The organism is Streptomyces sp. NPDC002825 (genome assembly GCF_040295385.1).
GTDB lineage: Bacteria > Actinomycetota > Actinomycetes > Streptomycetales > Streptomycetaceae > Streptomyces.
In genome coordinates this window covers 241,017-297,208 of the sequence record NZ_JBEOVH010000004.1, presented here as the reverse complement: position 1 = coordinate 297,208, position 56,192 = coordinate 241,017, and the positions used below count along the sequence as shown (strand labels likewise).

General features: G+C 72.1%; 56 protein-coding genes (1 of these 56 only partly in view). 17 read left to right on the top strand and 39 right to left on the bottom strand.

Annotation, left to right across the window (positions count from 1 at the left end; translation table 11 throughout):
* The 4 genes in view from ABT041_RS08105 to ABT041_RS08090 are tightly spaced (each overlapping or abutting the next) and all read left to right on the top strand, a layout consistent with a single transcriptional unit that may run on beyond the window.
* Positions 1–1,231, top strand: the 3' portion of a protein-coding gene (locus tag ABT041_RS08105; protein WP_351180809.1) for an ADP-ribosylglycohydrolase family protein. Its footprint begins 362 nt before the window's first position; only the last 1,231 of its 1,593 coding nucleotides appear in the window; its start codon lies off the left edge, out of view; the stop codon is at positions 1,229–1,231.
* Entirely contained in the window at positions 1,228–2,148 is a 921-nt protein-coding gene (gene rbsK, locus ABT041_RS08100) for a ribokinase (protein ID WP_351180806.1), read from the top strand. Before ABT041_RS08105 ends, rbsK begins: the two co-directional genes overlap by 4 nt.
* Positions 2,145–3,386 carry a CaiB/BaiF CoA transferase family protein gene (locus tag ABT041_RS08095; RefSeq protein WP_351180803.1) on the top strand — a complete coding sequence of 414 codons (1,242 nt, stop codon included), beginning with the start codon at positions 2,145–2,147 and terminating at the stop codon, positions 3,384–3,386. The genes rbsK and ABT041_RS08095 overlap by 4 nt, the downstream gene beginning before the upstream one ends.
* Positions 3,383–4,246, top strand: coding sequence for an HpcH/HpaI aldolase/citrate lyase family protein (locus ABT041_RS08090; RefSeq protein WP_351180800.1), 864 nt, complete (start codon positions 3,383–3,385; stop codon positions 4,244–4,246). The genes ABT041_RS08095 and ABT041_RS08090 overlap by 4 nt, the downstream gene beginning before the upstream one ends.
* Positions 4,247–4,332: 86 nt before the next feature.
* On the opposite strand, the gene lgt is transcribed toward ABT041_RS08090, so the two are convergent.
* The 11 genes from lgt to hisI form a co-directional block, all read right to left on the bottom strand.
* A complete protein-coding gene (gene lgt / locus ABT041_RS08085) occupies positions 4,333–5,325 on the bottom strand; it encodes a prolipoprotein diacylglyceryl transferase (RefSeq protein ID WP_351180797.1) in 993 nt (330 codons plus the stop codon).
* A gap of 76 nt (positions 5,326–5,401) precedes the next feature.
* Complete coding sequence (locus ABT041_RS08080; protein ID WP_351180794.1) at positions 5,402–6,226, bottom strand: DsbA family protein; 825 nt, start codon at positions 6,224–6,226, stop codon at positions 5,402–5,404.
* Between the two features lie 64 nt (positions 6,227–6,290).
* A complete protein-coding gene (gene trpA, locus ABT041_RS08075; protein WP_351180791.1) occupies positions 6,291–7,124 on the bottom strand; it encodes a tryptophan synthase subunit alpha in 834 nt (277 codons plus the stop codon).
* On the bottom strand, positions 7,121–8,404 hold the full coding sequence (gene trpB / locus ABT041_RS08070) for a tryptophan synthase subunit beta (RefSeq protein ID WP_351180788.1): 1,284 nt from the start codon (positions 8,402–8,404) through the stop codon (positions 7,121–7,123). Before trpB ends, trpA begins: the two co-directional genes overlap by 4 nt.
* Positions 8,405–8,745: 341 nt before the next feature.
* Positions 8,746–9,018: a tryptophan biosynthesis modulator TrpM gene (gene trpM / locus ABT041_RS08065; RefSeq protein ID WP_351180785.1), complete on the bottom strand. Its 273-nt coding sequence runs from the start codon at positions 9,016–9,018 to the stop codon at positions 8,746–8,748.
* Positions 9,019–9,025: 7 nt separating this feature from the next.
* Positions 9,026–9,835: an indole-3-glycerol phosphate synthase TrpC gene (gene trpC / locus ABT041_RS08060; RefSeq protein ID WP_123451331.1), complete on the bottom strand. Its 810-nt coding sequence runs from the start codon at positions 9,833–9,835 to the stop codon at positions 9,026–9,028.
* A 133-nt stretch (positions 9,836–9,968) separates the two neighbouring features.
* Positions 9,969–10,394, bottom strand: coding sequence for a DUF2752 domain-containing protein (locus tag ABT041_RS08055; RefSeq protein WP_351181061.1), 426 nt, complete (start codon positions 10,392–10,394; stop codon positions 9,969–9,971).
* Between the two features lie 338 nt (positions 10,395–10,732).
* Positions 10,733–10,987 (bottom strand): HGxxPAAW family protein, encoded by a 255-nt coding sequence (locus ABT041_RS08050; protein ID WP_351180782.1) that lies wholly within the window; start codon positions 10,985–10,987, stop codon positions 10,733–10,735.
* 134 nt (positions 10,988–11,121) lie between these two features.
* Entirely contained in the window at positions 11,122–11,772 is a 651-nt protein-coding gene (locus ABT041_RS08045) for a TIGR02234 family membrane protein (protein ID WP_351180779.1), read from the bottom strand.
* Between the two features lie 14 nt (positions 11,773–11,786).
* The gene (locus tag ABT041_RS08040) at positions 11,787–13,277 is read right to left on the bottom strand and encodes an anthranilate synthase component I (protein WP_351180776.1); all 1,491 of its coding nucleotides are present in this window, start codon (positions 13,275–13,277) and stop codon (positions 11,787–11,789) included.
* Positions 13,278–13,288: 11 nt separating this feature from the next.
* On the bottom strand, positions 13,289–13,657 hold the full coding sequence (gene hisI, locus ABT041_RS08035) for a phosphoribosyl-AMP cyclohydrolase (RefSeq protein WP_351180773.1): 369 nt from the start codon (positions 13,655–13,657) through the stop codon (positions 13,289–13,291).
* 84 nt (positions 13,658–13,741) lie between these two features.
* On the opposite strand from hisI, the gene ABT041_RS08030 reads away from it, so the two are divergent.
* Positions 13,742–14,377, top strand: a complete 636-nt coding sequence (locus ABT041_RS08030; protein WP_351180770.1) for a TIGR03085 family metal-binding protein — start codon at positions 13,742–13,744, stop codon at positions 14,375–14,377.
* Between the two features lie 37 nt (positions 14,378–14,414).
* Here ABT041_RS08030 and ABT041_RS08025 read toward each other — a convergent pair whose 3' ends face one another.
* The 10 genes from ABT041_RS08025 to hisD all read right to left on the bottom strand — a co-directional run bounded on the left by ABT041_RS08025 (position 14,415) and on the right by hisD (position 22,073).
* Positions 14,415–15,650 carry an MFS transporter gene (locus ABT041_RS08025; RefSeq protein ID WP_351180767.1) on the bottom strand — a complete coding sequence of 412 codons (1,236 nt, stop codon included), beginning with the start codon at positions 15,648–15,650 and terminating at the stop codon, positions 14,415–14,417.
* The gene (locus tag ABT041_RS08020; RefSeq protein WP_351180764.1) at positions 15,647–16,231 is read right to left on the bottom strand and encodes an ArsR/SmtB family transcription factor; all 585 of its coding nucleotides are present in this window, start codon (positions 16,229–16,231) and stop codon (positions 15,647–15,649) included. Before ABT041_RS08020 ends, ABT041_RS08025 begins: the two co-directional genes overlap by 4 nt.
* A gap of 128 nt (positions 16,232–16,359) precedes the next feature.
* Positions 16,360–17,115 carry an imidazole glycerol phosphate synthase subunit HisF gene (gene hisF, locus ABT041_RS08015; protein ID WP_351180761.1) on the bottom strand — a complete coding sequence of 252 codons (756 nt, stop codon included), beginning with the start codon at positions 17,113–17,115 and terminating at the stop codon, positions 16,360–16,362.
* A complete protein-coding gene (locus tag ABT041_RS08010; RefSeq protein ID WP_351180758.1) occupies positions 17,112–17,510 on the bottom strand; it encodes a RidA family protein in 399 nt (132 codons plus the stop codon). The genes hisF and ABT041_RS08010 overlap by 4 nt, the downstream gene beginning before the upstream one ends.
* Entirely contained in the window at positions 17,507–18,232 is a 726-nt protein-coding gene (priA, locus tag ABT041_RS08005) for a bifunctional 1-(5-phosphoribosyl)-5-((5-phosphoribosylamino)methylideneamino)imidazole-4-carboxamide isomerase/phosphoribosylanthranilate isomerase PriA (protein WP_351180755.1), read from the bottom strand. Before priA ends, ABT041_RS08010 begins: the two co-directional genes overlap by 4 nt.
* Positions 18,229–18,876 carry an imidazole glycerol phosphate synthase subunit HisH gene (gene hisH, locus ABT041_RS08000; RefSeq protein ID WP_351180751.1) on the bottom strand — a complete coding sequence of 216 codons (648 nt, stop codon included), beginning with the start codon at positions 18,874–18,876 and terminating at the stop codon, positions 18,229–18,231. Before hisH ends, priA begins: the two co-directional genes overlap by 4 nt.
* Positions 18,873–19,037: a CG2302 family histidine operon protein gene (locus ABT041_RS07995; protein WP_184930073.1), complete on the bottom strand. Its 165-nt coding sequence runs from the start codon at positions 19,035–19,037 to the stop codon at positions 18,873–18,875. The genes hisH and ABT041_RS07995 overlap by 4 nt, the downstream gene beginning before the upstream one ends.
* A 2-nt stretch (positions 19,038–19,039) precedes the next feature.
* Positions 19,040–19,633 (bottom strand): imidazoleglycerol-phosphate dehydratase HisB, encoded by a 594-nt coding sequence (gene hisB, locus ABT041_RS07990; protein WP_030492957.1) that lies wholly within the window; start codon positions 19,631–19,633, stop codon positions 19,040–19,042.
* Entirely contained in the window at positions 19,630–20,736 is a 1,107-nt protein-coding gene (locus tag ABT041_RS07985) for a histidinol-phosphate transaminase (protein ID WP_351180747.1), read from the bottom strand. The genes hisB and ABT041_RS07985 overlap by 4 nt, the downstream gene beginning before the upstream one ends.
* Positions 20,733–22,073 (bottom strand): histidinol dehydrogenase, encoded by a 1,341-nt coding sequence (hisD, locus tag ABT041_RS07980; RefSeq protein ID WP_351180744.1) that lies wholly within the window; start codon positions 22,071–22,073, stop codon positions 20,733–20,735. Before hisD ends, ABT041_RS07985 begins: the two co-directional genes overlap by 4 nt.
* Positions 22,074–22,267: 194 nt before the next feature.
* On the opposite strand from hisD, the gene ABT041_RS07975 reads away from it, so the two are divergent.
* The 4 genes from ABT041_RS07975 (at position 22,268) to ybaK (ending at position 26,381) form a co-directional block, all read left to right on the top strand.
* Positions 22,268–23,881, top strand: coding sequence for an oxidoreductase (locus ABT041_RS07975; protein WP_351180741.1), 1,614 nt, complete (start codon positions 22,268–22,270; stop codon positions 23,879–23,881).
* 190 nt (positions 23,882–24,071) lie between these two features.
* Positions 24,072–25,124, top strand: a complete 1,053-nt coding sequence (locus ABT041_RS07970; protein ID WP_351180738.1) for a hypothetical protein — start codon at positions 24,072–24,074, stop codon at positions 25,122–25,124.
* A gap of 11 nt (positions 25,125–25,135) precedes the next feature.
* Positions 25,136–25,873, top strand: a complete 738-nt coding sequence (locus tag ABT041_RS07965) for an LON peptidase substrate-binding domain-containing protein (protein WP_351180735.1) — start codon at positions 25,136–25,138, stop codon at positions 25,871–25,873.
* A gap of 10 nt (positions 25,874–25,883) precedes the next feature.
* Positions 25,884–26,381 (top strand): Cys-tRNA(Pro) deacylase, encoded by a 498-nt coding sequence (gene ybaK, locus ABT041_RS07960; protein ID WP_351180732.1) that lies wholly within the window; start codon positions 25,884–25,886, stop codon positions 26,379–26,381.
* A 24-nt stretch (positions 26,382–26,405) separates the two neighbouring features.
* On the opposite strand, the gene ABT041_RS07955 is transcribed toward ybaK, so the two are convergent.
* The 4 genes from ABT041_RS07955 to ABT041_RS07940 are packed head-to-tail and all read right to left on the bottom strand — an operon-like array spanning position 26,406 to position 30,276.
* Positions 26,406–27,047 (bottom strand): DUF2567 domain-containing protein, encoded by a 642-nt coding sequence (locus tag ABT041_RS07955; RefSeq protein WP_351180729.1) that lies wholly within the window; start codon positions 27,045–27,047, stop codon positions 26,406–26,408.
* A 34-nt stretch (positions 27,048–27,081) separates the two neighbouring features.
* Complete coding sequence (locus ABT041_RS07950) at positions 27,082–27,909, bottom strand: ABC transporter permease (protein ID WP_502976406.1); 828 nt, start codon at positions 27,907–27,909, stop codon at positions 27,082–27,084.
* Between the two features lie 40 nt (positions 27,910–27,949).
* Positions 27,950–28,921, bottom strand: a complete 972-nt coding sequence (locus ABT041_RS07945; RefSeq protein ID WP_351181055.1) for an ABC transporter ATP-binding protein — start codon at positions 28,919–28,921, stop codon at positions 27,950–27,952.
* Positions 28,922–28,941: 20 nt separating this feature from the next.
* Positions 28,942–30,276: an NYN domain-containing protein gene (locus tag ABT041_RS07940; RefSeq protein ID WP_351180726.1), complete on the bottom strand. Its 1,335-nt coding sequence runs from the start codon at positions 30,274–30,276 to the stop codon at positions 28,942–28,944.
* A gap of 216 nt (positions 30,277–30,492) precedes the next feature.
* Here ABT041_RS07940 and ABT041_RS07935 point away from each other — a divergent pair, with 216 nt between their 5' ends.
* On the top strand, positions 30,493–30,666 hold the full coding sequence (locus ABT041_RS07935; RefSeq protein ID WP_351180723.1) for a hypothetical protein: 174 nt from the start codon (positions 30,493–30,495) through the stop codon (positions 30,664–30,666).
* A gap of 109 nt (positions 30,667–30,775) precedes the next feature.
* On the opposite strand, the gene dnaE is transcribed toward ABT041_RS07935, so the two are convergent.
* Positions 30,776–34,315 (bottom strand): DNA polymerase III subunit alpha, encoded by a 3,540-nt coding sequence (gene dnaE / locus ABT041_RS07930; RefSeq protein WP_351180721.1) that lies wholly within the window; start codon positions 34,313–34,315, stop codon positions 30,776–30,778.
* A gap of 189 nt (positions 34,316–34,504) precedes the next feature.
* On the opposite strand from dnaE, the gene ABT041_RS07925 reads away from it, so the two are divergent.
* The 5 genes from ABT041_RS07925 (at position 34,505) to ABT041_RS07905 (ending at position 40,535) form a co-directional block, all read left to right on the top strand.
* A complete protein-coding gene (locus tag ABT041_RS07925; RefSeq protein ID WP_351180718.1) occupies positions 34,505–35,830 on the top strand; it encodes a DUF2252 domain-containing protein in 1,326 nt (441 codons plus the stop codon).
* 60 nt (positions 35,831–35,890) lie between these two features.
* On the top strand, positions 35,891–36,577 hold the full coding sequence (locus ABT041_RS07920) for a hypothetical protein (RefSeq protein ID WP_351180715.1): 687 nt from the start codon (positions 35,891–35,893) through the stop codon (positions 36,575–36,577).
* Between the two features lie 52 nt (positions 36,578–36,629).
* Entirely contained in the window at positions 36,630–37,445 is an 816-nt protein-coding gene (locus tag ABT041_RS07915) for a thioredoxin domain-containing protein (protein ID WP_351180712.1), read from the top strand.
* Positions 37,446–37,590: 145 nt separating this feature from the next.
* Positions 37,591–39,240 carry an alkaline phosphatase D family protein gene (locus ABT041_RS07910; RefSeq protein WP_351180709.1) on the top strand — a complete coding sequence of 550 codons (1,650 nt, stop codon included), beginning with the start codon at positions 37,591–37,593 and terminating at the stop codon, positions 39,238–39,240.
* Between the two features lie 341 nt (positions 39,241–39,581).
* Positions 39,582–40,535: a zinc metalloprotease gene (locus ABT041_RS07905; RefSeq protein WP_351180706.1), complete on the top strand. Its 954-nt coding sequence runs from the start codon at positions 39,582–39,584 to the stop codon at positions 40,533–40,535.
* A 93-nt stretch (positions 40,536–40,628) separates the two neighbouring features.
* On the opposite strand, the gene ABT041_RS07900 is transcribed toward ABT041_RS07905, so the two are convergent.
* Positions 40,629–41,198, bottom strand: coding sequence for a dienelactone hydrolase family protein (locus tag ABT041_RS07900; protein ID WP_351180703.1), 570 nt, complete (start codon positions 41,196–41,198; stop codon positions 40,629–40,631).
* An 88-nt stretch (positions 41,199–41,286) separates the two neighbouring features.
* Positions 41,287–42,873 (bottom strand): Na+/H+ antiporter, encoded by a 1,587-nt coding sequence (locus tag ABT041_RS07895; RefSeq protein ID WP_351180700.1) that lies wholly within the window; start codon positions 42,871–42,873, stop codon positions 41,287–41,289.
* A 77-nt stretch (positions 42,874–42,950) separates the two neighbouring features.
* Here ABT041_RS07895 and ABT041_RS07890 point away from each other — a divergent pair, with 77 nt between their 5' ends.
* Positions 42,951–43,139 carry a hypothetical protein gene (locus ABT041_RS07890; protein WP_351180697.1) on the top strand — a complete coding sequence of 63 codons (189 nt, stop codon included), beginning with the start codon at positions 42,951–42,953 and terminating at the stop codon, positions 43,137–43,139.
* A gap of 91 nt (positions 43,140–43,230) precedes the next feature.
* Here the strand turns inward: ABT041_RS07890 and ABT041_RS07885 are convergent, their stop codons facing one another.
* The 4 genes from ABT041_RS07885 to ABT041_RS07870 form a co-directional block, all read right to left on the bottom strand.
* Complete coding sequence (locus ABT041_RS07885; RefSeq protein ID WP_351180694.1) at positions 43,231–43,698, bottom strand: GNAT family N-acetyltransferase; 468 nt, start codon at positions 43,696–43,698, stop codon at positions 43,231–43,233.
* Positions 43,695–44,636: an RluA family pseudouridine synthase gene (locus tag ABT041_RS07880; protein WP_351180691.1), complete on the bottom strand. Its 942-nt coding sequence runs from the start codon at positions 44,634–44,636 to the stop codon at positions 43,695–43,697. The genes ABT041_RS07885 and ABT041_RS07880 overlap by 4 nt, the downstream gene beginning before the upstream one ends.
* Positions 44,637–44,679: 43 nt before the next feature.
* A complete protein-coding gene (gene lspA, locus ABT041_RS07875; protein ID WP_351180688.1) occupies positions 44,680–45,264 on the bottom strand; it encodes a signal peptidase II in 585 nt (194 codons plus the stop codon).
* Positions 45,265–45,344: 80 nt separating this feature from the next.
* Positions 45,345–46,253, bottom strand: coding sequence for a TraR/DksA family transcriptional regulator (locus tag ABT041_RS07870; RefSeq protein WP_351180685.1), 909 nt, complete (start codon positions 46,251–46,253; stop codon positions 45,345–45,347).
* 541 nt (positions 46,254–46,794) lie between these two features.
* Between ABT041_RS07870 and ileS the strand changes: the two genes are divergently transcribed.
* Entirely contained in the window at positions 46,795–49,926 is a 3,132-nt protein-coding gene (gene ileS, locus ABT041_RS07865) for an isoleucine--tRNA ligase (protein ID WP_351180682.1), read from the top strand.
* Between the two features lie 476 nt (positions 49,927–50,402).
* Here ileS and ABT041_RS07860 read toward each other — a convergent pair whose 3' ends face one another.
* From ABT041_RS07860 to ABT041_RS07830, 7 genes are all read right to left on the bottom strand, one after another.
* A complete protein-coding gene (locus tag ABT041_RS07860) occupies positions 50,403–51,506 on the bottom strand; it encodes a DivIVA domain-containing protein (protein WP_351180679.1) in 1,104 nt (367 codons plus the stop codon).
* A gap of 67 nt (positions 51,507–51,573) precedes the next feature.
* A complete protein-coding gene (locus tag ABT041_RS07855) occupies positions 51,574–51,864 on the bottom strand; it encodes a YggT family protein (RefSeq protein WP_017238790.1) in 291 nt (96 codons plus the stop codon).
* A gap of 79 nt (positions 51,865–51,943) precedes the next feature.
* Positions 51,944–52,564 carry a cell division protein SepF gene (locus ABT041_RS07850; RefSeq protein WP_030693462.1) on the bottom strand — a complete coding sequence of 207 codons (621 nt, stop codon included), beginning with the start codon at positions 52,562–52,564 and terminating at the stop codon, positions 51,944–51,946.
* Between the two features lie 122 nt (positions 52,565–52,686).
* Complete coding sequence (locus ABT041_RS07845; protein WP_351180675.1) at positions 52,687–53,406, bottom strand: YggS family pyridoxal phosphate-dependent enzyme; 720 nt, start codon at positions 53,404–53,406, stop codon at positions 52,687–52,689.
* 8 nt (positions 53,407–53,414) lie between these two features.
* Positions 53,415–54,140, bottom strand: coding sequence for a peptidoglycan editing factor PgeF (gene pgeF / locus ABT041_RS07840; protein ID WP_351180673.1), 726 nt, complete (start codon positions 54,138–54,140; stop codon positions 53,415–53,417).
* On the bottom strand, positions 54,137–55,351 hold the full coding sequence (gene ftsZ / locus ABT041_RS07835; RefSeq protein WP_351180670.1) for a cell division protein FtsZ: 1,215 nt from the start codon (positions 55,349–55,351) through the stop codon (positions 54,137–54,139). Before ftsZ ends, pgeF begins: the two co-directional genes overlap by 4 nt.
* A gap of 278 nt (positions 55,352–55,629) precedes the next feature.
* Positions 55,630–56,192: cell division protein FtsQ/DivIB (locus ABT041_RS07830; protein WP_351180667.1), on the bottom strand; the 563-nt coding region annotated here is incomplete at its 5' end.

Below are 56,192 nucleotides of genomic sequence, written 5' to 3'. Positions count from 1 at the left end.
ACCCGCACCACCGGTGACGGTGCACACGAGTGCGGGTCCAGGTTCAGTAGCCTCTGGCGCCGGCAAGGGCGCCGTCCCGTTGTGCCCACCCTCCCCCAAGCTCTCGGCTTCGCTCGAGCAGGGGGGACCCCCATCGCCCCTTGCGGAACGCCTGCCCACAACGGGGAGGGACACCGGCCTCCAGGACCGCCTCCACGCCGCCTGGCTCGGCCGCGCCGCAGGATGTCTGCTCGGGAAGCCCGTCGAGAAGCTGCCCCTACACGCCATCCGCGCCCTCGCCCGGGCCGCCGGCAACTGGCCCCTCACCTCCTGGTTCACCGCCCGCGGCGTCCCGCCCGAGCTGCTCGCCGCGCACCCGTGGAACCGTCGCTCCGCAGGCACCTCCCTCGCCGAGAACATCGACGGCATGCCCGAGGACGACGACCTCAACTACCCCCTCCTCAACCTGCTGCTCCTCCAGCGGTACGGCCGCGACTTCACCACCGCCGACGTCGCCCGCCTCTGGCTCGACGAACTCCCCGCAGGCCGCACCTTCACGGCCGAGCGCGTCGCCTACCGCAACCTCCTCGACGGCGTCGAACCGCCGCTGACCGCCCTCCGCCGCAACCCCTTCCGCGAGTGGATCGGCGCCCAGATCAGGGCCGACGTGCACGGCTGGACCCACCCCGGCGACCCGGTGGCCGCGGCCGCCCAGGCCCACCGGGACGCGGTGCTCACGCACACCGCCAACGGCGTGTACGGCGCGATGTTCGTCGCCGCCACCCTCGCCACCGCCGCGACCGGCACGGCGGACGTCCATCAGTCGCTCGCCGCCGGCCTCGGCGTCGTCCCGCCGCGCTCGCGGCTGGCCCGGGCCGTCCGTCTCGGAATCGAGACGGCCGGCGCCACCGCCGACTTCGACACCGTCGTCGACCGCCTGCACGCCGAACTCGGCGGGTACCACTGGGTGCATGCCGTCCCCAACGCCGCCGTGCTCGCCGCCGCCCTCACCCACGGTGACGGCGACTTCTCCCGCTCCGTCTGCGCGGCGGTCTCCGGCGGCTGGGACACCGACTCCAACGGCGCCACCGCCGGTTCGGTCGCCGGGCTGCTCGCCGGGCACCCGGACCGGCTTCCCGAGCGCTGGACCGCCCCGCTCAAGAACCGTCTGGCGACCTCGGTGCCGTCCTTCGACGGCATCGGCTTCGACACCCTCGCCGAACTGACCCACACGGAGGCTGTACGCCCATGACCAGCATCGTCGTGCTCGGCAGCACGAACATGGACCTCGTCACCTATGTGCCACGGGCCCCCGCCCTCGGTGAGACGGTCACCGGCCGCTCCTTCCGTACGATCCCCGGCGGCAAGGGCGCCAACCAGGCCGTCGCCGCCGCCCGGGCGGGCGCCGAGGTGGCGATGATCGGCGCGGTCGGCGCGGACGACTTCGGGGCGCGGCTGCGCGACACCCTGGAGCACTGCGCGGTGGACACCGATCTGCTGCGCACCGCCGAGGGCTCCTCGGGCACCGCCCACATCGTCGTGGACGACGAGGGCGGGAACGCGATCGTCGTCGTCCCCGGCGCCAACGGCACCGTCACCTCCCTCACCCATGGCGACGAGGCCCTCATCGGCACCGCCGACGCCCTGCTCCTCCAGCTCGAACTCCCCCTATCCGTCGTCGTCGAGGGCGCCGTCACCGCCCGTCGGCTCGGCGTCCGCACCGTGCTCACGCCCGCCCCCGCGCAGCCCCTCCCGCCGGAACTCCTCGCCGCCGTCGACCTGTTGGTGCCCAACGAGCACGAGGCCACCGCGCTGACCGGGCTCACCGACCCGCGCGAGGCCGCGCAGGCCCTGCTGCGGGACGTGCCCGAGGTGGTCGTCACCCTGGGCGCGGCCGGCAGCCTGTACGCGGTGCGCGGCGCCGAGCCGGTCGCCGTGCCCGCGCCCCGGGTCCGGGCCGTGGACACCACGGGGGCCGGTGACACCTTCGTCGGCGCCCTCGCGGTCGCCCTCGGCGAGGGCCGTCCCGCCCCGGAGGCGCTCGCCTGGGCGCAGACGGCCGCCGCGCTCTCCGTCCAGCGCGAGGGCGCGTCGACCTCGATGCCGTACCGCGTCGAGATCGAGGCCGCCTTCCGCTCCCCGCACACCCTGGAGGCCGACGCCGTATGACCGTTCACGCCCCGACCGCCACGTCCGAGAGCCCCGAGAGCCCCGAAAGTCCCGCGGCGCCCCTGCACGGGCTGCGCGTCCTGGATCTCGCGACCCTCTTCGCCGGCCCGCTGGCCGCCATGATGCTGGGCGACTTCGGCGCCGACGTCGTCAAGGTCGAGCATCCCCGCAAGCCGGACCCGTCCCGTGGCCACGGCCCCGCCAAGGACGGCGTCGGCCTGTGGTGGAAGGTCCTCGGCCGGAACAAGCGGGCGATCACCCTCGATCTCTCCTCGCCGGGCGGCCGTGACACCCTGCTCGCGCTCGCCGCCGAGGCGGACGTCATCGTGGAGAACTTCCGCCCCGGCACCCTGGAACGCTGGGGTCTGGGCTGGGAGGAGCTGTCCACCGTCAACCCGCGTCTGGTGCTGGCCCGCGTCACCGGCTTCGGCCAGTTCGGCCCGTACGCCCACCGGCCCGGCTTCGGCACGCTCGCCGAGGCGATGAGCGGCTTCGCCGCCATCACGGGCGAGCCGGACGGCCCGCCGACCCTGCCGCCCTTCGGCCTCGCCGACTCGATCGCCGCCCTCGCCACGGCGTACGCGGTGATGACCGCGCTGACCGCGAGGACGGCGACCGGCCGCGGCCAGGTCGTCGACATGGCGATCATCGAACCGATGCTCTCCGTCATCGGACCCCACCCCCTCTGGTACGACCAGCTCGGTTACGTCCAGCCCAGGACCGGCAACCGCTCCCGCAACAACGCGCCGCGCAACACCTACCGGACCTCCGACGGCTCCTGGGTCGCCGTCTCCACCTCCGCCCAGTCGATCGCCGAGCGGGTGCTGCGGCTCGTCGGCCGCCCGGAGCTGATCGACGAGCCGTGGTTCGCCGACGGTACGGGCCGGGCCGAGCACGCGGACGTCCTGGACGAGGCGGTCGGCTCGTGGATCGCCCGGCACACCCGCGACGAGGCGATGGCGGCGTTCGAGAAGGCGGAGGCGGCCATCGCCCCCGTCTACGACATCCGGGACGTCGTCGCCGACCCCCAGTACCAGGCGCTGCGCACCGTGACCGAGGTCCAGGACCCGGAGCTCGGTCCGATCAAGATGCAGAACGTCCTCTTCCGCCTCTCCGAGACCCCCGGTGCCATCCGCTGGTCCGGCCGGCCGCACGGCGCCGACACCACCGCCGTCCTCGCCGAACTCGGCCTCAGCCCCGCCGAGATCGACGCCCTCCGCGAGCAAGGAGCGGTATGAGCCCTCTCAGCGGTCCCGCCGGAAAGGAACGGACGGGCGCGCCCCGCGTCCCCCCGCTCACCCCGCACACCCCCCTCACCTGGCTGTACGCACCCGGCGACCGCCCCGATGTGGTCCGCAAGGCGCTGTCGTCCGGCGCCGACGTCGTGATCGTCGATCTGGAGGACGCGGTCGCCCCGCACCGCAAGGCGTACGCCCTGGACGCCACGGTCGATCTCCTCGCGGACGTCCACCCCGTCCCGGTCCACGTCCGCGTCCACACGCCGCTCGACATCCCCACCCTGGCCTCCCTCCCCGGCCTGCGCGGTCTTCGTGTACCCAAGGTGACACACGCCACTGACATCCACCGGATCGCGAGCCTCGCCCCGGGCCTCCCGCTCTATCCGCTCCTGGAGAACGCCCTCGCGGTGGAGCACGCCTACGCCATCGCCACCGCCCATCCCGCCGTCCGCGGCATCGCGCTCGGCGAGGCCGACCTCCGTGCCGACCTGGGGGTACGGGAGGACAGTGCGCTCGACTGGCCGCGCGGCCGGGTGGTGGTCGCGGCCCGCGCGGCCGCCCTCCCGCCGCCGGCCCAGTCGGTCCATCCGGACGTCGCCGACCTGGAGGCGCTGGCCGCCGGCTGCGTCCGGGGCCGGGCGATGGGCTTCCTGGGCCGGGCGGCGATCCACCCCCGCCAGCTCCCGGTCATCGAGCGCGCCTACCTCCCGACCCCGGAGGAGGTCGACGCGGCCCGTGAGGTCGTCGAGGCGGCCGCGGCGGAGCGGGGCGCCCTCGCGCTCCCGGACGGCCGTTTCGTGGACGCTGCGGTGGTGGAGGGCGCCCACCGGGTCCTCGCCCTCGCGTCCCGCGCGGGCTGAGGCACAGAAGAGGACCCCCAGGAGAGGACACAGAAGAAAGGGCCGCCGGAACCTCTCGGTTCCGACGGCCCTCAGGCTGTGGTGGATCAGCTCTTGGCGGCCGAGCCGGCGCCGTGATCGGCGCCGTCGCCGTCGGTCTCCCTGTCCTCGTCCCCGGGACCGTCGGTCTTGTCCTCCACGGCGTCGGTGACCTCGGCGGCCTCGGCACCCTCGACGGCGTCCGTCTTCTCGGCCTTCTCGGCCTTCTCGGCGGCGAGCTTCTCCGCGGCCCTCGGCTCCACGATCTCCTCGCGGCCGGGCCGCAGGCGGGCCGAGACGATCATGTAGACCACGGCCAGCAGGCCGACGACGATCGCGGTCCACACGTTGAGCCGCAGTCCCAGGATGTGATGCGCCTCGTCGACGCGCAGGGCCTCGGTCCACACGCGGCCCGAGCAGTACGCCGCGACGTACAGCGCGAAGGCGCGGCCGTGGCCCAGCTTGAAGCGGCGGTCGGCCCAGATGACCAGGAAGCCGACGGCGACGTTCCACAGCGACTCGTACAGGAAGGTGGGGTGGTACAGGCCCGCCTCGCGGTTGGGGCCCTCGGTGATCTTCAGCGCCCACGGCACGTCGGTCGGCTTGCCGTACAGCTCCTGGTTGAACCAGTTGCCCCAGCGGCCGATGGCCTGGGCGAAGGCGATGCCGGGGGCGATGGCGTCCGCGTACACGGGCAGGGAGATGCCGCGGCGGCGACAGCCGATCCAGGCGCCCACCGCGCCGAGCGCGATGGCACCCCAGATCCCGAGGCCGCCCTCCCAGATCTTGAAGGCGTCGACCCAGTTCTCACCCTCGCTGAAGTACAGCTGGTAGTCGGTGATCACGTGATAGAGGCGTCCGCCGACGAGGCCGAAGGGCACCGCCCAGACGGCGATGTCGGCCACGGTGCCGGCGGTGCCGCCCCGGGCGATCCAGCGCTTGTTGCCGAGCCAGACGGCGACGAAGACACCGATGATGATGCAGAAGGCATAGCCGCGCAGCGGGATCGGTCCGAGGTGGATCACGCCGGTCGACGGGCTGGGAATGTAGGCAAGGTCCATGGCAGGACCGACGCTACCTTGCCGGGCGGGCAGGACGGCAGCCCACCCGGCAACTTCTGGATAACCAATCCCGTGACTAGCCCGCCGACGGGGAGGCCGTGCCCGGCTTCTTGCCCTTGTTGGCCTCGGCGACCCACTTCTTCAGGTTCTCCGGGGAGATCTGCTCGTTCCCCTTGGTCGGGAAGATCGATTCTCCGTTGAGGAGGACGGACGGGGTGCCGCGGAAGCCGCCGTTCTGGAAGGCCTCGTTCGACTTCTTCACCCAGCTGTCGTGCGTGCCGTCGTTCACACAGCTGCGGAAGGCCGGCGTGTCGAGCCCCGGCACCTTCGCCGCCAGCTCGATCAGCTTGGCGTTCTTGCCGTAGGCGTCGTCCGTCTCCGGCGGCTGGTTGATGTAGAGCGTGTCGTGGTACGCGGTGAACTTCCCCGCGTCCTGGGCGCACGCGGCCGCGTTCGCCGCGCGCAGCGAGCCGCTGCCGCCCATGTTCCCGTCGATGAGGGTGGCGAGGTGGTAGTCGGCCTTGAGCGCGCCGGAGGCCTCCAGCTCGTGGATCGAGTCCCGCATGACGTTCTCGAACTGGGCGCACGCCGGGCAGCGGAAGTCCTCCCAGATCGCGAGCGTCGACGGGGCGTCCGTCTTGCCCGTGGGGATGGCGGGCTTCGCGTCCTCGTCGGTCGCCCCGGTCGGCGCGACCACCGGGCCGGCCTTGTCGGATCCACCGTCCTTGTCGCCGCCGGCGGCGATCACGCCGACGACCGCGGCCAGGCCGAGGACACCGACCACCGCCGCCGACACGATCAGGACGCGCCGCTGCTTCTCGCGGGCCTTGTCGCGCTCGCGCTGCTCCTTGAGCCGCTCCCGCGCGCTCCGGCTACCGTCACCACTGTTCTTCTCGCTCACGCCCCTGGCAACGAACCGGGGAGGCACATCCGCGCCTCCCCGGTCCCAGATCCACCCATATGGGCTACGAAACGCGGCGGACGCCCTCGGCGAGTTCGGCCGCCAGTTCCCTTACGGCGGTGAGGCCGGCCGCTTCGTCGCCGTCGGCGTCGAGGAGCCGCCGCACGAAGGCGGAGCCGACGATGACGCCGTCGGCGAAGCCCGCGACCTCCTTCGCCTGCGCGGCGTTGGAGACGCCGAGCCCCACGCACACGGGGAGCCCATGGCGGGAATGGTCGGTGGCGCGGGTGCGGCGGACCAGGTCGGCGGCCTGCTCGCCGACCGACTCGCGGGTGCCGGTGACGCCCATGAGCGAGGCGGCGTAGACGAAGCCGGAGCCGGCGGCCGTGATGGTGGCGAGGCGCTCGTCCTTGCTGCTGGGCGCGACGACGAAGACGGTCGCGAGACCGTGCTTGTCGGCGTGCTCGCGCCAGACGGCGGACTCCTGGACCGGCAGGTCGGGCAGGATGCAGCCCGCGCCGCCGGCTGCGGCGAGCTCCTCGGTGAATCGCTCGATGCCGTACCGGTCGATCGGGTTCCAGTACGTCATGACGAGGACGGGCTTGCCGGTGGCCGCGTGGGCCTCCTTGACCGTCCGCATGACGTCGGCGATCTTCACGCCGCCGCGCAGGGCGATGTCGTCGGCGGTCTGGATGACCGGCCCGTCGAGGACCGGGTCGCTGTGCGGGAGCCCGACCTCGACGACGTCGGCGCCGCCGTCGAAGACGGCCTTGATCGCGGAGATGCCGCCGTCGACGGTCGGGAAGCCGGCCGGCAGGTACGCGATGAGCGCGGCCCGGTTCTCGGCCTTGGCCTTGGCGAGGGTGTCGCTGAGCAGCTGGATGTTCCCGGTGGTCACTTGGCGTCCCCCTCGATCTCTGCGATGTCGGCGGCGTTCGCGGCCACCTCGGCGTCGGCTTCGTACAGGCCGAAATAGCGAGCGGCGGTATCCATGTCCTTGTCGCCGCGCCCGGAGAGGTTCACGAGGAGCAGGGCGTCCTTGCCGAGCTCCTTGCCGACCTCCAGGGCCCCGGCGAGGGCGTGCGCCGACTCGATGGCCGGGATGATGCCCTCCGTACGGGAGAGCAGCCGCAGCGCCTGCATGGCGGCGTCGTCGGTGACGGCCCGGTACTCGCCGCGCCCGCTGTCCTTGAGGTACGCGTGCTCGGGGCCGATGCCGGGGTAGTCCAGTCCGGCGGAGATCGAGTACGGCTCGGTGATCTGCCCCTCCTCGTCCTGGAGGACGTAGGAGCGGGAGCCGTGGAGGATGCCGGGCTCACCGGCGGTGAGGGTGGCCGCGTGCTCGCCGGTCTCGACGCCGTGGCCGGCCGGCTCGCAGCCGATCAGACGGACGTCCGCGTCCGGGACGAAGGCGTGGAAGAGGCCGATGGCGTTGGAGCCGCCGCCGACGCAGGCGATGGCCGCGTCGGGCAGGCGCCCGGTGCGCTCCAGGAGCTGGCGGCGGGCCTCGACGCCGATGACCCGGTGGAAGTCGCGGACCATGGCGGGGAAGGGGTGCGGGCCCGCGACGGTGCCGAACAGGTAGTGCGTGCGGTCCACGTTGGCGACCCAGTCGCGGAACGCCTCGTTGATGGCGTCCTTGAGGGTGCGGCTGCCGGACTTCACGGCGATGACCTCGGCGCCGAGCATCCGCATCCGGGCCACGTTGAGGGCCTGGCGCTGGGTGTCGACCTCGCCCATGTAGATGGTGCAGTCGAGGCCGAAGAGGGCGCAGGCGGTGGCGGTGGCGACGCCGTGCTGGCCTGCGCCGGTCTCGGCGATGACCCGCGTCTTGCCCATGCGCTTGGTCAGGAGGGCCTGCCCGAGCACGTTGTTGATCTTGTGCGAGCCGGTGTGGTTGAGGTCCTCGCGCTTGAGGAAGATCCGGGCGCCGCCGGCGTGCTCGGCGAACCGCGGGACCTCGGTGAGGGCGCTCGGCCGGCCGGTGTAGTTGACCATCAGGTCGTTGAGCTCGCGGGCGAACTCGGGGTCGGCCTTGGCCTTCTCGTACTCGACGGCGACCTCGTCGACGGCGGCGACGAGGGCCTCCGGGATGAACTTGCCGCCGTAGGCGCCGAAGTAGCCCTCCGGGCTGGGGACCTGGCCTTCCAGGTCCGGGATGAAGAACTCGCTGGACATGCGGATGCTCCTCGCGGGGCGGGTGCCCCGGGATACGTGGGGTCGATGGTCACGGTATGCGCGCGAGCCATTCCCGTACGTCAACGCCGCCGCCGTTGTGGGCAGGCGTTCCGCAAGGGGCGGAACGGGTGGGCACAACGGAACGGCGCCCCTTGCCGGGCCTGGGCTTCCGTGCCTGAACCCGCACCACGTCGTGCGCCGCGCGGTCGGTGCGGGTCAGGGCACAGGGGGCGGAGGCGCCGCCAAGGGCGCCGTCCCGTGTGCCCACCCGTTCCGCCCTGCGGAACGATTGCCCACACGGGGGTGGCGAAGGGCCAGGGCCTGAAGGGCTGGGCGTTGCTCTACGTGAAAGTGCGCGCGAGGCGCGGGCGCCATCGCATGCCGTTGACCTGGCCCGGCTCCGAGCCGATGACGTAGCGGACCCGGCGGCCGTGGACACGGCGGGCGGGCGCGCGGCAGCCGCGCGGCCGGCAGCCCCTGGCCAGCGGGGCGTGCTTGGAGACGGGGGCGGCGGCGGTACGGAGCCGGCCGCGGCGCCCCGAGGCGTCCGCGGGCACGCCCGGGCCGCCCGGGGCGGAGCCCAGGGCGGTCGGCGTGGCGCGGACGGCGGTCATGGCTGGGTCAGCTCCGGCCGTGACGCAGGGCGGGGTGCGCGCCGGCGGCGACGAGGTCGGCGACGGCGGCCTTCGGGTCGCGGCCGGTGACGAGGGACTCGCCGACGAGGACCGCGTCGGCGCCCGCGTTGGCGTAGGCGATGAGGTCGTGCGGGCCGCGGACGCCGGACTCGGCGACCTTGACGATGTGCGCGGGGATCTCGGGGGCGACGCGCTCGAAGGTGGAGCGGTCGACCTTGAGGGTCTTGAGGTTGCGCGCGTTGACGCCGATGATGCGGGCGCCCGCGTCGACGGCGCGCTCGACCTCCTCCTCGTCGTGGACCTCGACCAGCGGGGTGAGACCGATGGACTCGGCGCGCTCGATGAGGGAGACCAGCGCCTCCTGCTCCAGGGCGGCGACGATGAGGAGCGCGAGATCCGCTCCGTACGCCCGCGCCTCCCAGAGCTGGTACGCGGTGACGATGAAGTCCTTGCGCAGCACGGGGATGTCGACCCGGGCCCGGACGGCCTCCAGGTCGGCGAGGGAGCCGCCGAAGCGGCGCTGCTCGGTGAGGACGGAGATGACGGCCGCGCCGCCCGCCTCGTAGTCCGCGGCGAGACCCGCCGGGTCGGCGATCGCGGCGAGCGCGCCCTTGGACGGGCTGGAGCGCTTGACCTCGCAGATCACCTTGACGCCGTCCCCGCGCAGTGCGGCGACGCCGTCCTTGGCCTGCGGCGCCTTGGCGGCGCGCTCCTTGAGCTCGTCGAGGGTGACCCGCGCCTGCCGCTCTGCGAGGTCGGCGCGCACGCCTTCGATGATCTCGTCGAGCACACTCACGCGAGGGGCCCCCTTCCGGGACGGTGACGGTGATGAAGAACCAGGTTCAGCCACTTCGATCCTATCCGCAGGACGGCTCCGGATTCGCATCGGCCGGAGCGCCGTCCCACCTGCTGGGACTCCCGACCGGCGCTCAGGGGGCCAGCGCGGAGCCGAAGGGAAGGTTCCGGACCAGGGTGAAGAGGGCGAGGACGGCCCCGATCCCCCACCACCAGACCGGGGAGATCGCGAGCCGCATGGGCACTCCGCGGACGGCGCGAATCAGCCATACGGCCATGACGACGGCGAAGATCCCGTAGCCGACGACGGCGAGGGCGTTGAAGCCGAGGGCGGCGGGGAGGTCGCCGTGGGCGAAGGCGTGGGCGCTGCGGAGCCCGCCGCAGCCGGGGCAGTAGATGCCGGTGAAGCGGAGGAGCGGGCAGACGGGGTAGTGCCCGGGTTCGTTGGGGTCGACGGCCCCGACGTACGCGAACGCCGCGACGACCCCGGCGAGGGCACCGACCGGCGGCAGCAGCCGCCGCACGAGGGACCGCGAGGGCGCCGGGGGCTGCGCCGGCAGGTACGCCCCGTCCCAGGGGCCGTACGTCGCCTGTGGGGGCGCACCCGACCCGGCACCGGAACCCGGCGTTACGGCCGCGCCCGGCACGGGGCGGGAGCCCGGCGATGCGCCGGCGCCCGGCCCGGTGCCGAAGTCCCGCGGCGCGGCCGCGCCCGGCACGGGGGCGTCCGCGGGTGGTGGTGTGGCGTTCGGGTGAGGGGGTTCACCCGGTCGGGTGGGGGAGGTGTCGGTCACGGCTCCGGCCGTCGGCTGCGTGTCCACCCGGTGATTGTGTCCCCTGACGCGCGAGGGCGCAGCCCGGCTCGGCCGGACTGCGCCCTCGGGTGCGTCGTGTCGCGTCAGGCGCGGGACTTCGCGGTCGCGGTCGCGGCCTCGCGGGCGGCGACGACGGCCTCCGAGTCCTTCGGCATGCCGAGGCCCGCCACCTTCATCGCGCCGCCGATGATGCCGCCGAGGAAGATGACGCCCACACCGGCCCAGAAACCGGGCAGGTTGGCGGCCACCATGAAGACGCCGGCGATGCAGAAGCCGATGAAGGAGATGATGACACCGGTCCAGGCGGCCGGGGTGTGTCCGTGGGCGCTGCCCGCCATGAGTTGCTCCTCGTTGCAGTTGCTCGATGGTGAGGTCTCGCGTGCGCGGACACTCGGCGCTCATTGTCCCGCACGCGGGCGCGCGAGGATGAATCGGGGGTGCCCGGACGATCACGCGTCGCGGACGGAGCCGTTCACCCGCCCCGGGTGGGGTCCTCGCCGCGGTCCAGGGCCTTCCACAGGTCCTCGGGCCGGTCCGGGTCGGTCGTGGGGGCCTTGCGGCTCGCGCGCGGGGTGCCGGAGCGCTCGTAGCGGCCGCCCATCGCCGGCCAGTTCTTGCCGAAGCGGAGGGCGAAGAGGCCGGCGAGCAGGATGAGGACGGCGCCCGCCGCGGTCACGTACGGCCAGATGGTGTGGGTGAGGCCGGCGACGGCGGCGGCCGTGTCGCCGCTGATCCGGGCGGCCTCGGCGTCGAGCGCGGCGCTGTCGGAGGCGCCGAGGACCGCGGCGAGCGCGGCGCCCGCGCCGCTGAGCGCGAGGAGCGCGGCGACGAGGGTGCGGCCGGTGCGGCGGACGGCGAAGACGGCGAAGAGCGCGGCGAGCCCGACGATCGCGAGGGCGGTGGGCACCCCGGTGACGGTGCCGCCGTCGGCCTCGACGGGGACGCTGCCGCCGCCGACGGACGCGGTGCCCTCCGCCCAGATCTGGCCCGCGGAGAGCAGGACGACGGTGGCGCCGAGGGCGCCGAGGAGGAGGGCCGCGGCCAGGCTGCGGCGGCCGCCGGTGGGGCCGCCCGGTCGGGCGGCCCGGGGCTGGGGTACGGGTACGGCACTCACGTACCCCACTATCCCCTACGTGCTCAGTTGCCGTTCATCCGGTTGGCGGTGTGCACGGCGCGGAGGACGGCCGCGGCCTTGTTGCGGCACTCGTTGTCCTCGGCGACCGGGTCGGAGTCCGCGACGACACCCGCTCCGGCCTGCACGTACGCCGTTCCGTCACGGAGCAGTGCCGTACGGATGGCGATGGCGGTGTCCGCGTCGCCGGCGAAATCGAGATAACCGACACATCCGCCGTAGAGGCCGCGCCGGGAGGGTTCGAGCTCCTCGATGATCTGCATCGCGCGGGGCTTGGGCGCGCCGGAGAGCGTCCCGGCGGGGAAGCAGGCGGTGAGGACGTCGAAGGCGGTGCGGCCGTCGGCGACCTCGCCGGTGACGGTGGAGACGATGTGCATGACGTGCGAGTAGCGCTCGATCGACATGAAGTCGACGACCTCCACGGAGCCGGGCGTGCAGACCCGGCCGAGGTCGTTGCGGCCGAGGTCGACGAGCATGAGGTGCTCGGCGCGCTCCTTGGGGTCGGCGAGCAGCTCCTCGGCGAGGTCGTGGTCCTCCTGCGGGGTGGCGCCGCGATGCCGGGTGCCGGCGATGGGGTGGAGCATCGCCTGCCCGTCCTCGACCTTGACGAGGGCCTCCGGCGAGGAGCCGACGACGTCGAAGCCGTTCTCGAAGCGGAAGAGGTACATGTACGGGGACGGGTTGGTGGCCCGCAGGACCCGGTACACGTCGAGCGCGGAGGCGGTGCAGCGGGTCTCGAAGCGCTGCGAGGGCACGACCTGGAAGGCCTCGCCGGCCCGGATGCGCTCCTTGATGTCCTCGACGGCCTCCTGGTAGGCCTGGCCGCCCCAGAGGGCGGAGAACTCGGGGAGCTCGGAGGGCGGCAGGGCGGCCGGCGCGGTCTCGACCGGGCGGGCCAGGTCGGCCTCCATGGCGTCGAGGCGGGCGACGGCGTGCGCGTACGCCTCGTCGACGCCGGTCTCCAGGTCGTTGTGGTTGATCGCGTTGGCGATCAGCAGGACCGAGCCGTCCCAGTGGTCGAGGACCGCGAGGTCGCTGGTGAGCAGCATGGTGAGCTCGGGCAGCCGCAGGTCGTCGCGGGTGGAGTCGCCGATCTTCTCCAGGCGGCGGACGATGTCGTAGCCGAGGTAGCCGACCATGCCGCCGGTGAACGGCGGCATGCCGGAGGCGAGGTCGCGCGGGGTGTGGAGGGTCTCGACGGTGGCGCGCAGGGCGGCGAGCGGGTCGCCGTCGACGGGGACGCCGACGGGCGGGGTGCCGAGCCAGTGTGCCTCGCCGTCCTTCACCGTCAGGGTGGCGTCGCTGCGGACGCCGATGAAGGAGTAGCGGGACCAGCTGCGGCCGTTCTCCGCGGATTCGAGGAGGAAGGTGCCGGGCCGTTCGGCGGCGAGCTTGCGGTAGAGCCCGACCGGGGTGTCGCCGTCCGCGAGGAGCCTGCGGCTGACGGGGATGACGCGGCGGTCGGCCGCCAGCTTGCGGAAGGTCTCGAGATCCATGGCACCGGACCTTACTGGGAGACGGGGAGCACGTCGGCGTCGAAGCAGGTGCGGGCGCCGGTGTGGCAGGCGGCTCCGACCTGGTCGACCTTGACGAGGAGGGTGTCGGCGTCGCAGTCGAGGGCGACGGACTTGACGTGCTGCACGTGCCCGGAGGTGTCGCCCTTGACCCAGTACTCGTTCCGGCTGCGGGACCAGTAGGTGCAGCGGCCGGTGGTGAGGGTGCGGTGGAGCGCCTCGTCGTCCATCCAGCCCAGCATCAGCACCTCACCGGTGTCGTACTGCTGGGCGATGGCGGGGACGAGCCCGTCGGCGCTGCGCTTGAGGCGGGCGGCGATGGCCGGGTCGAGGTCGCTGGGGGTCCGGGGCGTGCTGGTCATGGCGCCATTGTGCCGCGCTCAGGGGGGTTGTCCGGCGGGGCGTCCACTGGGCGGACCGGAGTCCCCGGTCGTACGCTGGCGGGCATGTCGACCCATGCGAAACGTGAACGGCTTCTGCTCGCCGATCTGTTGGAGCAGGCGGGCCCGGACGCGCCGACGCTCTGCGAGGGCTGGCGGACCCGGGACCTCGCGGCCCATGTGGTGGTGCGGGAGCGGCGGCCGGACGCGGCGGCGGGTTCCCTCGTACCGGCGCTGAAGGAGCGGCAGGACCGGGTGCAGGCGGAGTTCGCCGAGAAGCCGTACGAGGAGCTGATCCAGCTCATCCGCACGGGTCCGCCGAAGTTCTCGCCGTTCACCATCAAGCAGGTGGACGAGGGGGCGAACGTCGTCGAGTTCTATGTGCACGCGGAGGACGTCCGGCGGGCGCAGCCGGACTGGTCGGCGCGGGAGCTGGACCCGGTCTTCGCGGACGCCCTCTGGTCCCGCCTGGAGCGGATGGCCCGGCTGCTGGGCCGGAAGGCTCCGGTGGGTCTGGTGCTCCGCCGTCCGAACGGTCAGACGGTGGTCGCCCACCGCGGCACCCCGGTGGTCACGGCATCCGGGGAGCCGGGTGAGCTGGTGATGTACCTGTACGGCCGCCAGGACTCGGCGAAGGTGGCCCTGGAGGGCGAGCCCGAGGCGATCGAGCGGCTGCGGGAGACGAAGCAGCTGGGGATCTGAGCCAGGGCCTGTCCGACGCTGATCCGCCGGACGGACTCTAACGGGGCAGTTCGGCGCGGCGGAGGGGCGGGACCACGAGGGCGTACACGCCGGACAGGGCGCAGACCGCCGCGCTGACGGCGAAGACCGGGCCGGGGCCCCACAGGCCGATGGCCGCACCGGTGACCGGGAAGCTCAGCGGCGCGATGCCGAGGCTGCCGAGGCTGGAGACGGCGCTCACCCGGCCGAGGTAGGCGGGGTCGCACTCGGTCTGGACGAAGGCGTTGCACAGGGCTCCGGAGAGTCCGGCGAGCAGGCCGATGGAGACCGCGACGAGGGCGGCGAGGGGCAGCTGGGGGACGTGGGCGAGGGCGCCGATCGATACGGCTCCGAGCACCATGGTCCAGCCCATGACGACGCCGGCCCGGGGTATACGGCCCTTGACGGTCAGCAGCAGGGATGCGCCGCCGGCGCCGATGCCGAAGCCGGCGAGGACCCAGCCGATGCCGGAGGCGCCCCAGCCGCGCTGCGCGGAGAGGACCGCGAGGCCGACGTTGAGGGGGCCCGCGAAGCCGAGGTCGGCGAGGAGGACGACGATCATCAGCGGGCCGAGCGCCTTGTGGCCGCGGAGGTAGCGCAGGCCGTCGGCGAGGTCGCGCAGGGCGGTGCCGTCGCGCGCCTCGTCCTCTGCCGGCAGCGGGCGGAGCTTGAGCGCGCCGAGCAGGGGCAGGGAGAGCGCGAAGAGGATTCCGGCGACGCCGAAGGCGGTGGCGGAGCCGCCGAGGGCGACGGCGAGGCCGCCGAGCGGGGCGCCGAGGACGGCACCGAGCCGGTAGGAGAGGCCGCGCATGCCCTGGACGCGGGCGAGCTGGTCGCGCTCGGCGATCCGGGGCGGCAGGGCGCCGACGGCGGGCAGGAACAGGGCGTCGACGACGCCGAAGACGAGGGCGACGGCGGCGAGGGCCCACAGGCCGGGCGAGGCGAGGAAGAGGGTCGCGGCCAGGCCGAGGACGACGAGGCAGCGGACGGTGTCGGAGGCGATGACGACCCGGCGCGGGCCGAGGCGGTCGGCGACCGCTCCCCCGACGAGCAGGAGCAGGGCGCGGGGCACGGCGGACACGGCCATGACGAGCCCGGCCTGGGCGGGGGTGCCGCTGCTCACGGCGGTCCAGGAGAGGGCGAGGTAGAAGACGCTGTCGCCGAGGGTGGAGGCGGTGTAGGCGCCGAGCCAGCGCAGGACCTGCGGGCTGCGGTGGGCGGGGCGCCCCTCGGCTCGGAGGACGGTGGCGGTCATGCGCGGTAGGGGAAGCCGTGGAGGTGGACGGCGACGTTCTCGCGGCCCTCGGTGTCACCGGCGGCCTCGGCGGCGCGGGCGGCCTGGTCGTACTTCTTGAGGAGCGCGTCGAGCTCCTTGCCGAGGGAGGCGAGTTCGGCGGCGGTGAGGCGGGGCAGCCATTCGGAGCTGATGGCGGCGGAGCGCCATTCGTCGGACCAGGTGTGCCGCTCGTCGCGGAAGCGGGCGTACATCTGGGTGCGCTGCTCGTCGACGGTGCGGCCGAAGGCGGCGGTCGCCGCGGCGAGCTCGGGGGCGCGGACGTCCTCGTCGTGGATGCTGAAGCCGTACGAGCTGGGCTGCCACCAGCGCTCGCGGCCGTCGGCGGACTGTGTCTCGGCCTCCTCGATGAGGCCGTGCTCGGCGAGCTTGCGCAGGTGGTAGCTGACGAGGGAGACGGCCTCGTCGACCTGCTCGGCGAGCTGGGACGCGGTGGCGGTACGGGCCACGAACAGGGCCCGGTAGAGGCGCATGCGCAGCGGGTGCGCGATGGCCTTGAGGGTGCCGAGGTCGTCGATGCGGCGGTTCTCCTGCGAGGTCATGTCCACGACCTTAGATGTGAAAGAAATCTTGCGCAATGGAATTTGCACAAATAATCCTGCGCTTCGGGGCGAGAAGAAGGGCCCCCGAAGGGGCCCTTCTCCGAACGTCCCGGAAGCGGAACCTCCGCTCAGCGGACCGGGTGGCCCGCCTCCCGCAGCGCGTCCTTGACCTGCGAGATCCGCAGGTCGCCGAAGTGGAAGACGGAGGCCGCGAGCACCGCGTCCGCGCCCGCCGCCACGGCCGGCGGGAAGTCGGCGAGCTTGCCGGCGCCGCCGGAGGCGATCACCGGGACCGTGACGTGCTTGCGCACGGCCGCGATCATCTCGGTGTCGTAACCGTCCTTCGTGCCGTCGGCGTCCATCGAGTTGAGCAGGATCTCCCCCGCGCCGAGCTCGGCGGCCCGGTGCGCCCACTCGACGGCGTCGATGCCGGTGCCCTTGCGGCCGCCGTGCGTCGTCACCTCGAAGGAGCCGGTGGAGGTACGGCGCGCGTCCACGGACAGCACGAGCACCTGGCGGCCGAAGCGCTCCGCAATCTCCTGGATCAGCTCGGGGCGCGCGATGGCGGCGGTGTTGACGCCCACCTTGTCGGCGCCGGCCCGCAGCAGCTTGTCGACGTCCTCGGCCGAGCGGACGCCGCCGCCGACCGTGAGCGGGATGAAGACCTGCTCGGCGGTGCGGCGCACCACGTCGTAGGTGGTCTCCCGGTTGCCGGAGGAGGCGGTGATGTCGAGGAAGGTCAGCTCGTCGGCGCCCTCGGCGTCGTACAGCTTGGCCATCTCGACGGGGTCGCCCGCGTCCCGCAGGTTCTGGAAGTTGACGCCCTTGACGACCCGGCCGTTGTCCACGTCCAGGCAGGGAATCACACGTACGGCGAGACTCATGCGGCGTCACCCCTGTAGGCCTCGACCTCGACCTCGACCACGAGACGCGGGTCGACGAAGCCGGAGACGATGATCATGGAAGCGGCGGGGCGGACCTCGTCGAACAGCTCCTTGTGGGCGCGGCCGACCTCGTCCACGTCCCGGGCGTGCGTGATGTACATCCGGGTGCGGACGACGTGCTCGGCGCCCAGGCCCAGCTGCTTCAGCGCGCCGAAGGCCACGTTGAAGGAGTTGACCGCCTGGTCGTACGGGCCGCCGTCGGCGATCTGGCCGTCGACCACGGAGGTGCAGCCGGAGACCAGGACCGTGCCGTTCGGGAGTTCCACCGCGCGGGAGTAGCCGAACTGCTCCTCCCAGGGCGCGCCGGTGACGACCCTGCGGATCTCGGAGGTCACGACGCCACCGCCACGAGCGCCTCTTCGAGGGTGAAGGCCTTGGCGTACAGCGCCTTGCCGATGATCGCGCCCTCGACGCCCACCGGGACCAGGCCGGACAGGGCCCGCAGGTCGTCCAGGGAGGACACGCCGCCGGAGGCGACGACGGGCTTGTCGGTGGCCGCGCAGACGTTCTTCAGGAGCTCCAGGTTGGGGCCCTGGAGGGTGCCGTCCTTGGCGATGTCGGTCACGACGTAGCGGGAGCAGCCCTCGGAGTCGAGGCGGGCGAGCGTCTCGTACAGGTCGCCGCCGTCGCGGGTCCAGCCGCGGCCGCGCAGGGTCGTGCCGCGCACGTCGAGCCCGACGGCGATCTTGTCGCCGTACTGCGCGATGACCTTGGCGACCCACTCGGGGGTCTCCAGGGCGGCGGTGCCGAGGTTGACGCGGGTGCAGCCGGTGGCGAGGGCGGCGGCGAGCGAGGCGTCGTCGCGGATGCCGCCGGAGAGCTCGACCTTGATGTCCATGGCCTCCGTGACCTGGCGGACCAGGTCGCGGTTGTCGCCGGTGCCGAAGGCGGCGTCCAGGTCGACCAGGTGGAGCCACTCGGCGCCGGCGCGCTGCCAGGCCAGGGCGGCCTCCAGCGGGGAGCCGTAGGAGGTCTCGCTGCCGGACTCGCCGTGGACGAGGCGGACGGCCTGGCCGTCGCGGACGTCGACGGCGGGGAGGAGTTCGAGAGTGCTCACAGGGTTCCGATCCAGTTGGTGAGGAGCTGGGCGCCGGCGTCCCCGGACTTCTCGGGGTGGAACTGGGTGGCCCAGAGGGCGCCGTTCTCGACGGCGGCGACGAAGGGCTCGCCGTGGGTGGCCCAGGTGACCTTGGGGGCGCGGATGTTGGGGTTGCCGACCTCCAGGGTCCACTCGCGCACCGCGTAGGAGTGCACGAAGTAGTACCGGGCGTCGGCGTCGAGGCCCGCGAAGAGCTGGGTGTCGGCGGGTGCGTCGACGGTGTTCCAGCCCATGTGCGGGACGACGGGGGCGTTCAGCGGCTCGACCGTGCCGGGCCACTCGTCGAGGCCCTCGGTCTGGACGCCGTGCTCGATGCCCTCCGCGAAGAGGATCTGCATGCCGACGCAGATGCCCATGACCGGGCGGCCGCCGGAGAGCCGGCGGCCGATGATCCAGTCGCCGCGGGCCTCCTTGAGGCCCTGCATGCAGGCGGAGAACGCGCCGACGCCGGGGACGAGGAGCCCGTCGGCGTTCATGGCCTTGTCGTAGTCGCGGGTGATCTCGACGTCGGCGCCGACGCGGGCGAGGGCGCGCTCGGCGGAGCGCACGTTGCCGAAGCCGTAGTCGAAGACGACGACCTTCTTCGGGGAAGTCGTGCTCATGACCACACGTCCAGACGCAGCACACCGGCGGAGAGACACATCGCGGCGCCGATGGAGAGGAGCACGATGAGGCCCTTGGGCATCTGCTGCTTGACGAAGGAGTAGATGCCGCCGAGCAGGAACAGCCCGACGAGGATCAGGATGGTGGAGAGACCGTTCACGACTAGAGCGCGCCCTTCGTGGAGGGGAGGATTCCGGCGGCGCGCGGGTCGCGCTCGGAGGCGTAGCGCAGCGCGCGGGCCAGGGCCTTGAACTGGCACTCCACGATGTGGTGGGCGTTGCGGCCGTACGGCACGTGGACGTGCAGCGCGATCTGCGCCTGGGCCACGAAGGACTCCAGGATGTGCCGCGTCATCGTCGTGTCGTACGAGCCGATCATCGGCGCCATGTTCTCGGGCTCGGTGTGCACGAGGTACGGGCGGCCGGAGAGGTCGACGGTGACCTGGGCGAGCGACTCGTCCAGCGGGACGGTGCAGTTGCCGAAGCGGTAGATGCCGACCTTGTCGCCGAGGGCCTGCTTGAAGGCGGCGCCCAGGGCGAGGGCGGTGTCCTCGATGGTGTGGTGCGAGTCGATGTGCAGGTCGCCGTCGGTCTTGACGGTCAGGTCGAAGAGCCCGTGCCGGCCCAGCTGGTCGAGCATGTGGTCGTAGAAACCGACCCCGGTCGACACATCGACCTTTCCGGTGCCGTCGAGGTCGATCTCGACGACGACGGAGGTCTCCTTGGTGGTGCGCTCAACGCGGCCTACGCGGCTCATCGCTTCTGCTCCTTCATCAATTCACGGACCGCGTCGAGGAACGCGTCGTTCTCTTCGGGGGTGCCGGCGGTGACCCGCAGCCATCCCGGTACGCCGTTGTCCCGGACCAGGACGCCCCGGTCGAGGATCGACTGCCAGGCCGCGTGCGCGTCGGGGAACTTCCCGAACTGCACGAAGTTGGCGTCGGAGTCGGTGACCTCGCAGCCGAGGGCGCGCAGCTCGGTGACGAGGCGGTCGCGCTCGCCCTTGAGCTGCTCGACGTACCCGAGGAGGGTGTCGGTGTGCTCCAGGGCGGCGAGCGCGGTGGCCTGGGTGACGGCCGAGAGGTGGTACGGCAGGCGGACCAGCTGGACGGCGTCGACCACGGCCGGGTGGGCGGCGAGGTAGCCGAGGCGGAGCCCCGCGGCGCCGAAGGCCTTGGACATGGTCCGGGAGATCACCAGGTTCGGGCGGCCCTCGATGAGGGGCAGCAGCGAATCGCGGTGGCTGAACTCCACGTACGCCTCGTCCACGACCACCATCGAGGGCTTGGCCGCCTGGGCCGCCTCGTACAGGGCGAGGACGGTGCCGGCCGCGACCGCGGTGCCGGTGGGGTTGTTGGGTGAGGTGATGAAGACGACGTCCGGCGCGTTCTCCGCGATGGCCTGGACGGCGGCCTCCACGTCGATCGTGAAGTCCTCGTTGCGCGGTCCCGAGATCCAGCCGGTGCCGGTGCCGCGGGCGATCAGGGCGTGCATCGAGTAGGAGGGCTCGAAGCCGATCGCGGTACGGCCGGGGCCGCCGAAGGTCTGCAGGAGCTGCTGGAGGACCTCGTTGGAGCCGTTCGCCGCCCAGACGTTCTCGATGCCGACGCGGTGCCCGCCGGTCCGGGTGAGGTAGGCGGCGAGCTCGGTGCGGAGCTCGATCGCGTCGCGGTCCGGGTAGCGGTTGAGGCCGCGGGCGGCCTCGGCGACCCGCTCCGCGATCCGGGCCACCAGGGGCTCCGGCAGCGGGTAGGGGTTCTCGTTGGTGTTCAGCTGGACGGGGACGTCGAGCTGGGGCGCGCCGTAGGGGGACTTGCCGCGCAGCTCGTCCCGGACGGGGAGGTCGTCGATTCCGGTCACTGCTGCGGGACCTTCCATCCGAACCTGGCCTTGATCGCCGCGCCGTGCGCGGGCAGGTCCTCGGCCTCGGCGAGGGTGACGACGTGGTGGGCGACGTCGGCGAGGGCGTCGCGCGTGTAGTCCACGATGTGCACGCCGCGCAGGAAGGACTGCACGGAGAGACCGGAGGAGTGGCAGGCGCAGCCGCCGGTGGGCAGGACGTGGTTGGAGCCGGCGCAGTAGTCGCCGAGCGAGACCGGCGCCCAGGGGCCGACGAAGATCGCTCCCGCGTTGCGGACGCGGTCGGCGACGGCCGCGGCGTCGGCGGTCTGGATCTCCAGGTGCTCGGCGCCGTACGCGTCGACGACCTTGAGGCCGTCGGCGAGGTCGCGGACGAGGACGATCGCGGACTGGCGGCCGGCCAGGGCCGGGACGATCCGGTCGTCGACGTGCTTGGAGGCGGCGACCTGGGTCTTCAGCTCGGCCTCGGTGGCGGCGGCCAGCTCGTCCGAGTCGGTGACGAGGACGGAGGCGGCCATCGGGTCGTGCTCGGCCTGGCTGATCAGGTCGGCGGCGACGTGCACCGGGTCGGCGGTGGAGTCCGCGAGGATCGCGATCTCCGTCGGGCCGGCCTCGGCGTCGATGCCGATGCGGCCCTTGAGGAGGCGCTTGGCGGCGGCCACGTAGATGTTGCCGGGGCCGGTGACCAGGTTGACGGGGGCGCAGCCGGGCTCGTCGGCGGTGCTCTCCGTGCCGTACGCGAACATGGCGATGGCCTGGGCCCCGCCCGCGGCGTAGACCTCGTCGACGCCGAGCAGGGCGCAGGCGGCCAGGATCGTCGGGTGCGGCAGTCCGCCGAACGCCTTCTGCGGCGGCGAGGAGACGGCCACGCCCTCGACGCCGGCCTCCTGGGCGGGGACGACGTTCATCACGACGGAGGACGGGTAGACGGAGCGGCCGCCCGGCACGTACAGGCCGACGCGCTCGACGGGGATCCACTTCTCGGTGACCGTGCCGCCGGGGACGACCTGGGTGGTGTGGGTGGTGCGGCGCTGCTCGCGGTGGACGAGGCGGGCGCGCCGGATGGACTCCTCGAGGGCGGCGCGGACGGCCGGGTCGAGCTCGTCGAGGGCGCGGCTGATCGCCTCGGCGGGGACGCGCAGGCCGGCGACGCGGACGCCGTCGAATTTCTCCCCGTAGTCGATCACGGCCGCTGCGCCATGATGCCGTACGTCCTCGCAGATCGGCCGCACCTTCTCCAGGGCGGCTTCCACGTCGAACTCGGCACGGGGCAGCAGGTCGCGCAGTGCGGAACCCTCGGGGAGGGTCTCGCCGCGCAGATCGATTCGAGAGATCACGGGTCAATTCTCTCAGACGCCCCACAGCGTCGGTCGCCCGTATCACTGGCTGATACGCGCCACGGTGGCGTCTCCTCGCCACTCCTGACCGTTAGCGTTCAGCCCGTCACAGCGCGGGAAGAACGACTGTACGAATCCACGAATCCCGGAAAGCGGAATCGTGGGAGCGCATCGGGGAAAGCGAGGGGGCGGCAGTGACCGAGCCGCACGAGGACGGGATGCCGGAGGGTCTCACGGGTCCGGAGCGGGCCGTGTGGCGGGCGTTCCGGATCGGCAGGACCTGCGATCTCACGGAGGGGATCGCGGAGCGGGACGACCCCTTCGGGGGACGGGAATGGGGGGAGGAGCGGAGCGTCCGCGCCGACGTGGTGGCGCTGCTGCTGCTGAACGGGCCGCAGGCGCGCTCCGGGCGGGTGGCCGCGCTGAAGCTGCGCGGGGTCAGGATCACCGGCGTGCTCAACCTGGCGGGCGGGACGATAGGGCCGTACGTGGAGCTGCACGGCTGCCGGTTCGACGGCGAGGTGGTGCTGCCGGAGGCCCGGTTCGGCACGCTGCGGATGGTCGAGTGCGCGCTGCCGCGCCTGGAGGCGGCCCGGCTGCACACGGAGGGCGACCTGCATCTGCCGCGCTGCCGGGTGCGGCGCGGCATCCGGCTGACGGACGCCCAGATCGGCACGGACCTGCTGATCAACCAGGTCCAGGTGTGGCCGGACCGGCGGGGGCGGGCGATCACGGCGGACGGGATGGTGGTCGCCCAGGACCTCCAGGCCGAGCTGATCGAGACCCACGGGGAGCTGAGCCTGCGCGGGGCGAAGGTGGGGGTCTCGCTCAGTCTGCGGGGCAGCGTGCTGCGCGGGGCCCAGGGCCGCCGCGCGCTGAACGCCCCGCAGCTGACGGTGGAGCGCTCGCTCTATCTGAACGCGGCCTGGGTGTACGAGGAGACGGGGAGCTCGGGCCGGACGGGAAACACCACGGCCACTCCGCCGTACGGGGTGACGCCCGCCCAGGGCACCCGGCGCAAGCCGGTGGAGTGCCACGGCGGGGTGCGGCTCGACGACGGCCGGTTCGGTGACGCGGTGGACCTGCACAGCGCCAGGTTCCTGCTGAACGGCGCGCGCCGGGACGAGCTGTCGCTGCGCCGGATCGTCACCCCGGAGCTGCGGTTCAACGGCGAGCGGCCGGAGGAGGGGAGGGTCGTGCTCAACGGCGCGAAGGTCGTCACCCTGATCGACCTGTCGACGAGCTGGCCGGGCCCGGGCGGCCTGGCGATGGGCGGCTTCGTCTACGAGAACCTCGTGCCGTACGGACACTTCCCGCTGGCCCGGCGTCTGGAGTGGGTGGCGGCTGCGACCCCGGAGTACGCCCCCGAGCCGTACGAACGGCTCGCGACGGTCCTGCGGAACAGCGGCGAGGACGCGGACGCCCGCGAGGTGCTGCTCGCCAAGCAGCGGCGCAGACGGGAGACCCTGCCGATCGCGGGGAAACTCTGGGGGTACCTCCAGGACTGGACGGTGGCGTACGGCTACCGGCCGGGCCGGGCGGCGCTGTGGATGGCGGTGCTGTGGGCGGCGGGCACGGTCGCCTTCTCCCACTACCGCCCGGTCGCCCTGAAGGCGGACGAGGCGCCCGAGTGGAACGGCACGCTGTACGCGCTCGATCTGCTGCTGCCCGTGATCAACCTCGGCCAGGACGGCTACTGGCGGCTGGAAGGCGTGTGGCAGTGGGCGGCGGCGGCCCTGATACTCCTCGGCTGGATCCTCGCGACGACGGTGGCGGCGGGCGCGACGCGGCTGCTGTCCAGGGGGTGAGGGGGCGTCCCCACCAGGTGGGAGCGGGGTCGCCACCGCGGGCGGACCCGTGTCCCCACACCAGGTGGGAGCGGGGCCGCCACCGGGGGCGGACCCGTGTCCCCACCAGGTGAGAGCGGTGTCGCCGCCAGGTGAGGGTGGTGTCGCGACCTGGTGATGCGGCTGCCGTGGCGGGCGGGAGCGAGAGACAATGCACAGCACCATGTCCTTGCTCCGCGCCCTGGTCGGCACCCTCCGCTCGGCCCGGCACGCACCGCGGTTCGCCGCGGGGCTCGTGCCGGACGACGACGTGCTGCTCGACGCCCCGGACGAGCGGCTCGCCCCCGCGCTGGTCGCCGCCGCCCTCGGCGATCCCGAGCCCGCGGCGAAGCTGCTCGCCACCACCCGGGACGCGGGCGAGTGGGAGGACCGCGACCGGTACGTCACCCGGCTCGCCACCTTCGCGTACAACAGGGGCGGCTGGCTCACCCGGTGGGCCTCCGCCACGCCCCGCGATCCCGACGCCCTCCTCGTCACGGCGCAGCTCTCCGTCCGCCGGGCCTGGGAGTCCCCGGCGCGCGCCGAGCGGCTGCGCGAGCTCGCCCCGCTGATCGAGGAGATCGCCGGGGACGCGCCGCACGACCCGGTGCCGTGGCGGCTGGCGCTCGACCACGCGCGCGGGGCGCACGCCGGGCACGCGGTCTTCGAGTCGCTGTGGGAGCAGGCCGTGCGCCGTTCCCCGCACCACTACGGCTGCCATGTCGCCGCGCTGAAGTACCTCTCCGCGCAGTGGTACGGCTCGCACCGCGCCGCCTTCGACTTCGCCGAGCAGGCCGCCGACGACGCCGCGCCGGGCTCGCTCGTCGGGGCACTGCCGGTCCGCGCGGCCTACGACGGGCTCCGGGTGCCGCCGGGTCCCGACGGGTCCGTGCCGGCCGCGCGGGTCGACCGGGCGGTGACCCGTGCGCTGGCCCTGTCGGCGGAGTTCCCGGTGGGCGACCCGTGGCCGGCGGAGGTCCGCAACCTGCTCGCGTACGTGCTGGTCGCGCGGGAGCGCTGGGAGGAGGCCTGGGAGGAGTTCGGGCGGATCGGCCCGTACGCGACCTCGTTCCCCTGGGGTGCCGCGCGGGACACCGGGCCGGCGGATCCCCTCCTGCGGTTCCTGGCCGCGCGGGACCGGGTGCGGGGCGAACTGGCCCGCCGGACGCCCCTGCGCGGCCCGGGTCGTGGAACGGCCGGACGGGGCGGGCCCGGCGGCCATTAGGCTTGGCGGCTGTGACCACCGCTCGCCTGCCTCTCTTCCCGCTCAACGCGGTGCTGTTCCCGGGCCTCGTGCTGCCGCTGAACGTCTTCGAGGAGCGTTATCGCGCCATGATGCGTGCGCTGCTCACGATCGACGCCGCGGAGCCGCGCCGGTTCGCCGTCGTCGCCATCCGCGACGGCCGCGAGGTCGCGCCGACGGCTCCGGGCATGCCGGACCAGACGGCGCTGCCGGAGAAGGGCCCGGCGGCGGGCTTCGGCTCCGATCCCATCCAGTCCTTCCACCGCGTCGGCTGTATCGCCGACGCGGCGTCGATCCGGGAGCGCGCGGACGGAAGCTTCGAGGTGATGGCGACCGGTACGACCCGGGTGAAGCTGCTGTCGGTCGACGCGAGCGGGCCGTTCCTCACGGCCGAGGTCGAGGAGATCCCCGAGGAGCAGGGCGAGGAGGCGGGCACGCTCGCCGAGGGGGTGCTGCGGGCCTTCCGGAGCTACCAGAAGCGGCTCGCGGGGGCCCGGGAGCGTTCGCTGACGACGAGTGAGCTGCCGGACGAGCCGTCCGTGGTGTCGTACCTGGTCGCGGCGGCCGCGGTGCTCGACACCCCGTCGAAGCAGCGGCTGCTCCAGGCGCCCGACACGGCGACCCGGCTGCGCGAGGAGCTGACGCTGCTGCGCGCGGAGACCGCGGTGCTGCGGCATCTGCCGTCGCTGCCGGTGGTGGACCTCACGCAGGCCCCGACGTACCCGAACTGAGGAGGAGCGCGTGGCGAAGAAGCAGAAGAAGAACGGCGGAGGCACCCCGGCGACGGTGGCGCTGGCGGCGGCCGGCACCCCGTTCACCCTGCACGCGTACGAGCACGACCCCGCCTCGCCCTCGTACGGCGAGGAGGCGGCGGAGGCCCTCGGCGTCTCCCCCGACCGGGTCTTCAAGACGCTGGTCGCGGACGTCGACGGGGAGCTGACGGTGGCGGTGGTCCCGGTGGCGGGCCAGCTGGACCTGAAGGCCCTGGCGTCGGTGGTCGGCGGGAAGCGGGCGGCGATGGCCGACCCGGCGGCGGCGGAGCGCACGACGGGGTACGTCCGGGGCGGCATCTCCCCCCTCGGCCAGCGCAAGCGGCTGCGTACCGTCCTCGACTCCTCGGCCTCGGACCACGCGACGGTCTGCATCTCGGCGGGACGGCGCGGCCTCGAGGTGGAGCTCTCCCCCGCGGACCTCGCCGCCCTCACCTCGGCGGTCGTGGCCCCGATCGGCCGCGCCTGACATCAGGCGCGGCCCAAGCGGGCGTCAGTGGGTGCCCGGCCCCTGGCTGTACGGCTTCGGCTGCCCCCAGGCCTCCGGCTCCGGGTCGCGGGGTCCGAAGGCGGCCGTGAGCGCCAGGTGGACGATCATCGCGGCGAGCGGCCACGCCAGCATCGCGGCGGCGCCCAGGTTCAGTTCGAGCGGTGCCTCGAAGACGACGTTCGGGCCGACGGCCTTCGCGTGGGCGACCACGTCGTCGGTGGGGCCGAAGTAGGTGCCGATCCCCCAGGCGAGCAGCGAGCCCAGGCCGCCGCCGAGGGCAAGGCCGAGCACGAGCGGGACGCCGCCCTTGCGGCGCAGCAGGAAGACCACGAGCGCGGCGACCGCGCCGAAGGCGAGCGCGAGGAGGACAAACGTTCCGTCGGCGCCGATCGCCTGCTCCCCCTCCGAGTTCCGGAGGTAGACGCCCTTGCCGTCCGAGATCAGCTGGACGCGCGGGGCCAGGTTGAGCCACAGCACCCCGAGCAGGGCCCCCGCGACCGCGGAGACCAGGGTCACCAGCAGGCCCTGCACGACCTCGGCGGCCGTGATCGGGTCACCGGCCGGGCCTGCCGGCGGCAAAGGCGGCGGAGGCCCGTCGGAATCGTGCGGTTGCGGCTGGTGAGACGGAGTCAGAGGTGCGGTCACCCCGCCATCGTGCCAGGTGTCCCTGTGGCCCGCCTCAGCGGACGGCGGCCCGTCGGTAGGCCCAGGTGGCGACGGCGAGCGAGACGAGGCCGACGGCCCCGCAGACGGCGAGGTCGACGGCGACGGCCGCCCAGTCGGGGTGCGGGTCGAAGGTGCGGGCCAGGGCCTCCACGCCGTACGTGGACGGCAGCAGGTCCCGCGCCCAGCCGATCGGTCCCGGCAGCCGTTCGGCCGGGAGGACGCCGAGGAGCAGGGCCGCCGACATGCCGAGCTGGCCGAGCAGGGTGGCCAGCTCCTGGCGGGGTGCGAGGAGCCCGAGGGCAGCGCCGAGCCCGGCGAGCGCCGCGCCGGCGAGCGGGACGACGGCGGCGAGGATCCACAGATGGCCGAGGGGCAGCCCGAAGAGGACGGAGCCCGCGACGGCGGTGACGGCGGTCCCGGGCACGGTGAAGGAGGCGTACGCCCCGGCCGCGCCGAGCACGACGGCGGCGGGCGGCACGGGCAGGGTGGCGTAGTGGTCGAGTCCGCCGCCGGCCCGCAGCTGGCCGAAGTACTGGGCGAGCAGGTTGAGCGCGACGAAGGCGACGACGAGGACGGTGGAGCCGGCCACGACGGCGCGCGCCTCGGAGCCGCCGTCGACGACCCCGCGCATCAGGACCATGATCCCGATGGACTGGAAGGTGGCGACGAAGAGCAGCGGGATGCGGGCGACGCGGGCGCGGGAGAGCTGGGCGCGGTAGACGGCGGCCAGGGCCGGCAGGAGCCGGGCGCGCGGGGCGAGCGGGGCGGCGCCGTCGTCCGCGTCCCGGCCCGTGGCGGGGAGCGCGCCGCTCGGCAGGACCTCGGCGGGCAGGGTGCTCACGGCGTACGGCTCCTGAAGGTCATGGGCGATCGGTCCGGGGTCATGCCTTCACCAGTCCCTCGGTCGCGCCGCCCAGGGCGAGGTACACGTCCTCCAGGCTGGGCGTGGCCAGGGTGAAGTCGTCGAGCGCGGCGAACGCGGCCCCGCCGGTGACGGCGGCGACGGCCGCGCGGGCCTCGTCGGGGGCGAGCCGGAGGTGCCAGCGGCGTCCGGTCTCCTGGGCGAGTCCGCGCAGGGCGGCGACCTCGGGGAGCTGGAGCGGCGGCGCGTCGCGCCACACCAGCTCGACGCGGACCTCTCCGGCGACCCGCTCCTTGAGTCCGGTGGGGGTGTCGCAGGCGATGACCCGGCCGCGGTCGAGGACGGCGACCCGGTCGAGGACGGTCTCGGCCTCGATGACGTTGTGGGTGACGAGGAGGACGGTGGTGCCGTGTTCGGCGCGGCGCCGGTCGACGGCGGCCCAGACGGCGCGCCGGGCGACCGGGTCCATGCCGGTGGTGGGTTCGTCGAGGACGAGGACGGGCCGGGGGCCGACGAGGGCGGCGGCGAAGCAGGCGAGCCGGCGCTGTCCGCCGGAGAGCTTCTTGAGGGGGCGGCCGGCGATCTCGCCGAGTCCGAGCTCGTCGAGGACGGCGTCGCGCCCGGCGCGGGCGTCGTGGGCGGTGAGGCCGCGGAGCCGGCCGGTGGTCTCGGCGGCGAGGGAGACGGTCAGCTCGTCGAGGGCGGTGGACTCCTGGCCGAGGTAGGCGAGGAGGCGTGAGGCCCGCTCGGGGTGGCGCACGAGGTCGTGGCCGAGGAGTTCGACGGTGCCGGAGTCGGGGCGCATGAGGCCGGTGAGCTGGCGGACCAGGGTGGACTTGCCCGCACCGTTGGGTCCGAGCATGCCGAAGATCTCGCCGCCGCGCACGTCGAGGCTGATCCCGTCGGTGGCCCTCACCTCGGGGGTCGCGGGCGCGCCGCGCCTGCCGCGCGTGGCGGGGTACGTCTTGACCAGATCCCGCACCACGCACACCGTACTCACGGGGGAAGAGCCTACGGGGTCGGCGGGGCCGCTCCGGGCGCGGGGGCGTGTTCGGCGGCCGCCCGGACGTCGATCTCGCGCCAGAAGCCCGCCCGGATCGCGTACCGGTCGTGCTCGTCGATCTGGTCGTCCTTGTGGGCGAGAAGTCCGAAACGGGCGGCGTAGCGGAGGAGTTCGCCGTCGATGCGGTGCGGGATGCGCGGGTAGAGGGTGGAGAGCTTCTGGACGTGGCTCTGCTCGGGGAGCCGTTCCATCCAACGGCGGGCGAACACCTGTCCGACCTCGAAGGGGTCGCCGCCGACGGTGGTGATGTCCTCCTCGCGGTCGGCCCAGCGCTGCTCGGCGCTGGTGAGCGTGGCGAGGGTGGGCAGGGTGGCGGTCTCGGCCGGTTCGCCGAGGGAGGGGGCGGGGCGCTCGACCCAGCCGCGGTCGGAGGACCAGCGGAGCGCGCTCGCGGCGTGCGTGACCTGGGCGGCCGGGGCTCCGGGGCCGCGCAGTCCCGCCAGGTCCTTGGGGGTGGGGACGCCCCTGCCCGGGGAGGCCGGGGCGGGGACGCCTTCGCCGTCGACGTGCGCGTCGCCGTTGACGTGTCCGTTGGTGTGTCCGTTGCTGTGGAGGTGCTCGTGGCCGCCGCCGTTCGCCTCGACGGGGGCCGGTCCCCCGTTCCGTACGGCCGCCTCGGCGGCCCGTTCGGCGGAGGCGGCGAGCGCGGCCTCGGGCAGCGGCGCGGAGAGGATGGCGGCGATCTCCGGGCGCGGGGCGGGTGGCGGCGCGCAGATGCCGGTGAGGTCCTTGGCGCGGACGGCGCGGGTGATCCAGGCCCGGTCGAGGACCCGCCGCTCGTCGGCCTCGGCGACCAGGTCCTCGGACTGGTTGTAGTCGCCGTCGGCGGCCTGGACGGCCCAGAGGTGGACGGCGACGCCGTGCTCCTTGGCCGACATCAGGCCGGGCAGCAGATCGCCGTCGCCGGTGACGAGCACGATGTCGGAGCAGGCCCTGTTCCTCGCGAGCTCGGTCAGCTCGGTGTGCATGGCCGCGTCGACGCCCTTCTGCGCCCAGCGCCCGTCGCTCCTGGTCAGGGCGCCCAGCCGGACGGTGACCCGGGGCATCACGCGGAGTCTGCGGTGCTCGGGCTGGGGCACCCGGTCGGGCGCGCCGTCGAACCAGTAGATCCGCAGGAGGGGCAGCGCGGTCTCTGCCTCGGCGCGCTGCCGCAGCTGCTGGATCAGCCCGGCGTGGTCGACGGTGATCCTGGAGCGGGCCGGTTCCCCGGCGAGGAGACTGGCGGCGGCGCCCAGCAGATAGCCGGCGTCCACCAGGACGACGCAGCGGTCCACGTGTTCCACCCTCTTTCGGGAGCCTCGGGTTCGAAAGGGTGCTTCGGGTTCCTTCGAGTCTGCCCGACGGCCAGGTGGTTGACGTCCGGAACTGGATCATCGGCGTGGCGAGTATCACTCCGGCTCGCCCCCTACGCTCCGTAATGATCCAACATGCGGCGGTTCGTACCGTGTGTGAGTCTGACAGCGGCCCTGGCCCCTAGGTCCCTTTGAGGAGGCAACCCCATGGCCAAGAACCGCAACCAGAACCGCAGTCAGAAGCAGCAGTCGCCGGCTGAGCGCGGCGCCCAGCAGGCGCAGCAGGCGTCGATGGAGTCGCAGGCCGAGCAGCGCGCGAGCCAGGTCACCCCGGGTGACATGGCCCGCAAGGGCCGCCAGAAGCGTTTCGGCCACAACTGACGCTGCTGACGGCAAAGGGGCGCGCCCGTGACGACGGGCGCGCCCCTTGCGCGTGTTCGGCAGCCGGGTCGGCGGACCCGGCCGTTCGGAACCGGGTCCCGGATCGGGCTCAGCCGGCCAGGCAGGACGGGCCGAGCAGTACCTTCAGGTCGCCGAAGAGCGCCGGATCGGGCTGTACCCGGTGCCGGTCGAGCCGGAGCACGGTGGTCTTCCGGGGGCCCTGGAGCTTGATCCGCACCTCGGTGTTGCCCTTGTGGTGCTTGAGGATCTCGCCGAGCCTGCTGACCATCGGCGGGGTCACCTTGACCGTCGGGATGGTGAGGACGACCGGTGCGTTGGTCCCGGCGTTCGACAGGTCGGGGACCATCAGCTCCATGGCGACGAGACGGGGCACGTCCTCGCGCTTGTCGAGCCGGCCCTTGACGAAGACGACCGTGTCCTCGACGAGCTGGGTGGAGACCAGCTGGTACGTGGCCGGGAAGAACATGCACTCGATGGAGCCGGCCAGGTCCTCGACGGTGGCGATCGCCCAGGCGTTGCCCTGCTTGGTCATCTTGCGCTGGAGGCCGGAGATGATGCCGCCGATGGTGACGACCGCGCCGTCCGCGTGCTCGCCGCCGGTGAGCTGGGAGATCGCCGCGTCCGTCTTGTCGGAGAGGACGTGCTCGATGCCGAAGAGCGGGTGGTCGGAGACGTACAGGCCGAGCATCTCGCGCTCCTGGGCGAGCAGGTACGACTTCTCCCACTCGACGTCGGAGAACTCGACGTCCAGGCCGAAGCCGGGCTCGTCGCTCGTCTCGTCGCCCATCCCGCCGAAGAGGTCGAACTGTCCCTCGGCCTCCTTGCGCTTGACCGCCACCACGTTGTCGATCATGGGTTCGTGGTGGGCGACCAGGCCCTTGCGGGTGTGGCCCATCTCGTCGAAGGCGCCGGCCTTGATCAGGGACTCGACCGTGCGCTTGTTGCAGACGACTGCCTCGACCTTGTCGAGGAAGTCGGGGAAGGAGGAGTACTTCCCCTTCGCCTTGCGCGACTTGATGATCGACTCGACGACGTTGGTGCCGACGTTCCGGATGGCGGAGAGGCCGAAGAGGATCACGTCGTCGCCCTGGGCGGCGAAGTTCGACTCGGACTCGTTCACGTTGGGCGGCAGGACCTTGATGCCCATGCGGCGGCACTCGTTGAGGTAGACCGCAGACTTGTCCTTGTCGTCCTTCACCGAGGTGAGGAGGCCCGCCATGTACTCGGCGGGGTGGTTGGCCTTGAGGTAGGCGGTCCAGTAGGAGACCAGGCCGTACGCGGCGGAGTGCGCCTTGTTGAAGGCGTAGCCGGCGAAGGGGACCAGGACGTCCCAGAGGGCCTGGATGGCCTCGTCGCTGTAGCCGTTCTTCTTGGCGCCGGCCTGGAAGATGGTGAAGTTCTTCGCCAGCTCCTCGGGCTTCTTCTTGCCCATCACTCGGCGGAGGATGTCGGCCTCGCCGAGCGAGTAGCCGGCGATGATCTGGGCGGCCTTCTGCACCTGCTCCTGGTACACGATGAGGCCGTAGGTGACCGCGAGCACCTCTTCGAGCGGCTTCTCCAGCTCGGGGTGGATCGGGGTGATCTCCTGCTGGCCGTTCTTGCGCAGGGCGTAGTTCGTGTGCGAGTTCATGCCCATCGGGCCCGGCCGGTACAGGGCGGACACGGCGGAGATGTCTTCGAAGTTGTCGGGCTTCATCAGCCGCAGCAGCGAGCGCATGGGGCCGCCGTCGAACTGGAAGACGCCGAGGGTGTCACCGCGCTGGAGCAGTTCGAAGGTCTTCTGGTCGTCGAGCGGCAGCGCCAGGAGATCGATGTCGATCCCCTTGTTGGACTTCACCATCTTGACGGCGTCGTCCATGATCGTCAGGTTGCGCAGGCCGAGGAAGTCCATCTTCAGCAGGCCGAGGGACTCGCACTGCGGGTAGTCCCACTGCGTGATGGTGACGCCGTCGGTGTGCCGCACCCAGATCGGGGCGTGGTCGACGATCGGCTCGCTGGACATGATCACGCCGGCGGCGTGCACGCCCATCTGGCGGACCAGGCCCTCGACGCCCCGGGCGGTGTCGATGACCTTCTTGACGTCCGGCTCGTTCTCGTACATCGCGCGGATCTCGCCGGCCTCGCTGTAGCGGGGGTGCGAGGGGTCGGTGATGCCGTTGAGGTCGATGCCCTTGCCGAGGACGTCGGCGGGCATGGCCTTGGTGAGCCGGTCGCCCATGGCGTACGGGTAGCCGAGGACGCGCGCGGAGTCCTTGATGGCGTTCTTCGCCTTGATCTTTCCGTACGTGCCGATCATGGCGACCTTGTCGGCGCCGTACTTCTCGGTCACGTACCGGATCACCTCGACGCGCCTGCGCTCGTCGAAGTCGATGTCGACATCGGGCATCGAGATGCGCTCGGGGTTGAGGAAGCGCTCGAAGATCAGGCCGTGCGGGATGGGGTCGAGGTCGGTGATGCCCATGGCGTACGCGACGATCGAGCCGGCCGCGGAGCCTCGGCCGGGGCCGACGGCGATGCCCTGCTTCTTCGCCCACATGATGAAGTCGGCGACGACGAGGAAGTAGCCGGGGAAGCCCATCGAGATGATGGTGTCCATCTCGTACTCGGCCTGCTTGAGGCGGTCCTCGGGGATGCCCCCGGGGAAGCGCCGGTGCATGCCGCGCATGGTCTCCTCGCGGAACCAGGTGACCTCGGTGTAGCCCTCGGGGATGTCGAACTTCGGCATGAGGTTCTTGGCCTCGAACATGCCGGTGGTGTCGATCTGCTCCGCGACGAGCAGCGTGTTGCGGCAGCCCTCCTGCCAGGCGTCCGAGGAGTCGATGGCGTACATCTCGTCCGTGGACTTCAGGTAGTAGCCGGTGCCGTCGAACTTGAAGCGGTCCGGGTCCGAGAGGTTCTTGCCGGTCTGGATGCAGAGCAGGGCGTCGTGCGCGCCGGCCTCGTGCGCGTACGTGTAGTGCGAGTCGTTCGTGACCAGCGGCGGGATGCCGAGCTTCTTGCCGATCTCCAGGAGCCCGTCGCGGACCCGGTGCTCGATCTCGATGCCGTGGTCCATCAGCTCCAGGAAGTACCGGTCCTTGCCGAAGATGTCCTGGTACTCGGAGGCGGACTTCAGGGCCTCGTCGAACTGGCCGAGGCGCAGCCGGGTCTGCAGCTCGCCGGAGGGGCAGCCGGTGGAGGCGATCAGGCCCTCGGACCACTGGGAGATGGTCTCCTTGTCCATCCGGGGCCACTTCTGCAGCCAGCCCTCGGCGTACGCGTCGGAGGAGAGCTTGAAGAGGTTGTGGAGTCCGGTGGAGTTCGCCGCCCAGATCGTCTTGTGGGTGTAACCGCCGGAACCGGAGACGTCGTCCCGCTTCTGGTGCGGCTGGCCCCACTGGATCTTCCGCTTGTTGCGCCGGGACTCGGGCGCCACGTACGCCTCGATGCCGATGATCGGCGTGACCCCGGCCTTCTTCGCGCTGTGGAAGAAGTCGTACGCCCCGTGCAGGTTGCCGTGGTCGGACATGGCGATATGGGTCATGCCCATCTCGTTGCACGCGTTGAACATGTCCTTCAGCCGCGCGGCACCGTCCAGCAGCGAGTACTGGGTGTGGACGTGGAGGTGCGTGAAGGGCGGCTTGGTCACGGCGGGAGGCCTCCGGAAAACGCTGGGCGACAGGCTGCGGACAGTCTGGGGGGACAGCGTGGAAGTCTACGTCTCCGGTCTGACAGTCGCGGGGCACTCGGGGCTAAGGTCGCGCGTTGAGAGACACGGAACACCTGTCCGTATTGTCGTGAACATTCTCGCAGCACCCCGCACCAGGAGGCACCCTCGATGTCGGTCCCGCAGCCCACCGCAGCCCAGCGCGGTGAGCACATCCTCGCCGTCTTCGACACCGCCTTCGGCGAGCTCCTCGCCGCCGACCCCGCGGCCTTCCGCGTCAAGTTCCGGAAGATGGCCGGCTCCGCCTTCGCCTTCTACCGGGGAACGGCGTGCCTGTTCTACTCGGACCTGGAGCAGGAGGCGCACAGCGGGCCCTATGTGGACGAGCAGACCGGCCGGGTCTGGATCCACGGCGATCTCCACGCCGAGAACTTCGGCACGTACATGGACGCCAACGGCAGGCTCGTCTTCAACGTGAACGACTTCGACGAGGCGTACGTGGGCCCCTTCACCTGGGACCTCAAGCGGCTGTCCGCCTCGCTGGCCCTGATCGGCTACGCGAAGGCGCTCAGCGACGAGCAGATCACGGAGCTCGTCCGGATCTACGCGGGCGCGTACCGGGAGCGGATCCGTGCCCTCGCGACCGGCGCCAAGGGTGACGAGGTCCCCTCCTTCACCCTGGAGACCGCGGACGGGGCGCTGCTCGGCGCCCTGCGCGAGGCCCGGGCGCTGACCCGCTTCGAGCTGCTCGACTCGATGACCGAGATCCGCGACTTCGAGCGGCGCTTCTCGGCGGGCGCGGGCACGATCGAGCTGGACGCGGCCACCCGGTACAAGGTGCTGGCGGCCTTCGACGGCTACCTGGAGACCCTGCCGGAGTCCTCGCTCGCCCGCCCCGACTCGTACCGGGTGAAGGACGTCGTCGGGCGGCGCGGGATCGGCATCGGCTCGGCCGGCCTCCCCTCGTACAACATCCTCCTGGAGGGCAACAGCGACGCCCTGGAGAACGACGTCGTGATCTACATGAAGCAGGCGCAGACCCCGGCGGTCTCGCGGCACGTCACGGACGCGGCGGTACGGGAGTACTTCCAGCACGAGGGCCACCGCACCGTGATCTCGCAGCGGGCGCTCCAGGCGCACGCCGACCCGTGGCTGGGCTGGACGGAGCTGGACGGGGCGGGCCAGCTGGTCGCCGAGGTGTCGCCGTACTCGGTGGACCTGGACTGGTCGGACATCGACGACCCGCAGGACATCGCGGCCACCGTCGCCGACCTGGGCCGGGCGACGGCCACGATGCACGCGGCGGCGGACGACTCCAGCGGCCACTCCCTGGTCCCGTTCTCGACGGAGCGGGCGATCGACGCGGCGATCGCCGCCGACGAGGAGGGCTTCGCCGGGCTCCTGGTCGACTTCGCGCACGCGTACGGGGCGCGGGCGCGGGCGGACCACCAGATCTTCGTGGACCTGTTCCGCAACGGCCGGATCCCGGGGCTGTAGGAGAACGCACAGCTTGTCCTTAAGGACCCCTTACGGGCCCGCATGGGACACTCCACGACGATGGACATGGCAGGGACGCAGCTGAGGGCGCTGCGGGCGGCGTTCTTCACGGCGGTGGTCGTGACGCTGTCCGTGGCGTCCCACGTGCTGCTCTCCGGCGTGCCGCTGCCGCTCGGGACGGTCGTCCCGGTCGCGGTCGCCGTCTTCGCCGTGGCGTACGCGCTGGCCGGCCGCGAGCGCGGGTTCGGCCCGATCGCCGGGCTCCTCGTCCCCCTGGAGCTGGCCGCCGACACCCTCTTCACCAGCGGTCAGGCGGTCTGTTACGGCCCCGCCGGCGGCCCGGTCGCCGGTTCGCTGCGCACGGTCGGGGTGGACGTGTTCTGCGGCGGGTCCGTCGGCTCGCCGCTGCCCGGCGTGGTGACCCCGCAGAGCGGGGGCGCGGCAGCACTGCTCGACGCCCCCGACCCCGCGCTGCCCTGGCTGCTGCTCCTGGCCCATGTGGGCGTGGGGCTCTCGGCGGCCTGCTGGCTGCGCGGCGGGGAGCGGGCGCTCGCCCGGCTGCTCCGCGCGGTGGAGGCCTTCGCGTTCCGGCCGCTGCTGCTCGTGGCGGCCTTCTTCCGGGCCTCCGGTCCGGCGCCGCTGCGGGCCGGCCGGCCCGCCGGGCGGCCCCGGTCCTCCCGTGCCCGGCTCCTCGTGCACTCCGTCGGGCGGCGGGGGCCGCCGCGTCCGGTGCTCGCTCTCGTCTGAGCGGGCTCCGCGCCTCCCCCTGCCTTCCCCCTCTTCCACGGAGAACACGATCATGAGTGCACGCAACAGCCAGGCCAACAAGGCGGCCGCCCGCGAGCGGCTGCGCGAGGAGCGCGAGCGCCAGGCGAAGAAGGACCGGGCGCGCCGGCAGCTGATCGTCGGCGTCTCGGCCGCGGCCGTCCTGGCCGCCGCCGGCGGCATCGGCTTCGCGGTCGTCCAGTCGAACAAGCCGTCCCACTGGGAGTCGGTGGCCGACGCGAAGACCGTGACGGCGCCGAAGAACACCACGGGCACGGACGGCACGACCGTCGTCATCGGCAAGGACTCGGCGAAGAAGACGCTCGAGCTGTACGAGGACTCGCGCTGCCCGGTCTGCGCGACCTTCGAGCAGGGCGTGGGCTCCACGGTCGAGAAGGACGTCGAGGCCGGCAAGTACAAGATCAGGTACGTGGGCGCGACCTTCATCGACAACGGCATCCCGGGCGAGGGCTCGAAGAACGCCCTCTCGGCGCTCGGCGCCGCGCTGAACGTGAGCCCGGAGGCCTTCCTGAAGTACAAGGCTGCCCTCTACTCCACGAAGTTCCACCCGGAGGAGAAGGACGACAAGTTCGCCAAGGACTCCTACCTCCTGGAGGTGGCGGACTCGGTCCCGGCCCTCAAGGGCAACGCCGGGTTCAGGAAGAACGTCGAGGACGGCACCTTCGACGCGTGGGCCATGAAGATGTCGAAGGCCTTCGACGCCAGCGGGGTGCAGGGCACGCCGACGCTGAAGATGGACGGCAAGGTCGTCACGGTCGCGGGCACGGACAACCCGCCGGTGACGGTGGCCGATTTCAACACGGCGATCGACGCGGCCCTCAAGGCCTGACGCCCTTTCCACTCCCCCCGGCCCCGGACCCGTTCGGTCCGGGGCCGGGCTCTTCACCCGGCTCGGGCGTCCAGGGGGCGACGAGTCGGCGAACTTCCTGAATTCTCCTGCCCCTCGGGCGTACTCGTCAGTAATCTGACTGCCCGTGACCAGTCGTTTCATATCCCCCGCCCCCACGCGGCGCGCCGTCGTCAAGGCCGCCGCCGTCACCGCCGTCGCCACGCCCGCCCTGCTCGGCGCGGCCTCTCCGGCGCTCGCGGACACCGGGGCACCCGCCTTCCTCCACGGCGTCGCCTCCGGCGACCCGCTGCCCGACGGCGTCCTGCTCTGGACGCGCGTCACCCCCACCCCGGAGGCCGTGCCCGGCTCCGGCCTCGGCCCCGACGTCCAGGTCGGCTGGGAGCTCGCCGAGGACCGCTCCTTCGCCCGGGTCGTCGCCTCCGGCACCACCACGGCGAGCGCCGCCTCCGACCACACGGTGAAGGCCGACGTCCGGGGCCTGCGCCCGGCGACCGCCTACTGGTTCCGCTTCACCGCGGGCTCCGTCGTCTCCCCCGCCGCCCGCACCCGCACCGCACCGGCCGCCGACGCCGCCGCACCCGGTGTCCGCTTCGGCGTGGTCTCCTGTGCGAACTGGGAGTCCGGCCACTTCTCCGCGTACCGCCATCTCGCGTCCCGCTCCGACCTGGACGCGATCCTCCACCTCGGCGACTACATCTACGAGTACGCCACCGGCGCCTACCCCGAGGCGAAGTACGTCGTGCGGCAGCACGAGCCGGGCCACGAGATCGTCTCGCTCGCCGACTACCGGACCCGGCACGGGAAGTACAAGACGGACGCCGACCTCCAGGCGCTGCACGCGGCGCACCCGGTGATCGCGATCTGGGACGACCACGAGTTCGCCAACGACGCCTGGTCGGGCGGGGCCGAGAACCACACGCCCGGCACCGAGGGCGAGTGGGCGGCCCGGGTGGCCGCCGCGAAGCAGGCGTACTTCGAGTGGATGCCGGTCCGCACCTCCACGGAGGGCACGGTCTTCCGGCGGCTGCGCTTCGGCAAGCTGGCCGATCTGCATCTGCTCGACCTGCGTTCCTTCCGGTCGGCGCAGGCGAAGACGGGCAGCGGCACGGTCGACGACCCGGAGCGGAGCATCACCGGGCGGGCGCAGCTGGACTGGCTGAAGGCCGGCCTCGCGGGTTCGGACGCGACCTGGCAGCTGGTCGGCACCTCGGTGATGATCTCGCCGGTCGCCTTCGGCTCGCTGCCGGCGTACCTCCTGGAGCCGCTGGCCGAGCTGATGGGCCTGCCGACCGAGGGCATCGCGGTCAACGTGGACCAGTGGGACGGCTACACGGACGACCGCAAGGAGCTGCTCGCGCATCTGACCGCGCGGGCGATCAGGAACACGGTCTTCCTGACCGGCGACATCCACATGGCCTGGGCCAACGACGTGCCGGTGAAGGCCGCGACGTATCCGCTCTCGGCCTCGGCGGCGACCGAGTTCGTGGTCACCTCGGTGACCTCGGACAACCTGGACGACCTGCTGCACGTGGCGCCGGGCACGCTCTCGGTGGTGGCGGCGGGGGCCGTGAAGGCCGCCAACCGCCATGTGAAGTGGGTGGACATGGACCACCACGGCTACGGCGTGCTCGATGTGACGGCCGAGCGCTCGCAGATGGACTACTACACGGTCTCCGACAAGAAGGACCCGGCCGCGACGACGGCCTGGGCGCGTTCGTACCGGACGCTGAGCGGAACGCAGCGTGTCGAGCGGGTGTACCAGCCGGTGCTGTAACCGCCCTCGCGGGGGCGATTTTCAGCCATGATCTCTTCTGTTAACGGGAGATCACATCGCTACGGGGGGTGGTGGGTTCCGGAGATCGAATCCGGACACACCACCCGCCTCTGCCACCCCGCCCGTTACGCCCGCGTCTCAAACCCTGGAAGCGACGCAAGTTTTTCTTCCCGATGACCCGAATTGCCCGACGAATGATTGGGCCTGATCACTTCTCAACGGCGTGTGACATGGACGCGTAATCTCCGGGCGGTGGCGAGGAAGTCCCTCTCCAGAACCCCCCGCAAGGAGTCACCGTGCGTGCTCTTGTCCGCATATCGCCGCGTATGACACGTCGTCTGATGGGCACTGCCGTCCTGGCCGGAACCCTGGCCATCGCTCCGCTCTCCGCCCCCGTCGTCGCCGCCCCGGCCGGCGGCACGCTGGCCTCCGCCGAGAAGTGCGCGGACGGTACGTCGACGCTCTCCGCCGCCCGCAAGGCCAAGGGCAGCGCCACCGTGGCCGAGCCGGACGAGCTCACCGCCGCCCAGGCCAAGGCCATGGACGACGACCTGAAGAAGAAGGTCGCCGCCGCCTGGACCGACAGCCGCCTCAGCCCCTCCGTGGCCGAGGGCGCCACCGCGGTCTCGATCCCCGTCTACTTCCACGTCATCCACAGCGGTACGACGGGCAAGCTCACCGCCACCGACGTGAGCAACCAGCTGGCCGTCCTCAACGCCGCGTACGGCGGCCAGGGCACCGGCAACGTGAACTCGGGCTTCCAGTTCACGCTGGCCGCGACCGACTACACGGACAACGCCACCTGGTACAACCTGTCCTCCGGCTCGCAGGCCGAGAAGGACATGAAGACCACCCTGCGCAAGGGCGGCGCCAACGCGCTGAACATCTACACCGCCAACCTCGGCGGCGGCCTCCTCGGCTGGGCGACCTTCCCGTCCTCGTACAACTCCAGCCCGAACATGGACGGTGTCGTCATCCTCGACGCCTCCCTGCCCGGCGGCTCGGCGACCAACTACGCCGAGGGCGACACCGCCACCCACGAGGTCGGCCACTGGATGGGCCTGTACCACACCTTCCAGGGCGGCTGCAACGGCAACGGCGACTACGTCGCCGACACCCCGGCCGAGAAGAGCGCGGCCTACCAGTGCCCGACCGGCCGTGACTCGTGCGCCTCGAAGACCGGTGTGGACCCGATCCACAACTTCATGGACTACACGTACGACTCCTGCATGTACCAGTTCACCGCGGGCCAGGTGACCCGCATGAACGACTCCTGGACGGCGTACCGCGCCTGACGGATCGTCCGCGAACAGCGGTGTGGCCCCCGGGGAATCGACTCCCCGGGGGCCACACCCCTTTTCCGTACGCCCTGCGGACTTCCGTACGCCCTACAGGCTGTCGATGAAGGACAGCGCGACCGACCAGGTCCGCTCCGCCGCCTCCGCGTCGTAGTCCGGCAGCTCCGGGTCCGTGTAGATGTGCCCCGCGCCCCGGTAGCGGTAGACCTCCACGTCCGCCCCGGCCTTGCGCATCTGGAGGTACCAGGAGGACAGCCAGTCGTCCGTCTCGAACGGGTCCGGCTCGGCCACGTGCAGCTGCACCGGCAGCTCGTCCACCGCGGCCGACTCCGCGATGTCCGAGGTGCCGTGGAGCAGCAGCAGCCCGCGCGCCTTCTCGTCGCCGAGCGCCAGCGTCTGCGCGATCGAGGCCCCGAGCGAGAGACCCATGTAGACCAGGCCGCGCTCGGAGTACGGGGCGGCGGCCAGGACCGCACGCTTGAGCAGCTCGTCCTTGCCGATCTCGTCCCGGAGCGCCACGCCCTCCTCGACCGTCCCGACCGTCCGTCCGTCGTAGAGGTCCGGGGTCCAGACCTGGTGGCCGGCGGCCCGGAGCCGCTCGGCGGCCGCCTCGACGGAAGGGGTCAGCCCGTAGGCCGAGTGGAAGAGCATGATGTCCATGCGTCCCATCCTGCCACCCCCCGCGGACAGGCCCGGGACACCCGCCGCGGACGGGCCCGGGCCGCCCCGCGACCGACAGGCCGGGCCGTCAGCGCATGCTGCGCACGTCCAGGTGGCGCAGCACCCGGTCCACCACCTCGGGGTCGGCGCCCGGTTCGCTGCGGGCCGCCAGGACCTCGTGCCGGGCGGCCGACATCAGCTCCCGCTGGATCCGCTGGACGGCCTTGAACCGCTTCGTCCGCTCCATGAAGGCGGCCCGCCGCTCGTCGTCCACCATGTCCGGGCTGATCCGCGCCCCGATGTCGTACGCACCGCGCAGCAGCCGCTCCTGCACCTCCTCGGGCAGCTCCTCGACCTCCTCGATCTCCTTGAGCCTGCGCTTGGCGGCCTTCGCCGCCCGGATCGCGAGCTCCCGCTCCAGGGCCCGCTCGGCGTCCGTGTCGGCGCGCACCCCGAGCCGCTTCACCAGCCAGGGCAGGGTGAGGCCCTGGAGGACGAGTGTGGCGATGATCACACAGAAGGCGATGAAGACGATCTCGTCGCGGCCGGGGAAGGGCGCGTCGTCGTCGGTGCGGAACGGGATGGCCAGGGCGAGCGCGACCGAGGCCACCCCGCGCATCCCCGCCCACCACATGACGACCGTCTCCCGCCAGCTCATGGGGATCTCCTCGTCGACGTCCCGGAGCGTGTGCAGCTTCTTCGCCAGCCAGGTGGCGGGCAGCAGCCACAGGAGACGGACGCCGACGACCACGCCGACCACGGCGGCGCCCCAGCCGAGCATCTCCCAGCCTCGCCCCTCGGCGACCCCGAAGACGTGCACGAGCTCCAGGCCGATGAGACCGAAGGCGATGCCGGTGACGAGGGTGTCGACGATCTGCCAGAAGGTCTGCCCGGCGAGCCGGCCCATGACGTCGTCGGCGTCGGCCGCGTGCTCGGCCAGGAAGAGGGCGGTGACCAGGACGGCGAGGACGCCGGAGCCGTGCAGCTCCTCGGCGATCACATAGCTCACGAAGGGGACGAGGAGGGTGAGGCCGGTCTGCAGGGTGACGTCGCCGAGGAGGCCGATCAGCTTGTTGGAGAGCCAGCCGAGCGTCAGACCGACGATCACGGCGACCACGGCGGACAGCACGAACTCGCCGAGCGCCTCGGGCCAGGAGAAGGAGCCGCTGACGACGGCGGCGATCGCCACGTGGTAGAGCACGATCGCGGTGACGTCGTTGAAGAGCCCCTCGCCCTCCAGGATCGACACCAGCCGGCGGGGCAGCCCGAGCGAACCGGCCACGGCGGTCGCGGCGACCGGGTCCGGCGGCGCGACGAGGGCGCCGAGCGCCAGGGCGGCGGCGAGCGGAAGCCCCGGCACGAGCGCGTGCGCGACCGCGCCCACGGCGGCCGTGGTGACGAAGACCAGGGCCACCGCGAGCAGGAAGATGGGCCGTCTGTTGGCCGCGAACTGCCGCCAGGAGGTCCGCTGCACGGAGGCGTAGAGCAGCGGCGGCAGCACCAGCGGGAGGATGAACTCCGGCGGGATGTCGACGTTCGGCACGAAGGGCAGGAAGGCCAGCACGATGCCGATGAGGGTCATCAGGACGGGCGCGGGCAGCCCGAGCCGTTCGCCGAGGGGCACGGTGAGCAGGGCTCCGAGCAGTAGCAGGAACAGCAGGGCGAGCTGGTCCACGGTGTCCTCTCCAGGCGGGCGAAGATCGGAAGCCCTATCATAAAAGGGACATTCCAGCCACTCGCCAGGAGGATGTCATGTTGAAGCAGCACATCGGGCGCCGCGCGGCCGCCCTGGTGCTGGCCATTGCCGGCGTGCTCGGCGCCGGATCGGCCGCACTGGCGAACCCGTCGCCCCCGACCAACGGCGGAAACGGCGGCGGTCAGAGCGGTCAGTGCACCGGCCCCGTCGACGAGCGCCCGCACGGGTGCCACACCTTCAAGTGACCGCCACGACCACCCCACCCGGGCCGGCCGCACCGGCCCCCGGGTGTCCCCTCAGGGCCTGTCCTCCCGGACCGGCCCTTCACCACGTCCGCTACAGCACGCGCCGCATGGCCCGGTGCGGCATCCCCGCGTCCGGGAACTCCGGGCCGTACGCCTCGTAGCCGAGCCGCTCGTAGAAGCCCAGCGCATGGGTCTGCGCGTGCAGGTCGACCGCGCTGAGGCCACGCGCGCGGGCCGCGTCCTCGATGGCCCGCACGAGCGCCGCGCCGACCCCGAGACCGCGGGCGGCCTTGGTCACCGCGAGCCGCCCGAGGGAGCCCACGGAGGCGTCGCCGCCTGTCCTGCCGAGCGCGTCGGCCCCGTGCAGGAGCCGTCCGGTGCCCAGCGGGACGCCGTCCGCGCGGACCGCGAGCACGTGCACCGCCGTCTCGTCGTACGGGTCGTACTCCAGCTCGCGCGGGACGCCCTGCTCGTCGACGAAGACCTCGCGGCGCACCTCGAAGCAGGCGTCGCGGTCCTCGCCCGCCACGGCCTCACGGACGGAGTAGGCGGCGCTCACTGGCTCTCCGACGCGATCCGGTCGAGGGCCTTCTGCAGGTCCTCGGGGTAGGTGCTGGCGAACTCGACCCAGGACCCGTCGGCCGGGTGCTCGAAGCCGAGGCGGACGGCGTGCAGCCACTGCCGGGTCAGGCCGAGGCGCTTGGCGAGGGTCGGGTCGGCGCCGTAGGTGAGGTCGCCGACGCAGGGGTGGCGGTGGGCGGACATGTGCACCCGGATCTGGTGGGTGCGGCCCGTCTCCAGCTTGATGTCGAGCAGCGAGGCCGACCGGTACGCCTCGATGAGGTCGTAGTGCGTGACGGAGGGCTTGCCGTCGGCGGTGACCGCCCACTTGTAGTCGTGGTTCGGGTGGCGGCCGATCGGCGCGTCGATGGTGCCGCTCATCGGGTCCGGGTGGCCCTGGACCAGCGCGTTGTAGCGCTTGTCGACCACGCGCTCCTTGAACTGGCGCTTGAGCGACGTGTACGCGTACTCCGACTTCGCGACCACCATCAGACCGGAGGTGCCGACGTCGAGGCGGTGCACGATGCCCTGGCGCTCGGCGGCGCCGGAGGTGGAGATGCGGTACCCGGCGGCGGCGAGGCCGCCGATGACCGTGGTGCCGGTCCAGCCGGGGCTGGGGTGCGCGGCGACGCCGACCGGCTTCATGATCACGACGATGTCGTCGTCGTCGTGGATGATCTCCATGCCCTCGACGGGCTCGGCGACGACCTGCACCGGCGCGGCCGCGCCCGGCATCTCGACCTCGAGCCACGCGCCGCCGCTGACCCGCTCTGACTTGCCGACGACGGAGCCGTCGACCTGGACCTTCCCTGCGGCGGCCAGCTCGGCCGCCTTCGTACGGGAGAACCCGAACATACGGGCGATGGCGGCGTCGACGCGCTCGCCCTCCAGGCCATCGGGAACGGGCAGCGTGCGGATCTCGGGACTCGTGCTCACCCGTCGAGTATGCCTTGTGCCGGGAGTGCTCGGTCCTGTGTGCTCAGTCCTTGTGGACGGTGCCGTCCGGGTCCAGGCCCCGGAAGGACAGCAGCACGATCAGGATGCCGCCGCAGACGATCGCCGAGTCGGCGAGGTTGAAGACGGCGAAGTGCGCGGGGGCGATGAAGTCCACGACCGCGCCCTCGAAGACGCCCGGCGAGCGGAAGATCCGGTCCGTGAGGTTGCCCAGCGCGCCGCCGAGCAGCAGACCGAGCGCGATCGCCCAGGGCAGGCTGTAGAGCTTGCGCGCCAGGCGGATGATCACGACGATCACGGCGGCGGCGATGACGGTGAAGATGATCGTGAAGGCCTCGCCCATGCCGAAGGCGGCGCCCGGGTTCCGGATGGCGTCGAGCCGCAGGACGTCGCCGATCAGCCGGATCGGCTCGTGGCCCTCCAGCTTGGCGACGACCAGCATCTTGCTGCCGAGGTCGAGGAGATAGGCGAGCACGGCCACCACGAAGAGGGCGACGATCCGGCGCCTGCCCCTGGGCCGCTCCTCGGGAGCGGCCGTGCCGTCGGGAGCGGCCGTCTCGTCGGCCCCTGCTGAATCCGGCGTACCGATGATGCGCTCCGCCTCTGCCACGTGAGTGAGTCCCTCGACCTCGATGCCTGACCGTGCACCGAGGGTACGGCACAGGCGTACGAGACCGGCAGCCGAGATCGTCAGCCGCGCCGCTCCTGTCGCTGTTTGTCCTCGACGCAGAGCGTGGCCCGCGGGAAGGCCTGCATCCGCGCCTTGCCGATCGGCTTGCCGCACACCTCGCACAGGCCGTACGTGCCCGCGTCGAGCCGCTCAAGGGCGTGCTCGGTCTGCTCCAGCATCTCCCGGGCGTTCGCCGCGAGGGCCAGCTCGTGCTCGCGCGTGATGTTCTTGGTGCCGGTGTCGGCCTGGTCGTCCCCGGCGCCGTCGCCGGAGTCCCGCATCAGACCGGTCAGCTCCTCCTGGGAGTGGACGAGCTCGCTGCGGAGCCGCAGCACCTCCGCCTGGAGGCCGTTGCGGGCCTCCGCGACCTCCTCCGGCGTCCACGGGTCCTCGCCGGGACGCACCGCGAGCTCACCGGCCCGCGCCGGGGGCACCACCGCCTCGTCGCCGACGGTCGTGACGCCACCCGCGGTCTTCTTCGCTGCCACCGTCCTGGCTCCTGTCTGCTTCTTCGCGGCGGGCGCCTTCTTGGCTGCCGCCTTCTTCGCCACGGCCTTCTTGGCGGGCGTCTTCGGGGCGGGGGCGTCGCCGGCGGAGGCGTCGTCGACGGGATCCGCCGCACCGGCCTCCTTCGCGACGGCCTCCTTCGGGGCCGCGTCCGCGGCGGCCGTCTTCCGGGCCGCCGCCTTCTTCGCGACGGACTTCCTCGCGACCGGCTCCTTCGCGACCGCCTTCTTCGCGGCGGACTTCTTCGCGACCGTCCTGTTCGCGACCGTCTTCCTGGCCGGCGTCTTCTTCGCGACCGGTTTCCCGTCGACCGTCGACTTCTTGCCGGCCACGTCCTTGGCGGCCACGTCCTCGGCGACCCCGGTCGCACCGGCGGAACCGGCGACCGAGGTCTTCTTCGCGGCGGTCTTCTTCGCCACCATGTCGCGGCCCCTTCACATTTTGTGATCTTGCTCGCGAATCGTGCTGGGACGATAAATCGGCCCAAGGCCCGCGGCAACGGGGCACGCCGCCGTTCCCACCCGCCCCCGCTCCCCACGGGGCGGGCCTGCCTCCGTTGTGCCCAGCTCCCCGCCCGGTTATCCGTCCCAGCCCTCCCCCACATGGCCGCACGGGAAGTCCGGCCCGGCCCGTATGGCCATTCGGGTCACGCGAAAACCGGTCTGCCGCCTCCTCTCCGGCCCCTTACACTGGCCACAGCGAAAGGCTTGGATGGGGACGAGTAGCGTCGCAAGCAGCCATGAGCGACCCGGGGACGGTGAGAGCCCGGGGGCGAGCCCGATGTGAAGCATCACCCCGGAGCCGTCGGAAGAAAGCCGCACGACAGGGCGGTGACTAGAACCGGCGTCGCGACCCCAATGAGGGGGCTCAGGACGATCACGTCCGGGGCCAAGGAGGGTGGTACCGCGGGAGCAGCGCTCTCGTCCCTCCGACGGAAGAGAACCGTCCGCCGGAGGAAGATCGATGTCGCAGTACCGCCAGGTGCCCGCCCAGGTCGACCTGCCCGCGCTGGAGCACGACGTGCTCGATTTCTGGCGCGAGAGCAAGGTCTTCGCGAAGACCCTGGAGCAGTCCGAGGGCCGCCCCGAGTGGGTGTTCTACGAGGGTCCGCCCACCGCCAACGGCATGCCCGGCGCCCACCACATCGAGGCCCGCGTCTTCAAGGACGTGTTCCCCCGCTTCCGGACCATGCGCGGCTACCACGTGGCCCGCAAGGCCGGCTGGGACTGCCACGGCCTCCCGGTCGAGCTCGCCGTCGAGAAGGAGCTCGGCTTCTCCGGCAAGAAGGACATCGAGGCGTACGGCATCGCCGAGTTCAACGAGAAGTGCCGCGAGTCCGTGACCCGGCACACCGACGCCTTCGCCGAGCTCACGACCCGCATGGGCTACTGGGTCGACCTCGACGACGCGTACCGGACCATGGACCCCTCGTACATCGAGTCGGTCTGGTGGTCGCTCAAGCAGATCTTCGACAAGGACCTCCTGGTCCAGGACCACCGCGTCGCCCCCTGGTGCCCCCGCTGCGGCACCGGCCTCTCGGACCACGAGCTGGCGCAGGGCTACGAGACGGTCGTCGACCCCTCCGTGTACGTGCGCTTCCCGCTCACGTCCGGCCCGCTCGCGGGCAAGGCGGCGCTCCTGGTCTGGACGACGACCCCGTGGACCCTGGTGTCCAACACGGCCGTCGCCGCGCACCCCGAGGTGACGTACGTGGTCGCCACGGACGGCGACGAGCGGGTCGTCGTCGCCCAGCCGCTGGTCGAGAAGGCGCTCGGCGAGGGCTGGGTGACCACGGGCGAGTCCTTCACGGGCGCGGAGATGGAGCGCTGGACCTACCAGCGCCCCTTCGAGCTCGTGGAGTTCCCCGCCGAGGCGCACTACGTCGTCAACGCCGAGTACGTGACGACCGAGGACGGTACGGGTCTGGTCCACCAGTCCCCCGCCTTCGGTGAGGACGACCTCAAGGTCTGCAAGGCGTACGGCCTGCCGGTCGTGAACCCGGTCCGCCCCGACGGCACCTTCGAGGAGGACGTGCCGCTGGTCGGCGGCGTCTTCTTCAAGAAGGCCGACGAGGCGCTCACCGCCGACCTGGACGCGCGCGGCCTGCTCTTCAAGCACATCGCGTACGAGCACAGCTACCCGCACTGCTGGCGCTGCCACACGGCCCTGCTCTACTACGCGCAGCCGTCCTGGTACATCCGTACGACCGCGGTCAAGGACCGCATGCTCCAGGAGAACGAGAAGACCAACTGGTTCCCGGAGTCCGTCAAGCACGGCCGCTTCGGCGACTGGCTGACGAACAACGTCGACTGGGCGCTCTCCCGTAACCGCTACTGGGGCACCCCGCTGCCGATCTGGCGCTGCGAGGACGACCACCTGACCTGCGTGGGCTCGCGCGCCGAGCTCACCGAGCTCACGGGCACCGACCAGTCGGAGCTCGACCCGCACCGCCCGTTCATCGACGCGGTGACGTTCCCGTGCCCGAGCTGCTCGAAGACCGCCACGCGCGTGCCGGAGGTCATCGACGCCTGGTACGACTCGGGCTCCATGCCGTTCGCGCAGTACGGCTACCCGTACCAGAACAAGGAGCTCTTCGAGTCCCGCTACCCGGCGCAGTTCATCTCCGAGGCGATCGACCAGACCCGCGGCTGGTTCTACACGCTGATGGCGGTCGGCACGCTGGTCTTCGACAAGTCCTCGTACGAGAACGTGGTCTGCCTGGGCCACATCCTCGCCGAGGACGGCCGGAAGATGTCCAAGCACCTGGGCAACATCCTCCAGCCCATCCCGCTGATGGACCAGCACGGCGCCGACGCGGTCCGCTGGTTCATGGCGGCCGGCGGCTCCCCGTGGGCGGCGCGCCGCGTCGGCCACGGCACGATCCAGGAGGTCGTGCGCAAGACCCTCCTCACGTACTGGAACACGGTCGCCTTCCAGGCCCTGTACGCCCGTACGTCCGGCTGGGCGCCGAGCGCGGCGGACCCGGCGCCGGCCGACCGCACGGTCCTCGACCGCTGGCTGCTGTCCGAGCTGAACACGCTGGTCGCCGAGACCACCGAGGCGATGGAGTCGTACGACACCCAGCGCACCGGCAAGCTGATCTCGGCGTTCGTCGACGACCTGTCCAACTGGTACGTGCGCCGCTCGCGCCGCCGCTTCTGGCAGGGCGACGCGTCCGCGCTCCGCACGCTGCACGACGTCATCGAGACGGTCACCCGCCTGATGGCCCCGCTGACCCCGTTCATCACCGAGCGGGTCTGGCAGGACCTGGTCGTCCCGGTGAGCCCGGACGCCCCGGAGTCGGTCCACCTGGCCACCTGGCCGGACGCGGACTCGCGGCTCATCGACAAGGCCCTCTCCGAGCAGATGCTCCTGGTCCGCCGCCTGGTCGAGCTGGGCCGCGCCACCCGCGCCGAGTCCGGCGTGAAGACCCGCCAGCCGCTGTCCCGCGCGCTGGTCGCGGCGACGGGCTTCTCCGCCCTGTCGGAGGAGCTCCAGGCCCAGATCACGGAGGAGCTGAACGTCAGCTCCCTGGCGTCCCTCTCCGAGGTCGGCGGTTCGCTCGTCGACACCACGGCCAAGGCGAACTTCCGGGCCCTGGGCAAGCGCTTCGGCAAGGGAGTCCAGGACGTGGCGAAGGCGGTGGCCGCGGCCGACGCGGCGGCGCTCTCGCTGGCCCTGCGCTCGGGCGAGGCGACGCTCTCCGTGAACGGCGAGGAGATCACCGTCACCCCGGAGGAGATCATCATCACGGAGACCCCCCGTGAGGGCTGGTCGGTCGCCTCCGACGCGGGCGCGACGGTGGCCCTGGACCTGGAGATCACCCCGGAGCTCCGCCGGGCGGGCCTGGCCCGTGACGCGATCCGGCTGATCCAGGAGGCCCGCAAGAACAGCGGCCTGGACGTGGCGGACCGCATCGCGCTGCGGTGGTCGTCCACGTCTCCGGAGACGGTGGAGGCGCTGACGGTCCACGCGGCCCTGATCGCGGACGAGGTCCTGGCGACGGACTACGCGCAGGGTGAGGCCGACGCGACGTACGGCGCCGCCTTCGAGGACGAGTCCCTGACCCTCACGTTCCACCTCCGCAAGGCATAACCCCCTCCCCGAAGGGCCCGCCACCACCCCGGTGCCGGGCCCTTCGCGCTGCCCGCCTGTTGTGGGCAGGCGTTCCTCCCCCAGACTTCGTCCGGGAGGTGCCCCCAGGGCGGAACGGGTGGGCACAACGGAACGGCGCCCCTGCCGGCGCCAGAGGCTCCAGCGCCTGAACCCGCACCCCGTGCACCATCGCTCGTGGTGCGGGCCAGGGCGCGGAACGCGGAGGCGCCGCTGGAGGGCGCCGTCCCGTGTGCCCACCCGTCCCGCCCTGGGGGTCCCCCTGGACGGGAATCTGGGGGAGGGACGATTGCCCACACGGGCAGCGGGTGCGGGCCCCACAACGGCGGGTGGGCACGCCCCCCCCGGAACGCGTGCCCACAACGGGGCACGCCGAAGGGCCGGCTCCCGGGTGGGGAGCCGGCCCTTCGAGACTGCCGCCGACGGCTACGCGCTCAACACGCGTTGAACACGCCGCCTCAGTTGTCGTCCTCGTCGATCAGAAAGCCCCGCATGGGCGCCGGCGCCTGCTGCATCGGCTGAGGCGCCTGCGGCCGGACCGGAGCCATCGGCTGGGTCATCGCCGGGGACATCTGCTGCTGGCCGCCGTAGGACGGGGCACCGCCCATGGACGGCGCACCACCCATCGTGCCGTTGCCGCCGTAGGACGGCGCGCTCGCGCCCGCCGAGGCCATCGACGGGGCCGGCGGCAGCGAGGCCGTGGCCGGGGTGCGCGGCGGAGCCAGCGAGTCGTCCGCCTGGGTCTCCAGCTGACGCAGCTGGGACTCCAGGTAGGACTTCAGGCGCGTACGGTACTCGCGCTCGAAGCCGCGCAGGTCCTCGACCTTGCGCTCCAGCGTGGCGCGGGCGGACTCCAGGGAGCCCATCGCGACGCGGTGCTTCTCCTGCGCGTCCCGCTCAAGAGCGTCCGCCTTGGCGCGGGCGTCCCGCTCCAGGCCCTCGGCGCGGGAGCGCGCCTCGCCGACGATCTTGTTGGCCTCGGAGCGTGCCTCGGCGATCGCCTGGTCGGCGGTCTGCTGGGCGAGCGAGAGGACACGCGCGGCACTGTCGCCACCGGGACCCTGCTGCGGCTGCTGCATCTGCGGCTGCATCTGCTGCTGCGGGTGACCCATGGGGCCGCCCTGCATCGGGCCGGGACCCATCGGTCCGCCCTGCATCGGGCCGCCCTGCATCGGGCCGGGGCCCATGGGCCCGCCCTGCATGGGGCCGCCCTGCATCGGGCCGGCGGGAAGCGCGGGGGCACCGGACGGCAGCTGCGGCGGGCCCATCTGCGGCTGCTGCTGGGCCGGCGGTCCGGATATGGCGGCGGGCACCGGCGCGCCGGGACCGACGGGACGATCCTGCGGCTCCGGGGGCTTGCGCATGCCCTGCTGCTGGTTCTGCGCGGCGGCACGCGTCGCGGCGGCCAGCTTGGCGCGCAGGTCCTCGTTCTCGCGGAGCAGGCGGGTCAGTTCGGCTTCGACCTCGTCGAGGAAGGCATCGACCTCGTCCTCGTCATAGCCTTCTCGAAGGCGGACGGTCGTGAACTGCTTGTTCCGCACGTCCTCGGGGGTCAGCGGCATCTCTTCTTCACCTCTACGTAGTCGTCGGCAGTCGGCAAGACCGTATCGTCCACTCGTTCCTCCACCATCACCTCGCGAAGCTGCTCACGATGGAGATCAGGATGTAGACGATGATCATCAGAACGAAGAAGGACAGGTCGAGTGCCACGCCCCCGAGACGCAACGGCGGGATGAGTCGCCGCAGAAGCTTGAGCGGTGGATCGGTGACAGTGTAGGTGGCCTCAAGGACAACCACCATCGCCTTACCGGGTTGCCATGAACGGGCGAACTGGAAGACGTAGTCCATGACAAGCCGGACGATCAGGAGGACGAGGAAGCACATCAGCACGATGTAGACCACCTGTAGTGCGACGCCCATCCCGCGTTTCCCTCTCCCCTGGCTTTCGTGCTCTCGCTTGTCCGGCCGCTTCGCGACCGGTCCGTCCGGTTCTCTGTTCTCAGCTCTGGTTGAAGAATCCGCCCTCTGCGATCCGGGCCTTGTCCTCCGCCGTGACATCGACGTTAGCAGGCGACAACAGGAACACCTTCTGCGTCACGCGCTCAATGCTGCCATGGAGCCCGAAGACGAGTCCGGCGGCAAAGTCGACAAGTCGCTTCGCGTCCGTGTCGTCCATCTCCGTGAGGTTCATGATCACCGGGGTGCCCTCACGGAAGTGTTCCCCGATGGTACGGGCCTCGTTGTAGGTCCGCGGGTGCAGCGTGGTGATGCGGTACGGCTCCCGCTCGGACACGACCTTGGGCATGATCACCGGTGCGTTCTTCTCCAGGCTCGGACGTTCGGGTGTGATGGATGCCACGGGGGCAATTCGGGCCGGACGTCCGCTTTCGGCGAGTACCGGGACAGAATGGGCAATCGGCTCCCGGGGAGCCGGGGGCTGCACCACTCGCACCGGCTCCTCGCGCTCCACCTGACGCGGGGGGGTGTGGCGCCGGTCGCGCTCGGGCTCCGGCTCCAGCTCGGGTTCGAAGTCGTCGTCGGGGTCGAAGCCCCGGCCGTCGTACCCATCGTCCTCCACGAGGCCGAGGTAGACCGCCATCTTGCGCATCGCGCCGGCCATTCTCTGAGTCCTCCGCTCTGTGGTGGATCGGCCTTGTCACCAAGTGCCGGCGATCCACGGGCCACCCCGCCGTTCTGCGGAATGACCATATTTTCTGCTGTGGTCCGACTTGCTTCGCGACGTTACCCGAGCTTCGGGCGGACACCGAGTACCGCCGTACCGACGCGTACGTGTGTCGCCCCGGCAGCGACGGCCTCCTCGAGGTCCGCGCTCATCCCTGCCGACACCATGTTCGCAGCCGGACGAGTCGCGCGCAGGACAGTCGACAAATCCATCAGCCGGTCGAAAGCGGCGCGTTGCCGCCCGGCGTACTCCCCGGCGAGCGGGGCGACGGTCATGAGACCGGCGAGTCGCAGTCCGGGCGCGGCGTCCACGGCCGCGGCCAACTCCTCGATCCCGTCCGGCGCGACGCCGCCGCGGTCGCCCCGCTCGCCGGATTCGGCGTCGAGCGCGACCTGGATCAGACAGCCGAGCTCGCGGCCCTCCTTCTCCGCGGCAGCGGACAGGGCGGAAACGAGCTTCAAGCGGTCGACAGACTGCACCACATCGGCATAACCCACCACGGATCTGACCTTGTTGGTCTGCAACTGGCCCACGAAGTGCCAGGTCAGATCGAGGTCGGCACAGGCGGCGGCCTTCGGCGCGGCGTCCTGGTCCCGGTTCTCGGCGACGTGTCGCACCCCGAGCTCGTGCAGGAGTCTGACGTCGCTCGCGGGGTAGGTCTTGGTGACCACGATCAGGGTCACCTCCTCCCGCGCGCGCCCGGCGGCGGCGCACGCGGCGGCGATGCGCTCCTCCACCTGGGCCAGGTTCGCGGCGAGTTCCGACTTGCGGTCCGTCATGTCTCTTCTCACAACCAGACATATCCCGCGAGTCGCCCCGTGGTGCGATCGCGGCGGTACGAGTAGTGGTCGGGCGATTCCAGGGTGCAGACCCCGGCGTCCGCGATGTCCAGGACCCCGAGCCGCTCCAACTGCGCGCGCACTCCGGCGGCGACGTCGACGGCGGGGGTGCCCCAGGAGGTCTCGGCGTGCGCGGCCGGTTCGACGGCCGCGACCTCGGCGCGCATCGCCTCGGGCACTTCGTAGCAGCGGCCGCAGACGGCGGGGCCGGTGCGGGCGACGATCCGGGCGGGCTCGGCGCCGAGCTTCGCCATCGCCTCGACGGCGGCGGGGACGACTCCGGCGACCATCCCGGGCCGCCCGGCGTGGGCGGCGGCCGCGACTCCGGCGACCGGATCGGCGAGGAGGACGGGGACGCAGTCCGCGGTGAGGACGGCGAGGGCGAGTCCGGGGCGGGCGGTGACGATCGCGTCGACGGACGGGATCACCGTGTCCTCCCACGGTCCGTCGACCTCGGCGACGTCGGCGCCGTGGACCTGGTTCATCCAGACCACCCGCGCCGGGTCGAGCCCGAGGGCCCCGGCGGCGGCCGCCCGGTTGGCGAGGACGGCCGCGGGCTCGTCCCCGACGGCTCCGCCGAGGTTGAGCTCCTCGTACGGAACGGCGCTCACCCCGCCCCACCGGTCGGTGAAGGCGAAGTGCGCGCCGTTCGCGTCGAAGCGATGTCCTATCACTTCAGGAAGTCCGGGACGTCCAGCTCCTCGGCCTGGCTGTCCGCGTACGGACGGGCCGGCGGGACGACCGGCGGGACCTGCGCCAGCGGGGTCTCGTTGACGACCGGGGCGGGCTCGACCGGGACCGGGGCCGGCTCCTCGCGCGGGGCGACCGTGCCGAGGCCGCCCAGCGGGCGGGGGGTCTCGGTGATGCGGGGGGCCGGGGCCGGCTCCTCGCGCTTGGCCGAGACCGAGCCGATGATGTTGTCCCGGCGGGCCGGCGGCTGGCCGCCGTCGAAGCCGGCCGCGATGACGGTGACCCGGACCTCGTCGCCGAGGGCGTCGTCGATGACGGCGCCGAAGATGATGTTGGCCTCGGGGTGGGCCGCCTCGCTGACCAGCTGCGCGGCCTCGTTGATCTCGAAGAGACCGAGGTCGCTGCCGCCGGAGATGGAGAGCAGCACGCCGCGGGCGCCGTCGATGGAGGCCTCCAGGAGCGGCGAGGAGATCGCCATCTCGGCCGCCGCCACCGCGCGGTCGTCGCCGCGGGCGGAGCCGATGCCCATGAGCGCCGAACCGGCCTCGGACATGACCGACTTGACGTCGGCGAAGTCGAGGTTGATCAGACCCGGGGTGGTGATGAGGTCGGTGATGCCCTGGACACCGCTCAGGAGGACCTGGTCGGCCGACTTGAAGGCGTCGAGCACGGAGACCTGGCGGTCCGAGATCGAGAGCAGCCGGTCGTTGGGGATGACGATGAGGGTGTCGACCTCTTCGCGGAGCTCGGCGATGCCGTCCTCCGCCTGGTTGGCGCGACGGCGGCCCTCGAAGGTGAACGGCCGGGTGACCACACCGATCGTCAGGGCGCCGAGCGAGCGCGCGATGTTGGCGACGACGGGCGCGCCGCCGGTGCCGGTGCCGCCGCCCTCGCCGGCGGTCACGAAGACCATGTCGGCCCCCTTGAGGACCTCCTCGATCTCCTCGCGGTGGTCCTCTGCCGCCTTGCGACCGACGGCCGGGTTGGCCCCGGCGCCGAGGCCGCGGGTCAGTTCACGGCCGACGTCGAGCTTGACGTCGGCGTCGCTCATCAACAGCGCTTGCGCGTCGGTGTTGATGGCGATGAACTCGACGCCCTTGAGACCGACCTCGATCATTCGGTTGATGGCATTGACACCACCGCCGCCGACACCGATGACCTTGATGACTGCGAGGTAGTTCTGCGGTGCTGCCACGTCGAAGGCCTCTCGCCTCGAGTTACGTGTCGTCGCTGCGCGGTTGGTCGCGCCGCTCCGACGGATGCCGATTGGGACGGTCCGAAACGCCGACCCGAACCCTAACGTTGAAGTTTAGGGTTACCAGTGTCTCTGTTCGCTGGACTCTTCCGAACAGGACACTAAGTCGACAAGTGGCGCACGTTCAACGAACACGCCGAACCTCCCGTTTTTCTTTTCACCCTATGTGATCACCCGTAGCGATGGCCAACCAGGGTGCTGGCCAGCGGAGATGCCCGTCAACTTCCGGACGAGGCGGGGGCCGTGGGGGCACTTACATCGAAGTGCCCCGCTTTGGGAGTGGCCTTCATGAGGGCGGTCAGCACCCGGGCCTTGACCGGGCCGTGCTCACCGCTGCCCCAGAAGACCGTTCGGCCCCTGGTCAGCTCCAGAGTGACGGAGTCGTACGAGGTGATGCGTACGACACGAGCGTCCCGGGCGATTTCCGCCGGGAGTTCACCCCGGACGCGGACCGCCTCCAGGAGCAACCGGTCCGCGTCGAAGCGGCGCAGGCTCGGCGAGGAGGCGCTGTCGAGGACGAGGAGGGGGACGCCGTGGGGAGCGGTGTCGACGGTGGCGAACCGCAGCCCCGTCGCGTCCACTTCGGTGAACTTTCCACCCTTTTCGACAAGAAGAACGGGCTTCCGTTCCGTCACTTTCAGCCCGATTCCGTGCGGCCATGACCGCACGACCTCGATCGACTCGATCCGCGGCAGCTTCTGCCGGAGCCGGGCCTCGATCGCGTCCGTGTCGACGGTGACGAGCGGGGCGCCCATCGGGACGGCGGCGACGGCCTCGACCT

Coding starts and splice junctions, on each gene's coding strand:
- ABT041_RS08090 (WP_351180800.1), top strand. CDS start 3,383: ATGAGCCCTCTCAGCGGTCCCGCCGGAAAGGAACGGACGGGCGCGCCC.
- ABT041_RS07925 (WP_351180718.1), top strand. CDS start 34,505: ATGTCGGTCCCGCAGCCCACCGCAGCCCAGCGCGGTGAGCACATCCTC.
- hisI (WP_351180773.1), bottom strand. CDS start 13,657: ATGACCAGCACGCCCCGGACCCCCAGCGACCTCGACCCGGCCATCGCC.
- ABT041_RS07920 (WP_351180715.1), top strand. CDS start 35,891: ATGGACATGGCAGGGACGCAGCTGAGGGCGCTGCGGGCGGCGTTCTTC.
- ABT041_RS07970 (WP_351180738.1), top strand. CDS start 24,072: ATGCACAGCACCATGTCCTTGCTCCGCGCCCTGGTCGGCACCCTCCGC.
- ABT041_RS08050 (WP_351180782.1), bottom strand. CDS start 10,987: ATGGCGGGCAGCGCCCACGGACACACCCCGGCCGCCTGGACCGGTGTC.
- ABT041_RS07915 (WP_351180712.1), top strand. CDS start 36,630: ATGAGTGCACGCAACAGCCAGGCCAACAAGGCGGCCGCCCGCGAGCGG.
- ABT041_RS07860 (WP_351180679.1), bottom strand. CDS start 51,506: ATGCCGCTGACCCCCGAGGACGTGCGGAACAAGCAGTTCACGACCGTC.
- ABT041_RS07890 (WP_351180697.1), top strand. CDS start 42,951: ATGTTGAAGCAGCACATCGGGCGCCGCGCGGCCGCCCTGGTGCTGGCC.
- ABT041_RS07855 (WP_017238790.1), bottom strand. CDS start 51,864: ATGGGCGTCGCACTACAGGTGGTCTACATCGTGCTGATGTGCTTCCTC.
- ABT041_RS07870 (WP_351180685.1), bottom strand. CDS start 46,253: ATGGTGGCGAAGAAGACCGCCGCGAAGAAGACCTCGGTCGCCGGTTCC.
- ABT041_RS07900 (WP_351180703.1), bottom strand. CDS start 41,198: ATGGACATCATGCTCTTCCACTCGGCCTACGGGCTGACCCCTTCCGTC.
- ABT041_RS07845 (WP_351180675.1), bottom strand. CDS start 53,406: ATGACGGACCGCAAGTCGGAACTCGCCGCGAACCTGGCCCAGGTGGAG.
- hisF (WP_351180761.1), bottom strand. CDS start 17,115: ATGAGTCTCGCCGTACGTGTGATTCCCTGCCTGGACGTGGACAACGGC.
- trpM (WP_351180785.1), bottom strand. CDS start 9,018: ATGACCGCCGTCCGCGCCACGCCGACCGCCCTGGGCTCCGCCCCGGGC.
- trpB (WP_351180788.1), bottom strand. CDS start 8,404: ATGTCCAGCGAGTTCTTCATCCCGGACCTGGAAGGCCAGGTCCCCAGC.
- lgt (WP_351180797.1), bottom strand. CDS start 5,325: ATGGACCTTGCCTACATTCCCAGCCCGTCGACCGGCGTGATCCACCTC.
- ileS (WP_351180682.1), top strand. CDS start 46,795: ATGTCGCAGTACCGCCAGGTGCCCGCCCAGGTCGACCTGCCCGCGCTG.
- hisH (WP_351180751.1), bottom strand. CDS start 18,876: ATGAGCACGACTTCCCCGAAGAAGGTCGTCGTCTTCGACTACGGCTTC.
- hisB (WP_030492957.1), bottom strand. CDS start 19,633: ATGAGCCGCGTAGGCCGCGTTGAGCGCACCACCAAGGAGACCTCCGTC.
- ABT041_RS08095 (WP_351180803.1), top strand. CDS start 2,145: ATGACCGTTCACGCCCCGACCGCCACGTCCGAGAGCCCCGAGAGCCCC.
- ABT041_RS08040 (WP_351180776.1), bottom strand. CDS start 13,277: ATGGATCTCGAGACCTTCCGCAAGCTGGCGGCCGACCGCCGCGTCATC.
- ABT041_RS07935 (WP_351180723.1), top strand. CDS start 30,493: ATGGCCAAGAACCGCAACCAGAACCGCAGTCAGAAGCAGCAGTCGCCG.
- ABT041_RS08020 (WP_351180764.1), bottom strand. CDS start 16,231: ATGACCTCGCAGGAGAACCGCCGCATCGACGACCTCGGCACCCTCAAG.
- rbsK (WP_351180806.1), top strand. CDS start 1,228: ATGACCAGCATCGTCGTGCTCGGCAGCACGAACATGGACCTCGTCACC.
- ABT041_RS08025 (WP_351180767.1), bottom strand. CDS start 15,650: ATGACCGCCACCGTCCTCCGAGCCGAGGGGCGCCCCGCCCACCGCAGC.
- ABT041_RS08030 (WP_351180770.1), top strand. CDS start 13,742: ATGTCGACCCATGCGAAACGTGAACGGCTTCTGCTCGCCGATCTGTTG.
- ABT041_RS07905 (WP_351180706.1), top strand. CDS start 39,582: ATGGGCACTGCCGTCCTGGCCGGAACCCTGGCCATCGCTCCGCTCTCC.
- ABT041_RS07850 (WP_030693462.1), bottom strand. CDS start 52,564: ATGGCCGGCGCGATGCGCAAGATGGCGGTCTACCTCGGCCTCGTGGAG.